The sequence below is a fragment of the Mucilaginibacter sp. genome, from assembly GCF_964263795.1.
Taxonomy (GTDB): domain Bacteria; phylum Bacteroidota; class Bacteroidia; order Sphingobacteriales; family Sphingobacteriaceae; genus Mucilaginibacter.
This window is the reverse complement of record NZ_CAXVWK010000093.1, coordinates 1-57,671: the sequence shown is the minus strand read 5'-3', so window position 1 is coordinate 57,671 and position 57,671 is coordinate 1. Positions and strand designations below refer to the sequence as shown.

At 43.1% G+C, this 57,671-nt stretch carries 55 protein-coding genes and 1 tRNA gene (1 of these 56 running past the window's edge); 29 read left to right on the top strand and 27 right to left on the bottom strand.

Annotated elements, in window-relative coordinates:
* Positions 1 to 501, top strand: the end of a protein-coding gene (locus ACE5CV_RS15390) for an AAA domain-containing protein (protein WP_374951080.1). The gene continues 1,392 nt to the left of window position 1, outside the view; only the last 501 of its 1,893 coding nucleotides appear in the window; its start codon lies beyond the left edge, outside the window; its stop codon occupies positions 499 to 501.
* 9 nt (positions 502 to 510) lie between these two features.
* Here ACE5CV_RS15390 and ACE5CV_RS15385 read toward each other — a convergent pair whose 3' ends face one another.
* On the bottom strand, positions 511 to 828 hold the full coding sequence (locus ACE5CV_RS15385) for a hypothetical protein (RefSeq protein ID WP_374951079.1): 318 nt from the start codon (positions 826 to 828) through the stop codon (positions 511 to 513).
* Positions 829 to 1,033: 205 nt separating this feature from the next.
* On the opposite strand from ACE5CV_RS15385, the gene ACE5CV_RS15380 reads away from it, so the two are divergent.
* Positions 1,034 to 1,624 (top strand): RNA polymerase sigma-70 factor, encoded by a 591-nt coding sequence (locus tag ACE5CV_RS15380; protein WP_374951078.1) that lies wholly within the window; start codon positions 1,034 to 1,036, stop codon positions 1,622 to 1,624.
* Here the strand turns inward: ACE5CV_RS15380 and ACE5CV_RS15375 are convergent, their stop codons facing one another.
* Both ACE5CV_RS15375 and ACE5CV_RS15370 read right to left on the bottom strand, forming a co-directional pair.
* On the bottom strand, positions 1,625 to 2,176 hold the full coding sequence (locus tag ACE5CV_RS15375; RefSeq protein ID WP_374951077.1) for a dihydrofolate reductase family protein: 552 nt from the start codon (positions 2,174 to 2,176) through the stop codon (positions 1,625 to 1,627).
* Between the two features lie 200 nt (positions 2,177 to 2,376).
* A complete protein-coding gene (locus tag ACE5CV_RS15370) occupies positions 2,377 to 3,918 on the bottom strand; it encodes a SulP family inorganic anion transporter (protein ID WP_374951076.1) in 1,542 nt (513 codons plus the stop codon).
* Positions 3,919 to 4,189: 271 nt separating this feature from the next.
* On the opposite strand from ACE5CV_RS15370, the gene ACE5CV_RS15365 reads away from it, so the two are divergent.
* From ACE5CV_RS15365 to ACE5CV_RS15340, 6 genes are all read left to right on the top strand, one after another.
* Positions 4,190 to 5,221, top strand: coding sequence for a FecR family protein (locus tag ACE5CV_RS15365; protein ID WP_374951075.1), 1,032 nt, complete (start codon positions 4,190 to 4,192; stop codon positions 5,219 to 5,221).
* A gap of 190 nt (positions 5,222 to 5,411) precedes the next feature.
* The gene (locus ACE5CV_RS15360) at positions 5,412 to 8,879 is read left to right on the top strand and encodes a TonB-dependent receptor (protein WP_374951074.1); all 3,468 of its coding nucleotides are present in this window, start codon (positions 5,412 to 5,414) and stop codon (positions 8,877 to 8,879) included.
* Between the two features lie 17 nt (positions 8,880 to 8,896).
* Positions 8,897 to 10,411 carry a RagB/SusD family nutrient uptake outer membrane protein gene (locus ACE5CV_RS15355; protein WP_374951073.1) on the top strand — a complete coding sequence of 505 codons (1,515 nt, stop codon included), beginning with the start codon at positions 8,897 to 8,899 and terminating at the stop codon, positions 10,409 to 10,411.
* Positions 10,412 to 10,509: 98 nt separating this feature from the next.
* The gene (locus ACE5CV_RS15350; RefSeq protein WP_374951072.1) at positions 10,510 to 11,754 is read left to right on the top strand and encodes a cytochrome c3 family protein; all 1,245 of its coding nucleotides are present in this window, start codon (positions 10,510 to 10,512) and stop codon (positions 11,752 to 11,754) included.
* 191 nt (positions 11,755 to 11,945) lie between these two features.
* Positions 11,946 to 12,929: an SDR family oxidoreductase gene (locus ACE5CV_RS15345; protein ID WP_374951071.1), complete on the top strand. Its 984-nt coding sequence runs from the start codon at positions 11,946 to 11,948 to the stop codon at positions 12,927 to 12,929.
* 264 nt (positions 12,930 to 13,193) lie between these two features.
* Positions 13,194 to 13,775 (top strand): C40 family peptidase, encoded by a 582-nt coding sequence (locus ACE5CV_RS15340; RefSeq protein ID WP_374951070.1) that lies wholly within the window; start codon positions 13,194 to 13,196, stop codon positions 13,773 to 13,775.
* A gap of 191 nt (positions 13,776 to 13,966) precedes the next feature.
* On the opposite strand, the gene ACE5CV_RS15335 is transcribed toward ACE5CV_RS15340, so the two are convergent.
* Genes ACE5CV_RS15335 through ACE5CV_RS15325 form a run of 3 tightly spaced genes read right to left on the bottom strand, consistent with a single transcriptional unit; the run spans position 13,967 to position 19,216 of the window.
* Positions 13,967 to 14,860, bottom strand: coding sequence for a glycerophosphodiester phosphodiesterase family protein (locus ACE5CV_RS15335; protein ID WP_374951069.1), 894 nt, complete (start codon positions 14,858 to 14,860; stop codon positions 13,967 to 13,969).
* 10 nt (positions 14,861 to 14,870) lie between these two features.
* A complete protein-coding gene (locus ACE5CV_RS15330; protein ID WP_374951068.1) occupies positions 14,871 to 16,007 on the bottom strand; it encodes an alpha/beta hydrolase-fold protein in 1,137 nt (378 codons plus the stop codon).
* Between the two features lie 14 nt (positions 16,008 to 16,021).
* Positions 16,022 to 19,216 carry a carboxypeptidase regulatory-like domain-containing protein gene (locus ACE5CV_RS15325; protein ID WP_374951067.1) on the bottom strand — a complete coding sequence of 1,065 codons (3,195 nt, stop codon included), beginning with the start codon at positions 19,214 to 19,216 and terminating at the stop codon, positions 16,022 to 16,024.
* Positions 19,217 to 19,478: 262 nt separating this feature from the next.
* Between ACE5CV_RS15325 and efp the strand changes: the two genes are divergently transcribed.
* The 3 genes from efp (at position 19,479) to ACE5CV_RS15310 (ending at position 20,704) form a co-directional block, all read left to right on the top strand.
* Positions 19,479 to 20,039, top strand: a complete 561-nt coding sequence (gene efp, locus ACE5CV_RS15320) for an elongation factor P (RefSeq protein WP_374951066.1) — start codon at positions 19,479 to 19,481, stop codon at positions 20,037 to 20,039.
* A gap of 155 nt (positions 20,040 to 20,194) precedes the next feature.
* Positions 20,195 to 20,515 carry a hypothetical protein gene (locus ACE5CV_RS15315; protein ID WP_374951065.1) on the top strand — a complete coding sequence of 107 codons (321 nt, stop codon included), beginning with the start codon at positions 20,195 to 20,197 and terminating at the stop codon, positions 20,513 to 20,515.
* Positions 20,516 to 20,630: 115 nt separating this feature from the next.
* Positions 20,631 to 20,704: transfer RNA gene (locus tag ACE5CV_RS15310), tRNA-Ile, on the top strand.
* 97 nt (positions 20,705 to 20,801) lie between these two features.
* Here ACE5CV_RS15310 and ACE5CV_RS15305 read toward each other — a convergent pair.
* Together ACE5CV_RS15305 and ACE5CV_RS15300 are read right to left on the bottom strand one after the other, a co-directional pair.
* The gene (locus tag ACE5CV_RS15305; protein ID WP_374951064.1) at positions 20,802 to 21,227 is read right to left on the bottom strand and encodes a hypothetical protein; all 426 of its coding nucleotides are present in this window, start codon (positions 21,225 to 21,227) and stop codon (positions 20,802 to 20,804) included.
* A gap of 28 nt (positions 21,228 to 21,255) precedes the next feature.
* On the bottom strand, positions 21,256 to 21,528 hold the full coding sequence (locus ACE5CV_RS15300; RefSeq protein ID WP_374951063.1) for a hypothetical protein: 273 nt from the start codon (positions 21,526 to 21,528) through the stop codon (positions 21,256 to 21,258).
* 473 nt (positions 21,529 to 22,001) lie between these two features.
* Here ACE5CV_RS15300 and ACE5CV_RS15295 point away from each other — a divergent pair, with 473 nt between their 5' ends.
* Genes ACE5CV_RS15295 through ACE5CV_RS15285 form a run of 3 tightly spaced genes read left to right on the top strand, consistent with a single transcriptional unit; the run spans position 22,002 to position 23,446 of the window.
* Complete coding sequence (locus tag ACE5CV_RS15295; protein WP_374951062.1) at positions 22,002 to 22,247, top strand: hypothetical protein; 246 nt, start codon at positions 22,002 to 22,004, stop codon at positions 22,245 to 22,247.
* 56 nt (positions 22,248 to 22,303) lie between these two features.
* Positions 22,304 to 22,828: a hypothetical protein gene (locus ACE5CV_RS15290; protein ID WP_374951061.1), complete on the top strand. Its 525-nt coding sequence runs from the start codon at positions 22,304 to 22,306 to the stop codon at positions 22,826 to 22,828.
* 6 nt (positions 22,829 to 22,834) lie between these two features.
* Complete coding sequence (locus tag ACE5CV_RS15285; protein ID WP_374951060.1) at positions 22,835 to 23,446, top strand: hypothetical protein; 612 nt, start codon at positions 22,835 to 22,837, stop codon at positions 23,444 to 23,446.
* A 716-nt stretch (positions 23,447 to 24,162) separates the two neighbouring features.
* On the opposite strand, the gene ACE5CV_RS15280 is transcribed toward ACE5CV_RS15285, so the two are convergent.
* On the bottom strand, positions 24,163 to 24,861 hold the full coding sequence (locus ACE5CV_RS15280) for a hypothetical protein (protein WP_374951059.1): 699 nt from the start codon (positions 24,859 to 24,861) through the stop codon (positions 24,163 to 24,165).
* Positions 24,833 to 25,765: a hypothetical protein gene (locus ACE5CV_RS15275; protein ID WP_374951058.1), complete on the bottom strand. Its 933-nt coding sequence runs from the start codon at positions 25,763 to 25,765 to the stop codon at positions 24,833 to 24,835. Before ACE5CV_RS15275 ends, ACE5CV_RS15280 begins: the two co-directional genes overlap by 29 nt.
* Positions 25,766 to 26,114: 349 nt before the next feature.
* On the opposite strand from ACE5CV_RS15275, the gene ACE5CV_RS15270 reads away from it, so the two are divergent.
* Entirely contained in the window at positions 26,115 to 26,720 is a 606-nt protein-coding gene (locus tag ACE5CV_RS15270; RefSeq protein ID WP_374951057.1) for a hypothetical protein, read from the top strand.
* Between the two features lie 189 nt (positions 26,721 to 26,909).
* On the opposite strand, the gene ACE5CV_RS15265 is transcribed toward ACE5CV_RS15270, so the two are convergent.
* Positions 26,910 to 27,884: an RCC1 domain-containing protein gene (locus tag ACE5CV_RS15265; protein ID WP_374951056.1), complete on the bottom strand. Its 975-nt coding sequence runs from the start codon at positions 27,882 to 27,884 to the stop codon at positions 26,910 to 26,912.
* Positions 27,885 to 28,324: 440 nt separating this feature from the next.
* Between ACE5CV_RS15265 and ACE5CV_RS15260 the strand changes: the two genes are divergently transcribed.
* A complete protein-coding gene (locus ACE5CV_RS15260; RefSeq protein WP_374951055.1) occupies positions 28,325 to 28,846 on the top strand; it encodes a hypothetical protein in 522 nt (173 codons plus the stop codon).
* Here the strand turns inward: ACE5CV_RS15260 and ACE5CV_RS15255 are convergent.
* The 7 genes from ACE5CV_RS15255 to ACE5CV_RS15225 form a co-directional block, all read right to left on the bottom strand.
* Complete coding sequence (locus ACE5CV_RS15255) at positions 28,843 to 29,817, bottom strand: YqcC family protein (RefSeq protein WP_374951054.1); 975 nt, start codon at positions 29,815 to 29,817, stop codon at positions 28,843 to 28,845. The genes ACE5CV_RS15260 and ACE5CV_RS15255 overlap by 4 nt on opposite strands.
* Positions 29,810 to 30,325, bottom strand: a complete 516-nt coding sequence (locus ACE5CV_RS15250) for a hypothetical protein (RefSeq protein WP_374951053.1) — start codon at positions 30,323 to 30,325, stop codon at positions 29,810 to 29,812. The genes ACE5CV_RS15255 and ACE5CV_RS15250 overlap by 8 nt, the downstream gene beginning before the upstream one ends.
* A 26-nt stretch (positions 30,326 to 30,351) precedes the next feature.
* The gene (locus tag ACE5CV_RS15245; RefSeq protein WP_374951052.1) at positions 30,352 to 30,792 is read right to left on the bottom strand and encodes a hypothetical protein; all 441 of its coding nucleotides are present in this window, start codon (positions 30,790 to 30,792) and stop codon (positions 30,352 to 30,354) included.
* A gap of 21 nt (positions 30,793 to 30,813) precedes the next feature.
* Positions 30,814 to 31,413 carry a hypothetical protein gene (locus ACE5CV_RS15240; RefSeq protein WP_374951051.1) on the bottom strand — a complete coding sequence of 200 codons (600 nt, stop codon included), beginning with the start codon at positions 31,411 to 31,413 and terminating at the stop codon, positions 30,814 to 30,816.
* Positions 31,414 to 31,738: 325 nt separating this feature from the next.
* The gene (locus ACE5CV_RS15235; protein WP_374951050.1) at positions 31,739 to 32,035 is read right to left on the bottom strand and encodes a hypothetical protein; all 297 of its coding nucleotides are present in this window, start codon (positions 32,033 to 32,035) and stop codon (positions 31,739 to 31,741) included.
* 129 nt (positions 32,036 to 32,164) lie between these two features.
* The gene (locus ACE5CV_RS15230; protein WP_374951049.1) at positions 32,165 to 32,944 is read right to left on the bottom strand and encodes a hypothetical protein; all 780 of its coding nucleotides are present in this window, start codon (positions 32,942 to 32,944) and stop codon (positions 32,165 to 32,167) included.
* Positions 32,944 to 33,453: a hypothetical protein gene (locus ACE5CV_RS15225; protein ID WP_374951048.1), complete on the bottom strand. Its 510-nt coding sequence runs from the start codon at positions 33,451 to 33,453 to the stop codon at positions 32,944 to 32,946. Before ACE5CV_RS15225 ends, ACE5CV_RS15230 begins: the two co-directional genes overlap by 1 nt.
* A 169-nt stretch (positions 33,454 to 33,622) precedes the next feature.
* Here ACE5CV_RS15225 and ACE5CV_RS15220 point away from each other — a divergent pair, with 169 nt between their 5' ends.
* The 3 genes from ACE5CV_RS15220 to ACE5CV_RS15210 all read left to right on the top strand — a co-directional run bounded on the left by ACE5CV_RS15220 (position 33,623) and on the right by ACE5CV_RS15210 (position 38,367).
* Positions 33,623 to 33,958 (top strand): hypothetical protein, encoded by a 336-nt coding sequence (locus ACE5CV_RS15220; RefSeq protein WP_374951047.1) that lies wholly within the window; start codon positions 33,623 to 33,625, stop codon positions 33,956 to 33,958.
* Between the two features lie 121 nt (positions 33,959 to 34,079).
* Positions 34,080 to 36,602: an excinuclease ABC subunit UvrA gene (gene uvrA / locus ACE5CV_RS15215; RefSeq protein WP_374951046.1), complete on the top strand. Its 2,523-nt coding sequence runs from the start codon at positions 34,080 to 34,082 to the stop codon at positions 36,600 to 36,602.
* Between the two features lie 148 nt (positions 36,603 to 36,750).
* A complete protein-coding gene (locus ACE5CV_RS15210; RefSeq protein WP_374951045.1) occupies positions 36,751 to 38,367 on the top strand; it encodes a carboxylesterase/lipase family protein in 1,617 nt (538 codons plus the stop codon).
* 59 nt (positions 38,368 to 38,426) lie between these two features.
* Here the strand turns inward: ACE5CV_RS15210 and ACE5CV_RS15205 are convergent, their stop codons facing one another.
* The 6 genes from ACE5CV_RS15205 to ACE5CV_RS15180 all read right to left on the bottom strand — a co-directional run bounded on the left by ACE5CV_RS15205 (position 38,427) and on the right by ACE5CV_RS15180 (position 47,682).
* Complete coding sequence (locus ACE5CV_RS15205) at positions 38,427 to 39,491, bottom strand: SDR family oxidoreductase (protein WP_374951044.1); 1,065 nt, start codon at positions 39,489 to 39,491, stop codon at positions 38,427 to 38,429.
* 157 nt (positions 39,492 to 39,648) lie between these two features.
* Complete coding sequence (locus ACE5CV_RS15200) at positions 39,649 to 40,797, bottom strand: glycoside hydrolase family 130 protein (RefSeq protein WP_374951043.1); 1,149 nt, start codon at positions 40,795 to 40,797, stop codon at positions 39,649 to 39,651.
* Between the two features lie 62 nt (positions 40,798 to 40,859).
* Positions 40,860 to 41,867, bottom strand: coding sequence for a LamG-like jellyroll fold domain-containing protein (locus ACE5CV_RS15195; protein ID WP_374951042.1), 1,008 nt, complete (start codon positions 41,865 to 41,867; stop codon positions 40,860 to 40,862).
* A gap of 13 nt (positions 41,868 to 41,880) precedes the next feature.
* The gene (locus tag ACE5CV_RS15190; RefSeq protein WP_374951041.1) at positions 41,881 to 43,383 is read right to left on the bottom strand and encodes a RagB/SusD family nutrient uptake outer membrane protein; all 1,503 of its coding nucleotides are present in this window, start codon (positions 43,381 to 43,383) and stop codon (positions 41,881 to 41,883) included.
* Positions 43,384 to 43,393: 10 nt separating this feature from the next.
* Entirely contained in the window at positions 43,394 to 46,495 is a 3,102-nt protein-coding gene (locus tag ACE5CV_RS15185; protein WP_374951040.1) for a SusC/RagA family TonB-linked outer membrane protein, read from the bottom strand.
* Positions 46,496 to 46,659: 164 nt separating this feature from the next.
* Complete coding sequence (locus tag ACE5CV_RS15180) at positions 46,660 to 47,682, bottom strand: LacI family DNA-binding transcriptional regulator (protein WP_374951039.1); 1,023 nt, start codon at positions 47,680 to 47,682, stop codon at positions 46,660 to 46,662.
* A 300-nt stretch (positions 47,683 to 47,982) separates the two neighbouring features.
* On the opposite strand from ACE5CV_RS15180, the gene ACE5CV_RS15175 reads away from it, so the two are divergent.
* The 3 genes from ACE5CV_RS15175 (at position 47,983) to ACE5CV_RS15165 (ending at position 50,437) form a co-directional block, all read left to right on the top strand.
* Entirely contained in the window at positions 47,983 to 48,354 is a 372-nt protein-coding gene (locus tag ACE5CV_RS15175) for a nuclear transport factor 2 family protein (RefSeq protein ID WP_374951038.1), read from the top strand.
* 78 nt (positions 48,355 to 48,432) lie between these two features.
* Complete coding sequence (locus ACE5CV_RS15170) at positions 48,433 to 48,903, top strand: PA2169 family four-helix-bundle protein (RefSeq protein ID WP_374951037.1); 471 nt, start codon at positions 48,433 to 48,435, stop codon at positions 48,901 to 48,903.
* A 364-nt stretch (positions 48,904 to 49,267) separates the two neighbouring features.
* On the top strand, positions 49,268 to 50,437 hold the full coding sequence (locus ACE5CV_RS15165) for an ATP-binding protein (protein WP_374951036.1): 1,170 nt from the start codon (positions 49,268 to 49,270) through the stop codon (positions 50,435 to 50,437).
* Positions 50,438 to 50,480: 43 nt separating this feature from the next.
* On the opposite strand, the gene ACE5CV_RS15160 is transcribed toward ACE5CV_RS15165, so the two are convergent.
* On the bottom strand, positions 50,481 to 50,768 hold the full coding sequence (locus tag ACE5CV_RS15160) for a hypothetical protein (RefSeq protein WP_374951035.1): 288 nt from the start codon (positions 50,766 to 50,768) through the stop codon (positions 50,481 to 50,483).
* Positions 50,769 to 50,865: 97 nt separating this feature from the next.
* The gene (locus ACE5CV_RS15155; RefSeq protein ID WP_374951034.1) at positions 50,866 to 51,444 is read right to left on the bottom strand and encodes an ABC transporter ATP-binding protein; all 579 of its coding nucleotides are present in this window, start codon (positions 51,442 to 51,444) and stop codon (positions 50,866 to 50,868) included.
* Positions 51,445 to 51,957: 513 nt separating this feature from the next.
* Here ACE5CV_RS15155 and ACE5CV_RS15150 point away from each other — a divergent pair.
* Together ACE5CV_RS15150 and ACE5CV_RS15145 are read left to right on the top strand one after the other, a co-directional pair.
* A complete protein-coding gene (locus tag ACE5CV_RS15150; RefSeq protein ID WP_374951033.1) occupies positions 51,958 to 52,590 on the top strand; it encodes an HAD family hydrolase in 633 nt (210 codons plus the stop codon).
* Between the two features lie 29 nt (positions 52,591 to 52,619).
* Positions 52,620 to 53,093: a DinB family protein gene (locus ACE5CV_RS15145; RefSeq protein ID WP_374951032.1), complete on the top strand. Its 474-nt coding sequence runs from the start codon at positions 52,620 to 52,622 to the stop codon at positions 53,091 to 53,093.
* Positions 53,094 to 53,129: 36 nt separating this feature from the next.
* On the opposite strand, the gene ACE5CV_RS15140 is transcribed toward ACE5CV_RS15145, so the two are convergent.
* Entirely contained in the window at positions 53,130 to 54,326 is a 1,197-nt protein-coding gene (locus ACE5CV_RS15140; protein ID WP_374951031.1) for a proline dehydrogenase family protein, read from the bottom strand.
* A 170-nt stretch (positions 54,327 to 54,496) separates the two neighbouring features.
* Between ACE5CV_RS15140 and ACE5CV_RS15135 the strand changes: the two genes are divergently transcribed.
* From ACE5CV_RS15135 to ACE5CV_RS15115, 5 genes are all read left to right on the top strand, one after another.
* Positions 54,497 to 54,703 (top strand): RNA-binding S4 domain-containing protein, encoded by a 207-nt coding sequence (locus ACE5CV_RS15135; protein WP_374951086.1) that lies wholly within the window; start codon positions 54,497 to 54,499, stop codon positions 54,701 to 54,703.
* A 2-nt stretch (positions 54,704 to 54,705) separates the two neighbouring features.
* Positions 54,706 to 55,758, top strand: coding sequence for a 3-dehydroquinate synthase (gene aroB, locus ACE5CV_RS15130; RefSeq protein WP_374951030.1), 1,053 nt, complete (start codon positions 54,706 to 54,708; stop codon positions 55,756 to 55,758).
* Positions 55,759 to 55,760: 2 nt separating this feature from the next.
* Positions 55,761 to 56,672 (top strand): sterol desaturase family protein, encoded by a 912-nt coding sequence (locus tag ACE5CV_RS15125; RefSeq protein ID WP_374951029.1) that lies wholly within the window; start codon positions 55,761 to 55,763, stop codon positions 56,670 to 56,672.
* A gap of 116 nt (positions 56,673 to 56,788) precedes the next feature.
* Positions 56,789 to 57,331 (top strand): TlpA family protein disulfide reductase, encoded by a 543-nt coding sequence (locus ACE5CV_RS15120; protein WP_374951028.1) that lies wholly within the window; start codon positions 56,789 to 56,791, stop codon positions 57,329 to 57,331.
* A 140-nt stretch (positions 57,332 to 57,471) separates the two neighbouring features.
* The coding region (locus ACE5CV_RS15115) for a hypothetical protein (protein ID WP_374951085.1) at positions 57,472 to 57,671 on the top strand (200 nt) is incomplete at its 3' end.

Genomic DNA, 57,671 nt, shown 5'->3' with positions numbered 1-57,671 from the left:
ACCCCTATGAGCTTTATAGACACGGCCGGTTGCGGCTTCGATGAGAAGTTAGAGGGCACCAGCTCAACCAATCCAGAAGAGGCTGCCTTCCTGTTCAAACACCTTAACCAACTGGTAGAAAGCATTACTACTTCGGGAATAGCATTCCCTTCGATAGCGATCATATCGCCATACAAAGGGCAGATCAGGATATTAAAAGAATTTTTTGAAGCATCTGAATTGTCACAGCATGCTGCCATGATCACAGTAAATACTGTCGACAGCTTTCAGGGGCAGGAAAGGGATGTGGTGTATATTAGTATGACGCGCAGTAATCCGGAAGGTGAGATTGGCTTCCTGGCAGATATCCGCCGGATGAACGTAGCGATGACAAGGGCAAGAAAAAAATTGGTCATAATTGGTGATAGTTCAACCATTACCCGCCTGGCATTTTACGCGGATATGGTTGCCTACGCCGAGCAAGCCGGCGGCTATCAGAGTGCGTGGGAGTATTTAAACTAATACTCCCGTTTATGAGGCGCGTTTTAAAACGTGCAGGTGGCCTGTTTCTTTCTTAAGCTCGCGGCTTACAGACGGAACATTTTTGGAACCGTATTTCTCTTTCAGCTTTTTGAATATTTCAAAGCTAAATGCATCGCCCATAGGCAAATTATATTTTTCTATAGAAGTGGGATGCAACTGCAATTTCTCAGCATTCACCTTAAGGTCCATGTGGTTAATATGTGTAATGCCTGTTTCCAGGTCTGTATCAAACACAACAAACGTGTCAATTAATCTGCCTGCCTCGTCGGTGTAAATCACCGTTTCATTTTCATTAAACCGTTTCATAATATTAATTATAGTTAATAAACATCGTCATAATTAAAATGTTTGGGCTCGGTTTGGAATTTCTGTGGGATTTTGTTTTGTATCGTAATTATTACGTGTGCTAACATTTATTTTAACTGAAACATGACATATCTAAATTTTTAATCAGATGTTTTTTTAGAATTTTGTACGTTATTACTTTATCAAAAAATACACCGGGCAGGCCTTGAAGGGAACTACTAATTTTACTCCGTTAAATGATGACGAACTTATCGGTTTGCTTCAGCAGGATAAGTTAGGTGCGTTCAGGGAAATCTACACCCGTTACTGGAAACCGCTATTCGCTGAGGCTTATAAACGTCTCAAAAACAAAGAAATGGCCGAAGAGATTGTTCAGGAATTGTTCACCGCCCTTTGGCACAAGCGGGCTAGCCTTACTATCCGCAGCACTTTAAGCGGCTACCTTTTTACCAGTGTAGCCAACCTGGTTATTGATCAGTTTAGGAAAAACATGGTGCGCGAGCGTTACAAGGAATCGTTTAAGCTGGTTTACTCGGAAACTGATAATTCTACGGAAAACGCCCTGTTGGTTAAAGAACTGGAGCAAACTATAGAGCAGGAGGTAAACACACTGCCCGATAAATGCCGTTCGGTTTTTGAACTAAGCCGTGTTGAACACAAAACCAACAAAGAGATTGCTTACGAATTGGGCATATCCGAAAAAACAGTTGAGCACCATATTACCAAAGCGCTGAAACACATCCGCCTTGGCCTGGGCCATTATTTGTCGCTCATTGCGGTTCTGTTGTTGAAGTAATTATTGTTTAATATAGTGCAGCGCAACGCATCCGGATTTAAGGATCTTTGTATCTACAAGTTCCAATCTTTCTATCTCATCCATATCAAAGCCTTCAAGCAGCCTTGGGCCGGAACCGGCGAGTACGGGGTGTATCACAAAATAAAATTCATCTATCAAGCCGAGTTTAATTAGTTGCGACCGCAGGCTAACGCCGCCGATTGATATTTTCTTGCCCGGTTGCTCTTTTAATTTACGCACCTCCGCCTCCAAGTTTCCGCGGAGAATGCGTGGACCACCATCAAATTCTTCCATCGTTGTAGAAAACACAATAGTATCAATAACAGAAACGGTATCAGCATACTCATTCGCCGCCTTTGTACCTGATTGATTTTTGGCAATATCGGGCCAATGCGGCACCATCAGTTCGTACATTTTGCGGCCTGTAACCGTTTGGTCAACATCCTTCATCAGATCTGTAAAGTAATCCAGCAATTCGTCATCGCCGTTAAATCTCGTATGATCATAGCACCCGTCTATGCTGATGTTCATGGCGCAAATGGTATTTCTCATTTTGTCTGTTATTATATTTCGGATTGATCAAAAATACGTTATCGCTCCAATAAATGGAGGGCTGATTACGACAAATGAGCGGGTTATATCAGCCATGTAGTTTAGGTTACAATAAATTAAAGTTGACTTTCTGAAGTAAAGCGCGCGGGTATTTGGTTCAATGCGAAGCCCTGCACTATAATAAATAAAAACTTGTGATTCTACCGCCGTCTTTCCGTAGCAACGCGGTATGCCGGGTCGTCGATAATATTTACCACTATTAATCCCTCCGCATTTTTAAGCAGTGTTCGGCAATCATTGCTCAGATATTTCAAATGGAGTTTCTTACCCGCCTGGTGGTAACGTTCGGTTAATTTGTTTAAAGCGTCGATGCCGGACATGTCTGAAACGCGGCTGTCCCTAAAATCGATCACCACTGTTTCAGGATCATTTGTCACATCAAACTTTTCGTTAAACGCCGCTACCGACCCAAAGAACAACGGGCCGAAGATCTCGTAATGCTTCACGCCATCATCATCTAAGTATTTGCGCGCACGGATGCGTTTGGCACTTTCCCAGGCAAAAACCAATGCCGATATAATAACGCCCACTAAAACAGCCAGGGCAAGGTTATGCAGCCAAATAGTGATGAGGGCGACAATTATCCCTACAAAAACATCCTGTCGGGGCATCTTATTAATAATGCGGAAGCTTATCCACTCAAAAGTACCTATCGCAACCATAAACATTACCCCGGTTAAGGCAGCCATGGGCACCCGCTCAATAACAGGCGCCCCAATGAGGATAATAAGCAGGATAGTGAGCGATGCTATGATTCCCGAGAGCCGGGCCCTTGCGCCTGCAGAAAGGTTGACCAACGTTTGCGCGATCATTGGGCAGCCACCCATGCCAAAGAAAAAACCGTTGAGGATATTTGCACCGCCCTGCGCTATGGCCTCGCGGTTGCCGTTGCCGCGTGTAGCCGTAATTTCGTCCACAAGGTTTAAGGTTAGCAGCCCTTCAGTTAACCCGACACCCGCCATGATAAGCGCATATGGAAATATGATCTTAAACGTATCCAGGTTAAACGGCACCGCCGGGATATGGAAAGGTGGGAATCCACCGCTAACAGCTGCAATATCGCCAACAGTTTTAGTGTGGATGCCAAAACCCATCACGATAAAAAACACAACAATAATGGCCACCAACGATGGCGGGACCGCTTTTGTAAAGCGCGGAACCAATACTACTATCGCGATTGTAAGGGCAACCAGGCCGGCCATAGTATATAGTGCCTGGCCGGATAGCCAGGCCTCGTGCCCGCCAACAACAGTTTTAAATTGCAAAAGTTGCGCCATAAATATTACTACCGCCAGTCCGTTAACAAAGCCATACATTACCGGTTGTGGCACCAGGCGCACAAACTTGCCTAATTTAAACAAGCCAACCAATATTTGAATTACCCCGGCCAGGGCCACGGCTGCAAATACATAATCCAATCCGTTGGATTTCATGAGCGCAATGAGCACTATAACGGTTGCACCTGCACCACCGGATACCAGCCCGGGCCGGCCGCCAAAAATGGACGTAACAAGCCCCATCATAAACGCAGCGTATAACCCTACAAGAGGCGGGAAGCCGGCTAAAATTGCGAACGAAAGGGATTCGGGCATCATGGTCATGGCAACCGTTAACCCGGCCAGTATCTCGTTCTTATAATTGATCTTTTGCGAAAAGTCGAACAAGTTAAAGTAAGCCTTCATAATAGGTCATGTGCAGTGCTTATCATTTCAATGCGGTGTAAAGCAATTGATGACCTTTTGCATTACGGCAAAATTACCAAAAAACATTACTTGCCAAACTATATGCTCAATGACAATTAATACCACACCCTAGTCATAAATTTTATTGATTGAATATCAATGGTTTAAAAAAACAAGCGGAAATATGGAAACTTTTTTCATTTCATAGTAAGGGTTACGGCCCGGCAGCACGTCATTGTATTTATAAACCGAACTATACTTTACTCATTTCATGAAGAAACCTATACCCGTTGAGTTACTGGAAAAGTATTTGAGTGGGAATTGTTCTCCAGCAGAATCTGCACAGGTACAGGAATGGTATGCATCTTTTGGGCAACACCCTAATTACATTGATGCCTTAACTGAAGATGAGCAACAGACGTTGGAGGCTAATCTGTATAACCGCATCCTGGAGAACATCGGCAAATCCGAAGAAGCCCCGGTTTATAACATTACCCGTAGTAAAAATAGCCTTTGGTATAAAATTGCAGGTGCCGCAGCGGTAGCTTTAATCGCCACAGGTTTGTACATCTTTAATAGGCCGGCAGAAGCGCCGAAGGAGACAGCACAGATTGTAGCCGCTCAAATTATCACAGTTGCCAACGGCTCCAACCATATTACAAAAACCATTCTGCCTGATAGCAGCGTGGTATGGCTGAGTCCGCGGGCTACGCTGAAGTACCCTGCTGCATTTGCAAAGGCATCCCGTATGGTGGGCCTTACCGGTGAGGCGTTTTTCGAAGTGACTAAAAACCCCCAGCGGCCGTTCATTATTACCGGCCGTACTATTATTACCAAAGTTTGGGGTACCAGCTTTTTAGTGCGGGATAATGAAGCAAGCCATACGGCTGATGTATCGGTAGTTAGCGGCAAAGTATCAGTAAGTGTTAAAAAAGCGGCTAACGGAAACTTGCTGGCCATTAATAAAGATGAGGTGATATTATACCCTCAGCAAAAAGTTACCTATTTAACTGATGCAAAGGTTTTGAAACCCGAAAGCATTGCCAAAAATACTGAGCTGAAAAAATGGAAGCATGTTGACTTATATTTTGACAATAAGCCTTTAAAAGATATTGTACCAACGCTGAACGCTACCTATAATGTAAATATCAGGGTAAGCAACGAAAAGCTTAACCACTACATGCTGAATGCAGATTTCAGCGGGCTAAACCTGCCCGACGTATTAGAAGCCTTGAGCAAAGCCCTCAATATTGATTACGCCATCAGAAATAATATAATCGAATTAAATAAACCAGTTAATTAACCAAATCCTAAGTATGAAGAGTAAAAAACAGACATAGCCGCCCGGGTGAGGCCCAACAGCCCGAAATAAAAAAGCTTAGAAGTGTTACGAGCACTCCTAAGCCTAAAGTAGCCCATTTGCAAACAACACCAATTTAGTGGTGAGGGGGCGTTAATTGTTCCATTTTTTCAAAAGAAACAAATCAAATATAATGAAATTTCATTTACGAAACCCTATTCCCTGGTATCAGATCATGAGGATAACATTTATACAGCTCTTCCTTTCGGCAGTATTGAGCAGCATGGCCTACTCAAGCACAACCAACGCTCAAAGCGTGTTGGATAAGAAAGTAAGCATGTCTTTAAACAACACATCTTTACAGAATGTGTTAAACTACCTGCAAAAAAACGATAACGTTAGGTTTATCTACAGCAATAGCGCTATCAACGTAAACCAGCAAGTATCTGTTAACGCTGATAACCTTTCTTTAAAAACCGTGCTTGACCAGGTTTTGAAAACCAACGGCATTAGCTATGAGGTACTAAAAGACCGTATTATCTTAGGCAGAATGGCAGGTACACCAGCGCCCGTTACCGCTACTACTAAACAAGCTGCAGTAGCTACTCCTATCACCGGTAAGGTGGTTGACCAAACCGGCCAAACCGTTATCGGCGCCAGCGTATTGGAAAAAGGCACCAGCAACGGAACCACTACCGATATCAATGGTAATTTCAAACTTAACGTTGCTGGCCCTAACTCTGTATTGGTTATTGCCTACATTGGTTTTAACAGCCAGGAAATAACAGTTGGCAGCCAAACAGCTTTTAGCGTTACCCTGGTTGAGAACGTTAAAAATTTAAACGAAGTTGTAGTGGTTGGTTACGGCACGCAAAAACGCGGCAGTGTAACCGGCGCCATCAGCAGTGTTAAAGCAAGCGACCTGCAAGATCAGCAGCTAACCCGTGTAGATGATGCCCTGAAAGGCCGTACCGCAGGTGTTAGCGTTTTGCAAAGCTCTGGCGCGCCGGGTGCTGCACCAAGCGTACGTATCAGGGGTACCACATCTATCAACAACAGCAACCCGCTTTATGTAATTGACGGTGTTATTGTTGACGGTGGTTTAGACCTGGTTAACCCTAACGATGTAGAATCTATCGATGTGTTGAAAGATGCTGCGGCTTCTATCTACGGTTCGCGCGGATCTAACGGTGTGGTATTCATCACTACTAAAAAAGGTAAACAAGGCCCGGCCAGGGTTGCCTACAATGGCTACGTAGGCTGGCAGGCACCTGTTAGCAAAGTAAAACTGGCTAACGCAACCCAATATGCTACCCTGCGCAACCAGGCAATCACCAACGATGGCGGTAACGCTCCATTTGCCAACCCATCACAATTTGGTACCGGCACTAACTGGCAGGATCAAATCTTCAGTAACAGTGCTAAGATCCAGAACCACAACCTGGCCATTAGCGGCGCAAGCGATAAAACCACCTACTACACCTCATTTGGTTACTTAGATCAGGATGGTATCGTTGCTTCAGACATCTCCAATTACAAAAAGTTTACGTTTACCGTTAACACCAGCTACAAAGCAAAAAAATGGTTAACCATCGGCGAAAACTTTACTTATGCTTACACCAAAAACAAAAACAGCTTAAATACAAATAACCTGTTTGGTGGCCCGCTAAGTTCTGCACTTAACCTTGACCCTATTACGCCGGTTACAGTCTCAGACATCAATGGCCAGCCTAATGCATCAGTTTACAACGCGAATTCGGCCAACATCATCCGCAATGCACAAGGTTTACCTTACGGTATATCTAACTATGTATCGCAGGAAATTACTAACCCGCTTGCCTATGTACAAACGCAAAACGGCAATTATGGCTATGCAACCAACCTGTTGGGTAACGCCTTTGTTGAAGTTGAGCCTATCGCCGGTTTAAAGCTGCGTTCACAGATCAGCGCAAAGCAATCATACTACGGCAGCGAGTCGTTTAACCCGTTGTTCTATTTAAACTCAAGCACAAGCAATTTGTCAAACACCTCGTTCTACCGTGAAAACGACAGGAACCTGTCATGGAACATTGATAATACAGCTACTTATACCCGTGCTTTTGGTAAACACAACTTTACCGCTTTAATTGGTACAAGTGCACAAAAACAAAGCGGATCGGGCATTGCCGGTACGTTTGTAGGATTACCTGTAAATACTTTTGCAGAGGCATCTGCTAACTACGCTTTAGCTAACGCTAATAAGATTGCAAACGGTTTTGATAATCAGCCATACACCCTGGCATCTACCTTCGCAAGGTTAACTTACGATTACGATGGCAAATGGTTATTCACCGGCATTATCCGTCGTGATGGTTCATCCAAATTTGGTAGCAACAACGTATACGGTATCTTCCCTTCAGGGCAGGTGGGTTATGTTGTATCTAAAGAAAGCTGGTTCCCGCAAAATACTTTTGTAGACTACTTTAAATTACGTGGAAGCTACGGTGTTGTAGGTAACGAAATGTCGTTAAATCCATTCCAATATACCGCGACTATTGGTAGTGGACGTAACTACATTTTCGGTGCCGATGGTTTAGTGGTAGGTTACAGCCCTAACGCCCCATCTAACCCGGACTTGAAATGGGAAGAAACACGTAGTGCGAACATCGGTTTTGATGCAACATTATTTAACAACTTAACCGTTACGTTTGATATTTACCGCAAGCTTACCAAAGGTATGTTGCAAACCGTACAGTTACCGGCTTACGCAGGTTTCGCTGGTCAGCCATCTGCCAACATTGGCGATATGGAAAACAAAGGTGTTGAGTTAAATTTAGGCTATAACAACAAAATAGGCGATTTTAGCTACAACATCGGTGGTAACATATCTTACAACCACAACGAGGTTACTTACCTGGGCAGCCAGATCAACTTCTTTACTGTTGGTAGTGTACAAAGCTCTAACTATGAAATTGGCCGTACAGCAGTTGGCCAGCCGGTTGGTGCTTTCTATGGTTTCCAGGAAATGGGCACTTTTAAATCACAGGCCGAGGTTAACTCTTATACCAACTCAACCGGCAGCTTAATACAGCCAAACGCAAAACCGGGTGATTTTAAATGGCAGGATGTTAACGGCGACGGCAAAATTGATGCTAACGACCGTAAATACTTAGGCAGCCCGCTGCCAACATTTACCTATGGTGTTAACTTTGGTGCCAACTACAAAAACTTCGATCTGCGCGTATTTGGCCAGGGAGTTTGGGGTAACAAAATTTACCAGGCTTACCGCAGGTTAGATATTGCATCAGCCAACTACCCAATCGAAGCATTGAATGCATGGACGCCGACAAACGCGGGCAGCAATTACCCGCGTTTAACCGATGCAGATCCTAACAACAACTTCCGTAACCCGTCAAACTTTTACCTTCAAAACGGCGCATATTTCCGCATCAAAACTTTGCAATTAGGTTACAGCCTGCCTAATATGTGGCTTAAAAAAGCTGATGTACAGCGCGCCCGTATTTTCTTAAGTGCTAATAACCTGGCTACCATTACCGGTTACAAAGGTTACGATCCGGAAATTGGCGGTAACGCTAACGGTGCAGTTGGTGTAGGTGGTATTGACATGGGTGTTTACCCGCAAGCCCGCACATTTATGGTTGGTTTAGATATTACATTATAACTCAAACACAAAATATCATGAAAAGAAGATATATAGCATACACAGGAGCCCTTGCCTTAGCTATAGGCGTAATGGCATCTTGTAAGAAATCATTCCTGGAGCTGACCCCTAACGGTCAGTTTCTGGAAAGCAATTATTACGCAAACCCTGCGCAGGCGCTTACCGCCCTGGTTGCCGCTTACGACCCGTTGGTTACTGAAACGGGCGGTTTGGACGGTACTTACACAGACCCACTTGGCCCGTTAAACTCAGGTTCTGACGATTGTTTTGCAGGTGGTGGTGGTTCATCGGACATTCCAGCCTGGCAGTCGTTTAATAACTATACCATGAGTGCCTCTACAGGTCCGCAGGGTGGTTTTTGGGCTATCAATTTCCAGGGTGTTAACCGTGCCGACGTATTGTTAGAGAAATTGCCTAACGTACCGGGCCTGGATGCTGCTACGTTAAAACGCTACACTGCCGAAGCAAAGTTTTTGCGTGCCCACTATTACTTTGACCTGGTTAGAATTTTTAAGAACGTTCCGTTGATATTAACCACTTTGCAAATCGCAGACGTGTACAAACAGCCGCAGGCTACGCCAGAGGCAGTTTACGCACAGGTTGAAGCTGATTTGACAGCGTCTATCAATGATCTGCCTACTACTGTGCCGGCTTCAGAAAATGGCCGTGTTACACAAGGTGCTGCTAAAGCACTACTGGGTAAAGTTTACTTATACGAAAAGAAATGGGCGCTTGCCGCATCAACTTTAGCGCAGGTGAACGGTACACCGGGTGGCACAAGCACTTATGGTTATAAATTGCAAGCCAAGTTCCCGGATATTTTCAGCCCGAAGAACAAGTTTAACAGCGAATCGATATTTGAGCTGGTACACTCGGGTTTGCAAAACTATACCTGGAGCAATTGGAACCAATTTAAAAGTAACGTTTACGTACAAATGGTTGGCCCGCGTAGCTATAGTGGCCCTACTTATTATGGTGGTGGTTACGGTTTTAACCCTATCACCCCACAATTGGTTGCTGCTATGAAAGGCGACCCGCGTTATCCTTACACTATCGCTAACATTGACAGCTTAACTAAGGCTAACAAAACCAGCTACAACGAAAGCTACCAGGGTACCGGTTACTACATTGAAAAATACGCGCCTAAAACCGCAAATATCGTAACTACCGGTTTAACAGACCTGAACTGGCCTAACGATTACATTGAGATCCGCCTGGCTGATACTTACCTGATGGAAGCAGAAGCTTTAGTACAAAGCGGCGGTGATGGTAACCGTGCTGCTGCATTATTAAACGCTGTGCGTGCCCGTGTTAAGCTACCTGCAACTACTGCAACATTAGCTAACATTTACAACGAGCGCCGTTTAGAGCTTGCTACCGAAGGCCACCGTTGGTTTGATTTGGTGCGCACCGGCCAGGCCCCTACCGCCTTAGCATTTAAAGGCTTTAAAGCCGGTACAAATGAGATCCTACCGATCCCGTTAACAGAAACCTTAAATGGTACTCAGGTTAAACAAAACCCGGGTTATTAATTTTATATTATTAAAAAGCTGCCGGGTCAACCGGCAGCTTTTTTTATGACCTGCTGTAGCTAAATGATGTATTTGACCGTAACACTTAACAAAAGATAATGATCTCAAAAAGGGCGTTTCTTTTTATGCTGGTGTTAATGGTGCCGCTAACGGTTATCCTGACGGAGTGTTATACAGGCGAGGATAAAAAACCGGATGCCCGCGGTCAGATATTTGCGGGATCGGCCACATGCGTTAGCTGCCACAAGAATGTTTATAATTCTTACATCCATACCGCACACTTTGAAACATCGCGCCCGGCAAGCATTGAAACCATACACGGCAGCTTTGAAAAAGGCCATAATGTGTTCAGCTTCGGTAACGGATCAACGGTAGAGATGCAAAAAAAAACTGGTGGATTATACCAGGCCGGTTTTGTTAACGGCAAGCTGACAGAAGCAAAAAGATTTGACATCACTATTGGTGGTGGCAAAGCCGAAACCTATTTATACTGGCAAGGCAACAAGTTATTTGAATTACCGATGTCGTACTTCAGCGCGCTAAAAAGCTGGACCAACAGCCCCGGTTATGATACCGGCAGGATCAACTTTACCCGCCCCATTGTAACCCGCTGTATGGAATGCCACAGCTCTTACATTAACGAGCTGCCGAACCCGAACATCAGCCTTACCAACCGTACGGTTGAGTTTGATAAAGCGTCATTGATTATGGGGATTGATTGCGAACGCTGTCATGGGCCCGGTGCTAACCACGTTAACTTTCATACAGAATACCCGGAGATTAAACAGGCAAAGTATATGACCACCATTAAAGGGTTAACCCGGCAGCAAAAGCTGGATGCTTGCGCTACCTGCCACTCGGGTAATAAGGATGTTTTTAACCGGTCGGCCTTTACCTTTAAAATGGGAGATACGCTGGCTAAATGGAAAGAACATAATTTTGCACCGCAAAATACCAACCCGGCCACACTGGATGTGCATGGCAACCAAAATGACCTGCTGGCATCAAGCAAATGCTTTATCAGCAGCAATATGGATTGCAATAGCTGCCATAATGTACATCAAAAAGAAACAGGCAACCTGGCGCTGTATTCACAGCGCTGTATGAGCTGCCACAAAACGGCCAATCATAACGAATGCAAGCTGATGCCCAAACTGGGTATGGCTTTAAAAAAGAATTGTATTGATTGCCACATGCCCGCTAAACCATCAAACCTGATCCAGGTAGAAGGTAGCGGCAACAAAGTACAGGTACCTTACCTGGTGCGTACGCACCACATTGCGGTATATCCTACAGAGACAAAGAAGATCCTGGCTTTTATAAATAAGCAGGACAGAAGATAACAGGTCATTAGCCGGTCCCTTGAGAAAGGATCAGCGCATGAGATTGACCTGGTTTAGTTGATGCGCTCCGGGATGAGATCCGGAGCGCTTTTTTGTATTAATAAAAAGCATTGTCGCTTGACCCAATTTGGTAGCTCCCGTACACATATTCATTTTCAAAAACACTTATCTCTTGTTGTCGTTGTTTAGATATGGCAACGAAACAGATCAAACTACAAGATAAAACCATAGTAATTACCGGCGCATCAAGTGGCGCGGGGCGGGCGGCAGCGTTTGAATTTGCGCAGCATGGTACCAACCTGGTATTGGCCGCAAGAAATAAAAACGCCCTTGAAGAAGTAGCTGAAGAATGCCGCGACTTAGGTGCGCAGGTACTTACAGTAGTTACGGATGTTACCGATACAAAGGCGATGATCAACTTGGCCAACGAGGCGCAGATCTGGCAAAATAAGATCGATGTATGGGTGAATAATGCGGGCGTTTTAGCAGCCGGCGACTTTGATCATACACCAATGGAAATTCATGAACAAGTGATTCAAACCAACCTGTTAGGCTACATGAACGGCGCACACGCGGTGCTGCCTATCTTTAAAGCGCAACAGGCGGGAATAATCATCAACAATATATCGATCGGAGGCTTTTTACCGGTGCCTTATGGCGCAGGGTACACAGCGAGTAAATTTGGTTTGAGGGGATTTTCTGAAGCGCTTAAAGCTGAACTTGCAGTGTGGCCGCAAATTTTTGTATGCGACCTGTTTCCTGCTTTTTTAGATACCCCGGGCATACAGCATGCGGGCAATTATACCGGCAAATCGTTAAAGCCTGCCCCACCCGTTTATGATCCTAAACGTGTTGCAGAGGCGATGGTCAAGGTAGCTAACGATCCGCAATCAAATACTTACGTGGGTAGCGCATCGTTGCTGCTCAAATTTTCGCATGCCTTGTTCCCCGAGCTGACAACGAAAATAACAGGGATGGTGATGCGCAAGTATTTTAAGATAGCGAAAGACATTGCCCCTACCAGCGGCAATTTATTCAATACTGTAGATTATGGGATGAGCACTAACGGTGGCTGGGGGATTCCAGGGAAACCTAAAGCGCACCGGAAATTCATAGCCGCCGGGCTGGCAGCCGGTTTAGCTGCAGGCTTTATCTTAACAGGATTTAGAAAATAAGCTGGTAAGTTAGATTTTATTGCTGATAACCGGAACGCGCATGGCTACCCAGATAATGAACAGCACTAAAAGCAGCATCGCGATATCCAGTGTATTGTATTCCATTTTTGCAGGTAATGAGTTGTTATAAATGTATACAATCAATGTAAGGGAATTGTTAGGCCAAAATTATGTTTAAGGCCAAAATGGTTTAGATTAGTGATCTTGTAGGCGACATTGAACAAAGGTCTTTGAATTGCCTGTTTATTCTTCGTATCATTACCTATGCGATTATTAGCCCCATGCTTTATTGTTTTAGCCACTATGCTATCCTGCAGTCCGCCTGATAAACCAACTTATGTAATTACGGGCACCGCAGATACTATTGCCAAAACAAACAACATCCCACCACCCGCACCGGATGTTACAGGGCACGTTAGCACCATTGTAACCGGCGCTACAACGCCACAGCAACTTATCGCTTATGCTACAACCCTAACCGGTACGCCTTATAAATACGGGTCTACAGACCCTCAGGCTGGGTTCGATTGTTCGGGCTTTATTACGTACGTTTTCAATCACTTTAAAATAGCCGTACCGCGCACCTCGATGGATTTTACGTATGTGCAGCGCGAGGTAAACGTAAATGATTCTAAACCCGGCGACCTAGTTCTTTTTACCGGGACGGACAGTACCATACGTGTTGTAGGCCACATGGGTATTATAACCTCGAATGCGGGCGGCCAGGTAAAATTCATACACTCCACCTCCGGCCGTGCAAACGGCGTTACCGAAACAGCGTTAGAACCTTATTACCGCGGCCGTTATGTGAAAACGATTCGCATTTTCCCGGGTAACGATAACTAAGTTTACTTAGCGCCTCCAAAACTTTTATCATCTGTAGACGGGCCGTAAATTGAAGGTACATCTATATCATTTAAACGGTTAGCTGCCCGCGGTGGTGTACAATGATTACGTGTTTAAATGGTTTACATAAAATCAAAAAGCCGCTTTAATGAATAACTAAAGCGGCTTGCTATTAAAAATTAATAGCTATCTTATTGCTTTTGGTAACTGCCAAACAGGCTTACCAATTTGTCCGGATAATCGGATATCATGCCGTCTACCTTCAGGTCGCTCATTTTTTGCATAGATACTTCGTCGTTAACCGTCCATGGTAAAACCTTTAGTTTGGCCGCATGCGCCTGCTCAACAAAGTTGCCATCTATCATAGTATAGTAAGGGCTGATAACCTGTGGCGTAAAGCCCAGCTTTTTTATATTATCGGCAAAGCTCTCTTTGTTGCCAATAAGGTACGACAGCACCTGTTTTGGATAAGCTGTATGCAGCACCTGTAACGGCCTCAAATCAAACGATTGGATGGTGACACGTTTGTCAACCTTTTTATTATTCAACACATCCATCACCAGTTTTACAAATGCCTCCGGGGTCGGGTGGGCTATATTATCCCCTGCAGGCGAGCTTTTGATCTCGATATTATAGTAAACCGGTTTTAAATGTTTCAGTTTGATATAGCGCTCTACGCTATCGATCAGTTCGGTTAGCAGCGGCTTGTAGGTTTTTATCTTCTTTTGTGCTGCAAACTGTGGATGCGGTTTAGTGCCCGCGTCATACTTACGGATGCTGTCGTACGGCATTGTGTACAACAGTAAAGCTTTTTCTTCGGCTTTTGTTATTTCGCTGCCGTCCGGTTTCAGCATGAAGTCAGCAGCCATATAGCTATCGTGCGATACGACCACCTTGCCATCTTTACTGATCCCGCAATCCAGTTCAAGTGTTTTCACGCCCAGGTCAATGGCATGCAGCATCGCCGGGATGGTATTCTCGGGCATTAACGCCCTGCCGCCGCGATGGCCCTGCACATCTAATTTTTGCTGCGCAGATGCCGACAGAGCAGTAAGGCAAAGGGCCGCGATCAATATTTTTTTCATTTCTTTTGTTTTAGTTTTTAAAAAGTAAAGGTGCAAATTCAGTAAGGTACCGGCGCCAAACCTGGTAACTGTGTACGCCTTCAGTTTCTTTGTAATCAAATTTAACGTTTTTGGTGTGCAGCCAGTCTACGTACTTCCGTACAGACGGTGTCAGGTAATCATCTTTCCCAATCCCGATCCAAACCAGCTTCAGTTTTTTATTTACCGATTCATCAAGCTGTGGGAAAGCCTTAGTATAATCCGGATCAAGCAATATAACTGCCGGGCTAAAAGAGCCTACATAGTCAAACACATCGGGATGATTGAGGCCGGCATCCAGTGATTGCCCACCGCCCATCGAAAGGCCGCAAACAGCACGGTATTTTTTCGTTTTGCCTACGTTGTAAAGCCTTTCAACCATTGGGATAGCCTCTTTGAATAAATAGGCCATAAATAATTCCTCATTTTTACGATAGGCTGCAGGCGTGCGCTGGCCCGTACCCGGATCAAACATTTCAGGCGCGCCGTAACCCAGGGTATTAATAATGATCATCGGTTTAGCTTTGCCTTCGGCAATAAGGTTATCCAATATAATATTCTCGCGGCCGGCAGTTGTCCAGGCGCTGGTTTCGTCTGTTAAACCATGGAAAAGATACAGCACCGGATACGGTTCCTTGCGTTTGGGGTCGTAACCGGGTGGTGTATAAACGCGCATATCCCTGTCATCGCCTACAATTTTCGATTTAAAAAAATGCTGACTCAACACGCCGTGTGGCACATCTTTCAGTTCCCAGCTTAAATTGGCGGAGCCATGCACCTGAACAAGGCTTTGGGCCAAAGCGCGCTTAAAAAGGGGTTTTATATCAGCGTTGTTAGGATCGGGCAATACGTTGCCATCTACCGAAAAAGTATAGCGATAAATATCGGGTGCAAAGTTTGCCTTAAAGCTCCACACGCCGGCAGTATCCTTAGCCATTGGGCGGGGTTTGCCATCGTCCATTATCAGCATTACTTTTTGGGCATTTGGTGCCAGAAACCGAAAGGTAACTCCACCATCCTTATCAACCTGCGGCGAATGAATGTTTTTTGGCACAGGTGCCTGAACAGACTGTGCCTTAACCCCGGTAAGGGCAAGGCACAGCATGATCGTTATGATTGATCTGATCATATCGTTTTTAATAATTAAAATCCGTAACGTAAACCTAACTGAAACTGGTAAGGGTTGCCACCAGGTACTACAACACCCGCGGTAGGGTTAACATTATAATTGTAAGTGTTAGTAGTTGGGTTAAAGCTCGCGATTGAATAAATACTCTGTGTACCCAGGTTTTTGGTTACACCTTTATTCTTGTTAAGTAAGTTGACTACGTTGAACAGATCGCCGGAAAACTCGATGTACTGTTTTTTGGTAAACGTTCTGATGCGTTTAGCTAAGCGGATATCCACCTGGCCGTAAAAGCCATTGACACCACCGTTACGCTCGGCAACTTTGCCAATACTCTTACGTACATAGTCTTTAAGGCTCTGGCTGGCGGCAGGATTGTCTAAAATTGCCTGGATGCCGTTGCGGATAGCCGCAGGCACACTTGGGTCTGCCGGGTTAAATATGTAAGCCAGGTCATTCGAGGCTACAAAGTCGCCGTTAACGTTACCTGCTACAATCAGCGAATAGCGTGAGCCGCCGATGCCTGAATAACGGAAACCTAAGCTAAAACCGTAAAAAGTTGGCAGAGTACCATAAAATACCACCTTGTTCCTGAACTGGTTATCAGAAGCCGTTACCTGGCTCAGATCACGCGGGTTATCTTTTACCGGTAAGGATAATGTTGCAGTATTGGCTACGTTACCATTGTAAGAGGTGTTGTCTTTAGTATCGTTATAAGTATAGCTAAACGAGATCTCGCCGTCGCGGAAATAGCGGTAAGTACCGTCGAACACGAATGCGTACTGGTTTACTTTACCATCGCTATTTAAGGCTAATACGCGGCCTACATTTTGCGTTTTGCGGCCTTTTGTCCAGTCGGCTGCACCGTTGGTTGTCGGGATGCTGCTTGCAGGCACATATACACCCCTGTTATCCTCATTAGCTAACCTAAAGTATGGCTGATCTACCATGTTGGCATCGGTGTACATATAGTTATTACGCGCTAAGCTTAGGTAAGCACTTAAGCCCAACCTTAACTTATCGGTTATGAAGCGGTTGTAAGAGAAATTACCTTTATAAACAACCGGAATACGCACGTTTTCGCGGTTTAAGTTGATAGTTGATAAACGTGATACACCCGCAACATTAAATAACTCGGCACCCGGAGATGTTGACGGATTTGCACGATAGCCGGGGAAATTTGGCGTTGGCACCAAATTAGGGCCGGTTGCCGCGCGTGTAATATCTACTGCTGCCAGTTTAGTACCATCAAACACCATGTTGTTGATCATGGTATAGTTAAGTATATCCGACCCAAAGATACCGCCGCCTAAACGGATGATATCCTTCTGGCGCTCGCCGATATCCCAGGTAAATTGTACCCTTGGCTGAATTTGGAAAGTATTTAGGGAATGATCTGTTTTTAAACCCAAATCATTAAATACCACCTGGTTAAAGTTTGGCTTATCCAGGTAATTGGTATAATCGGCACGAATACCGGCCATCATATCCAGACCCGGCGCCAGTTTGGTTTGCATCTGGGCGTAAAGGCCTGTGTTGATAAAGTTTTGCCTAACGCTTGGGTCTTCCACCAGTGGGATCTCGCGGGCGTAACGATAAGGCGCCAGGTTGTTAAAGGCATCTATGCCGGTGTAAAAGAACCTGCCGTTTACCTCGCTGCCGTAACGCGAATTCATATGCGTATACATCAAATCGGTACCGAAGGTAAAGTTGATCTTATCGGTATTATAATAAACGTTATTGGTTAATTGCGATACATTGCTGAAGAAATATTCAGGCGCATAGCGCTGGCCGCCTAATTGCAACGATGTAAAAACATTCTTACCATCAATGGTAGATTGTACCCTATCTACAATGGCACGCGGGATGGTAGCATTGCCTGCAGGCAACTGGCTGCCCTGTATACTCTCTACCGAAGCAGATAACTGCTGCACTTTTAACTCGTTGGTTAAACGTGGAGATATAGTGGACCGCAAAGTTGCCAGGGTACTATTGCTTTTGTTACGGCTGGTACCATAGGTTTCGTACAGGGTAATAGCCGTGTTATCACCTATGTTCTGGTTATTTAAATCATAAATGTAGTTGTTACTAACGGTTAACAAATTCTTCTTGTTCAGCTGGAAATCTAAACGGGCATATATAGCCGTTGTGCTTTCTTTTTTATCAAATGATCCGGTTTGCGGGCTGCTCGCCAAGCCATATTTAGCGCGGGCGATATCTAAAAAGCTGTTCAAAGTGGTTTGGGTAATGCTGTAACGTGCCTCATCAGTTGGCCCCTGTATATCGGCAATCTGCAACGGCCTTGCATCGCGCTGATGATCATAAGCTACAAAAAAATGTGCCTTATCCTTAATGATTGGCCCGCCTAATGAGAAACCGTATTGGTAGGTAGAGAAAGGTACATTACGCTTGTTACCGCGCGTATCGTAAGGTGACGACAGTTCATCAGCCCTTACAAATGTAAACGCACTACCCGACAGCGTGTTTGTGCCCGACTTGGTAGCCGTGTTGATGGTACCTCCGCCGCTGCGTCCGTATGTAACATCATACTGGTTGGTTACTACCTTAAATTCGCGTACTGCCTCTATCGAAATAGAGTACGGTGCGCCTGTACCGGCGGTACCGCCGAACGTTGCGTTCTTTGCCGTCATACCATCAATAGTAAAATTGGTTGAGGTTGCAAGCTGTCCGGATATACTCCCGCCCCTGCTCAACGGAGACAGATCGACCAGCGATGTAAAGTTACGGCCGTTTACCGGCAGCTTGCTGATGTTACGGGAGTTTACCGATGTTGATGCACCGAGGTTTGGAATGTTGTTCTGCATGCTGGATGCGTTGATCTCTACCACCTTTAAATCATTAGTGGCGGCAGCCATCTGTACATCAAGCCTAAGAATATCACTTAAGTTAAGCGTGTAACCGCTTCGTTTTTGTGTACCATAACCAATAAATGAGATGGTAATGGTATACGGCCCACCTAAAGGCAGCTGCTTAAATACGTATTCACCTTTAGGGTTGGTGACCGTGTTGGTTGTAAAACCTGTAGATTCGTTGCGTACCTGTACGGTAGCGCCGGGGATAGTTTCCTTTTTGTTGTCGGTAACGGTACCACTGATACCAGCTTGCGATGTTTGGGCAAAGGTTGCCGTTCGGCCAAAGCAAAGCGTTAAAAGCAATGCTATCGACATTAAATTGCGTAGATTTTTTAGCATGGATGAAATTTTTTAGTTCTGCACGAAAGTAGAACCGCCCTGTTAACGCAACCCAAAACACAAATTATCATTTCAATAAGAAAATTCCATTTTAGTGGTCACATCGGCGCTAAATAACGTGTTCAATTAATAATATCTTAATTACAACTTGTGCACGTTAATTTGGCAATTGAGATACTAAAAAGTCGGTTAATTTATTGTGATGGATTGATTGGCCTTACAACAACTTAATTTATATTCGCAGCAATTATTAAACTTAATTATGGCAAAGGCATCTGAAATTAAAGTAGGAAATATTTTACGATACAACGGCGAACTGGTTACCGTAACCGAAGTATTGCACCGCACGCCGGGCAAAGGCGGCGCTTTTTATCTGGACAAATTCCGCAATATAAAAACAGGTAAAATTGTTGAAGCACGTTTAGCTACAGACGAACAGGTAGAGATTTGCCGTGTGGAAACCAGCGACTATCAGTACCTGTATGAAGAAGGCGATACAATGGTGATCATGGATAACACCAGCTACGAGCAGCATAACATCCCCAAAGCACTATTCGGCCCTGCGGTAAGATTTTTGAAAGAAGGCATGAATGTTATTGTATCGTTTGAAAGTGAAGAACCAATAATGGCACAAGCCCCAAACAACGTAGAGCTTGAAGTAACTTATACCGAGCCAGCTGTAAAAGGAGATACTTCATCTGGTGCACTTAAAAACGCCACTACAGAAAATGGCGTAGAAATAAAAGTACCTTTATTTATCAATCAAGGCGATAAAATAAAAGTTGATACGCGCACCGGCGAATACCTGGAACGTGCCAAATAATTAACAATTAAAATAACAACGCCCGGCAGATCTTTGATTTCCCGGGCGTTGTTATTTAAGCGATAAAGCAGCCCTTAAGTGCAAAATTTTTCAAATAAATTTCGGTCATTTTTATAAAATTCTGGATATTGCACTTTTTAACTAACGTTTGAAATATGTTATATTTACTGATAGCAGCAGCTATAATTTTATTTTTAGCACACGTCATCTTATTATTTACGGCGTTCCCCAACGCACAGCTTGCACAAAGACGTTATTTTTATTCGCATTTAACACTTTGGCTTACCGGCGGAATGATCTTTTTGATGGCCTTACTTTACAGCGGTACAGGTAGTTCGTCGTTCTTAGATTATTTTAATACGCCCTTTAAAAAGGCAATGATATTGGTGTTTACCATTTCGTTATCATTAGTAGCGCACTTGCTTGTAAAGTTTGTAGTGTTGCCACTATTAAAAAAGAACCAAGCTTTATCATAAAGGTCAGTTACTGTAGCACAGCAGCTTATGCCGAGTTGCGAAAATTTGAAATGTTTTTTGTAAATCCCGCTTCGATTTTCCATATTTGCAACCTCGAAAATAACTACTATTTTCAGCGCCTATAGCTCAGTTGGTTAGAGTAGAAGACTCATAATCTTTTGGTCCCTGGTTCGAGCCCAGGTGGGCGCACAAAAGCCGGTTTACCCGGATATTAATACCCTCTAAATCGCTGATTTAGAGGGTATTTTGTTTTATTCTGATCCTTTTAAGTGCTTACGAATACACATTATTCCAGATAAGCTATTTTCAATAAGCCACTTTCTTGTTTCAAGGTAACATAGATGGTGGTTGTCTCACGACTGTCTGTGGTGTCAGAATATTTAACCGTATAACGATTTGCCTTTTGTCGATCAGGTTTAACGGACAATGTTTGTAACACTCCCAAATCCATATCCTGCGCTTTGATGATGGGATCGGCATCGGTTTGTTTAACCAGCATCTTAAACTGTTTTAAACAAGCTGTAGTACAATACTTCTTTCTGAGTGTCGCCAGCTTTTGTTCAATTTTTTCCAGGTCAGCATCTTGTGACGACGCAGTAATATAAACTCTGTAAAAACCCCTTAGCATAGTCTCTCCTTTACCTGGAGAAGGTGGTTGTGCTTTTATGACTAATGTAATTAAGCACAACACTATAGTTAATATTTTATTCACGATTCTATTTATTTTCTTTGCAATATCACTATCGGTCAGATAATGCTACAGTTTTGCGCCATTCCCCTAATGGTATAGTTGCATCGTGTATATCATCGTAATAGGCAATGCGGTGGGTCTTTGCGTCAACAGCGAAGGTGTAGTAAGCAACCAAACTTTCTCCGTTGTCTTCAGATACCTTTACCCAATAGTTAGGATCCTTACCGGTAGGAGGAGTTTCAACATAGGTCATCAGTGTTCTTTTTCCGTTACTCAATCTTTTTACCTGGGCTGTCTTGCGCTTTACCTCTTCCAGATTCATGATTAGATTTATAACTTCATCCTCAGGCTTCACAGTTGGTGACTGAGCAGTTACGGCTGGTGTGTGTTGCTTTGTACCCTGCTTCGAATGATCGCATGAAGTCAAAGAGACGAATCCTAAGCAAAATAATAAGCAACATTTTCAAAATGAAAATTCAGGTAATGTGATCATGGTTGTGATTTAAAAGCTTTATTGCCCGTTATCTAAACTAGTAGTATCAAACGACGTATTGTCAAACAAATCAAATCATAAATGTTTTTAAATAGCTACAGCATAAAATGTAAACAAGATTTTATGAGGCAATTCATTATCATGTAACTTACACAAGGTCAATAAAACGGATGCTGAAAAGATGCTGAAAATTGAGCCAGATAAAACTCTTGCCTTTCATGAAACCATAATTATAACAATGGCTCAACACAAAGTCGCCCGTTTCACAATTTTTGACATAAATTGCTTGCTCAATAATTCTGATGGCAAACTTTGAAATATCCTTCACAATCGGCGATAGCATCTATTTAGCAAAAGTAGATCAGGCGGGCAATATTTATACAGTCCAGCCAGAGGATATATATTTGCAACAAACCTATGGAGCAGTGGTGATGCTTGAAGCGAATGGTGATTTTGCATGGCGAAACCCAGGACCCGAATATTATAAATTTGCGCTAGCTATAGCAGTTGCTTTAAAAAAACATTTAGGTATCACTAATGAGATTTGAAACCGCTTTCCAGGTAAGTCTTATTATAAATTATCTGATAACTGAATAATTAAACAATGAAAGCTATTATAAAGCATTCGCTAATTGACCGGCAAACCGGTAATACTACAAAGATAAATAGTGATGGAAATGTATTGATCATTGAAACAAATACCGGCGGTAAAACCCGGTCAGTCAGTAAAACATTTGTAGACGACACCACAGCTGTGCAGCAGTTGGTAAAAAAAGAGTGGGACCTTCTTAAAAAAGGCGCGGTGATGAAAGCTGATACCGCACAACCGGGCGATCCGCTCCTACATGTATATATTGGCGCAGGCTATACCGGTTGCCTCTCGTTCGTATCAACGCCGCATGGTATCTTTGTATACCGCCCCGGAGGCAATGGCAAAGTAATGGGCTTACAGGACGAGTTGGTATGCGTGGATCAAGATGGCGGCACTGCCCAGGTACTTACTTTACCGGGGCTTTTGCCCTGGAAAATTGGATACGACACGCAAAGCGACCAATTGCTGCTTGATCTCGATCACTATATCTTTTCGTATAATTTTGCTACAGCTACATTTAATAAGCTTACGCATTAATTAAAGATGCCCGCAAGCTTTGCAACATTAGCCCCCGGTACATGGGCTTACGCCAGCCACCCCTTTTATTATATCAGCCCTGCACCATATAGTCAACGCTCGGAATTTTCTTTAGAAGCAACCATTATTAAAGGGTCTATACCCCTATGTGCCAGTCTTTCTCCAGATGGACAGTTGTTGGCACTGCATAATGAGGAAGGCAAAGTAACGCTATTGAGTACAGCTGATAACAGGGTGGTGAAGCAATTGGAGGGTGATTTTGGTAGGGTAGAACAACTGATATGGACGAAAGACAGTAGCCAGATAATTCTTCATAAAATATATGGATCGTCGCGGCTGTACTTTTATGAAATAGCAACCGGTAACCAAATTTTATATGAGGGCCTTGTTTTACCGCATTATTCGCAAGATATAACAGATTGCTGCCTTAATGCTAACAATTGCCTACTGGTTTGTACACAACGCACATATGCATTTGTGTTCGATTTTATTACCAAAACATTTCTCTACGAGTTTTCGCTTTATCACTGTGTTAAAACGGCGCAAATCAAATTCATTGATGAACGGACTTTGGGCGTTCGTACTGACTACGGTTGTTTTAGTCTATATTGTTTATGACAATCGAAGATGTATGATTGGTTTTATCTTGCGGCAAGGTAATGATATATTGAGGGATTAAGATGTAAGGTAAATTGATTGTGAACTTTTATTTTTATTTTAAACTATCGAATAATGTTTAGCTATACTTTAAAAATTTGGCTTACTTCGGTAGTTACGACACCGTTAGTCATGCTACTAATGTATTATATAACAGGTCAGGGAGACTTTCAGATCATGAAATTTTATGGTTGGATGTTTTTATATGGCGGAATATTATCCGTGCCTGCAGCACTCATTTTTTGGGGTTTGTCGAAGCTCATGATCACGTCAATAAGTATTAGCTTTAACGCTCTAAAACTGACATGCACAGTTCTGGCAATCTCGGTTATAGTCCTTTCATTCGTTACATTGAACCTTGAAAGTAATTACAATACAGCAATTACGTCTTATTTAACCACGACGATCGGTGGCATTTGGCTTTATAGCCCCAGCTTATTGCCAGCGCGCATCTGAGTATTACAAAAGGCAGCTCCGGTAAGCATGTTATTACGCCCCCTCTATTTATGGGTTTATTTTGGTCGATATAATAGCCGGCTTGTTTTACCTACACCAGGCTCGATAAAAGTCGCCATTGACTTCCGCGTTGCCGCTCTTGTGTTTAAAGATGGTTATATTGAGTTCGACCGATCATAAGCTACAGAATCCTTTCACTTCAAAAGGTATTATCAATTAACTTATAGCGGCTCAGAATCAGAATACTTATACCAATCTAATTGGCCGGTGGAGATCCAGTCTTTGCCGAATTTTGTTGCCTTTTTCAAAGCTGTAAGTTTGGTCGTGATTTTTTTTCCTGTTCCGTCTTCGCTGAGGTAATAAGTAATACCGGTTTTCTTGTTGTCCCAGACCCGATAGGTTTGCCTTACGCTTTTTTCCGGCTTCACTTCGTTGCCGTCTACATCAATTTCGATAGTACCTTTTGGCAAATGAGTCATTTTAAAAACCAAAGTACCCACTTTACCCAGCAGTCCAATTAATTGATCAGTCTGCTTTTGGTCATAAAGCGTCAACTCGTAACAGATCAGATTTTTTTGATCTTCTGCATAATGAAACAAAGCATAATTTTTGCGCTGACCATAAGTGCCCGAAAGATCTGTGCCAGCAAACCGGAGCGCTTTCGGGTCGCTGGTTTTGAAAACCTCATATTTCAACATGGTAACGTCCATAGAGTCTTTGAGTTCGCGCCTTATTCCCTGGGAATGAATCATTTCCGGTAAATTTTCTTTTAGCAATAGTTTCGCAAGATCAAATGGACCTGTAAAAGTGTAAACTACTTTAGTCGAATCTTTTTTTTGCGCATTCCCCTTGGAGCTTTGCCCGCAGGCCGTAATCATTAACAAGCTTAAGCTAATCAATATGTTTTTTAATGTAACCATTATGAGTGGGTTTAAATAAGTTTAAGATGTTTTGATCGGAAAGGTCAATTTTTCGGAGCATACCCAGATCATGCCGGGTAAACGTGGTTGATATATCCGACTCTCGGTTTTTGCCGGTTTCTAATACATGCTCCTTCCATTCTATTAAAGCGCTATTGTTACGGTACTTGATGCTTCGTTCGGTTACTTGCCTGTCTTCAATATTTAGATAACAATTTATGGAAGCCGGAACCGATGCTCCTCCATAATTGATCTTTTTACTAAATCGTACAAGCTTACCGTCGGCGGCACTCACAGCAATCAACTTGTTTTTTTTATTGTAAAGGTAAGTGCACGTCCAGTTGTCCGAGATCTCGGCCTGGCTGCGCCGGGTTACTATAGTTGCGTATTTAATGTGTTTCTTAACTTCCGGGGTAAATTCCAATAAGGGCAGGGCATCTGCTATAGGGTAATCACCAATTGCATCACTCAGTAAGCCAAGTAAGGCCATAATGGTATGTTTAGATTCGATCTCTTGTTTAAAAGTTTTGTAGTAGTCTGGAACTAGGATATACTTGTCATGCTGATTAACTAACACAACGTACTCCTTATCTCTGAAATCAATTCGCAAACTGTCCGCGGTTAACTCGCCCGAACGCGTGATACGCGCATATAAGTAAAGCCCATTTTTTACGGCATTAATGCGGTAAGTAATACCTGCAGAGACTCTACCGTCCTTTACAATATAAACAGAGAGCAAATTTCCGCTAATAGTTCTGCAATACAGCAACTTTGTTGTATCGGGCGATAATCCGTCGGTAGTAACTTTGGTTATTACGATGCCATAATAATTATCGGTAGTTTGGGCCAGGCTTTCGCTGATCAGGCAGATTAAAAGTAACAAGCTGAAGCAGGTTCTTACCATGGTTGCCAATAATAACCATCTTTACACCTATTGGTTTTGATAAGTGCTTCAAACAAATAGCCGTGCGGAAACTTATAGGTTCATGAAGTATCTGGTCCTGCTCTTCCTGTTTCCCTTTTATGTCCAGACCCAGGAGCCAGATACCACCCAGCTTTATTTATCTTTTAGCAATCAACTTACCACACATCCGAGTGAAATAACGTGTGTATTCGATCCTAAATTATCAAAAAGCTATGTACGCACTTATCACTGTTATAATAAACAGAATCAACTGATCAAACAACTTAACAGGAAGCCACGCTTATATGGAGAAACCTATTCTGCTATAACTAAGCGGTATTTTAAAAATATGCCCAACAGCACAACAGATACCTACCTGATTGGTGACATGAAAAACGGTAAGCCTTTTAACGGATTTTTTATTTATCCCCGCACTAATATCTGGCTGATCTTTGATTTTTACCTGAACGGAAAAAGACTATTTCAGGTTTATAATGACTTGCTTACCGCCAGCATGGTTGAAGATACCGAGACCAGCTTCACGGCCATTAGCAACAAAAATATTTTTGTAAATGACCGCCTAAAAAGCGGTATCGAAGTTACGCCTGTGCGGGTAAAAAAAGGGATTGTTGACATTGCGAGAAACGTAAACAATTTCCGGACAACTGGTTTTATACTGACACTGTTTGATAACCGTAGCCCGGAGTATATTGAAATACGCCCCATTGCTCATGGTTATGAATTGATATCTACGGATAAGAATACTATTGAGGTAACCTACCATGCTTCCGGTAAAAAACTTGTTTTTCGTGACTTGGAAGGTCGGGTGTTGACTAAATCTAAACGTTTCAACAGCGATCATTACAGCATTACGCTCGAAAAACTGGCATACACTTTAAAATACAGGTTAGTGGATGCCGAATCTTTAGAAAGATTTGTAAAGGAACAATGGTAGTTAATAATTATCAGAAAAATATTTTATTCCACCTACGTATATGCCTTATAATGGCTTACAAGCGTCGAAAATAAAACTATCTGCATCGCCGTAAAGGACAGTGCTGGCAGAACTGTAAGAGCGCTAACGCTTAAGTTCACCGTTTTTTAAGTTTGCCTTGACATAATCTTTAATCGCTTTAATGATCGGCTAGGGCAATTTTACTTTCGCAAATACATCTAAAGATCGTTCTGAACCGGCACCTATCTCTCCGTAAGTATTACTGCCGGTAGCCCACATCGTTTTATCATTCTTTATCATTAATGAATGGTAGTCTGCCGCTGCGATAGCTGTTACATTATCCGCTACTTTAATAAAGTTTTTCTGGTCAGGTCCGGTAATTCCAAAGGTTTGGTTATTATATCCCGATGCCCATAAGGTGCCGTCTGCTTTAACAGCCATCGAAAAGAACCGACCGCCCGCTATTGCCGAAACACCGTCCATGACCCTTACAAAACGATTTTGATTAACACTATTACCAATACCCAACTCACCAAACTCATTGTGCCCCGTTGACCACAAGCTGTTATCGGTTTTTATAACCAGGGAATGGTAACTGCAGGCCTTGATGGCTTTAACACCATCCATTACCTTCATAAATCCTCTTTGATCCGTGTTACTACCTATACCGAGTTGCCCATCTACATTCTGTCCGCAAGCCCATAAGCTTCCATCTGTTTTTAGCATCAGCAAATGCGCTTGTCCGGCAGATATCGCCTTAACATTATCGGCGATCTTTTGATAAGTATCGCTTACATCTGCCAGGGAGAGAGATTGGAAAATTTGATAATGGTTAAAGCCGCTTGCCCATAACGAATGATCTGATTTAATAATAAACCCATTTTCTGAGCCTGATTCAATTTGTTCCGCCCCATCAGCAACTTTTACAAAGGTTCCATTTGATACGGCATTGCCGATACCCAATTCTCCGAAGCCATTACTGCCGGCTGTCCATACAGAATTATCGCTTTTAATGATCATGGAGCGTGAGTCGCTTACTGACACGGCTTTCACCTGATCGACCACGCGGACAAAACTGGTATTCTTATTTTTATTACCGAGCCCTGAAACTGCGCCCCTATTGTCGCCCGTAACCCAAAGCACGTTCTTATTATCGATTGCCATCGTATTCAACTCGGAGGTAGAAACTTGCAAAAATGTGGCATCTGCTGCAGGCTGAGGTTCGGTTCCGGGATTGCTTATGTTACCCGGGCGTTCCTTTTTACACGAAGATGAAATCAGTAAAGAAAGTAAAGTAATCAATATTGAAAGATTGAATACCACCTGTGGACGCCTGGCGCACAAAAGATGTTTGTTATCTGTTTTAGACATCGACTCTTGTAACCACATTAAATAGGCATTTGTTTGTCCGCTGAATAGTATTAAGTAGATCTATCCTGGTATTACCTCACCTACTATATAAAGCTATTACTTCTGAAACCTTGGTTAAACAATTACGTTTATTGTTTATGCCTTATAACCGATCAACTTATATAGCAGGTGAGAGTGAGCCGAGTGTCCACCTAAAATGCGGCAACATACGTACTGCTTTTTTAGTTTTTTGTATGATCTTCTGGATGTTCAGCCTTGTCTTTCTCTGCCAGATCGCAGCTCATAACGGTTACCCAAAGCTTGCAGAACGTGCACGCGCTATTAACGATTACTTTGGCAACAATTCTGCAGCTTTCATGGCTGCCCCGGTAATTCTTTTAGCTACATTAATGTATTTTGTTTGGGGCCGCAAAACACTTACCTGGTTCAACGGCTTGAGGATCGACGATGAGCCCGTTGAGGTGCTGCATTTTCAATTCAAGAGGATGTTAAATAATGTTCCGCTTATGTACCTGCAATGTGTTGGAAGGCAGTACGTCATATACCCGGCAACTTCACAAGATGGCCGGAAATTTCCAAATATTGATATGATGAAAAAGGATATGGCCTTGAATGAAATTCAGGTAGGTTTACTAAAGGCCGAGCTGGAGGCGTCCGGGGCCACAGAAAAAAGATTTTGGTTTTTTACTAAGGATGTAATCTTCTCTTTTTTGCTATTCGTTCTTATTACAGCTATAGCGTTTTTAGCCGGTTAACTTTTATTAAATAGCGAATCGAATTCGCTTAATAAAGCATTAAGCCGGTCGTACCGCTCTTCCTCCAAATTTCTGTAAGCGTAAGTAGCCACCGATGACGATTCCGGGAATACCCCTTTCGTGCTGATGATCTTTTTGACATTCGGGATAAACACAAATTGCAGCCAGGTAGTGAAGGGCATTGTGTTACTGCCAAAAGCGCCCATATCCACAAACACTGCCGGATCAGGCGGTACTGGCCGCCATTCGCCTAATTTGATCAATTCGTTTTCGATACTTAAGGTCTTAGCTTCAACACTTTTATAAAGTTCATTATTTTGCATGTCTGAAATCATTTTATTTAAATCTTTATCTTCTTCTTTTTTCGTCCAGTTCCTGAAGCCGGTCTTCATAAAAACGTTAAGGGTCGCATAAATCAGCAGGGGCACCATGAGCCAAAACCATCTGTTATAGCTTTGCCCTCTGACGGTTGACCCGATGGACAGCACTTTCTTACCATTAATCGTTAATCCGTAGATCTTTGTGCTGGAAGCTTCTTGCGGCCAGGATATGTTACGCTGCATCCGGTATTCCGTTGGCTTTTGCAAATTCGGTTTATCCGCCGCCATTATCCTGAATGCTGCTATATCACCTATCTTGAAATCATTCGCATTAAATTGCCAGTTCTCAAACACGCTTGCGTCTTCCAGTAAAAAGTTGCGTCGGTAACCTGCTATTTGAATATGATAGTAGCTACTTGCCCCGCTGTATTTACCACTCGCGTAACCGCCCTTACTACCTGTTTTAATATCTGTAATTTTGCCACTGATTGGTTTTCTTTGCAATTGGCCGCGAATGCTCATATTACTCCAAACAAATAGTATAATGATTGCAAGCAATGCACCCGCACTTTGAGCATACATGCGGCGAAACGACAAGGGAAAGAATAAGAAAACGATCTTATCTTTTAAGTTAAACTTCGATTCAGCCATTCGTTTTGCTATTGATGAGGGCAACAACTTCCTGCCTGTCGGCAGAAGTGAACGGTGCCGTACGGATTTGCCGGTTACTGCCATCCTTTAATTGGATAACAACAGCATCACCCCAAAGTTTATCACTAATGTTTTCTGCAAAGCTGATGTCGCGATAAGGAATAAACATCAACTTAGCTTTTAAATAAAACAAGGTGAACAAGGGCCGGTATTTCGATGGTACTTCTTCGCCCCAGGGTAGGTAATACACGCCTTTTTCGTCCAACTTTAGTCTTGGGATACGTCCTGAATTATATAGGTAAATAAACCCACTTATCAGAACGACTGAAAAAATCAATCCTAAAATAATTTGAGGAAAGCCCGTAAACATGCTTATAAAAAAGGAAAGGCCAGCTTCAAGCGAGTGATCAATCAAGGCGATAAAATATACGGGCGATAGCCCCATAAGCATTAAAACTACGCCAATTACGATAGACCTTGTTCGTGGCAAAAAATATTCTTTAGTCATGTGTAATTTAATTGAACCATAATTGATCATCGAGGTTGTTTGTTAGCCGCCCTGTAATGGCTAATAAGCTCCATGATTTCCTCTGGCCGTTTTTCCAGGCCACCAAGGTGAAGTTTGCGGTTCCTGCCCCTCGTTTCAAACCAAAGAAACCACGCAGGCTTGATAGACCCAAGCGGCATAATCTTCTCGTTAACTATATCGTCCCATCCGTAAAACTCGCCGTCGTTCGCTGTTATCCCCCGGCTGCTGATTATAAGCTGCGGTTGATTAATAATGAGCATATCCCAATATTCTACATATGCCGATACGCTGCCAATTGCGATACAAACCAACGCCATTACGTATTTAATCATACTCCCACCTTCAATAAGTGATACTATGCCACTGATAAAAACACCGACCATAGCAATAAACCATACTATTTTCCAATTAGAAAATTTGATGATAACTTCGTCTGGTAAAGGCATATAACAACTTGATTTAAACACTTACTGACTAAATGAAATGCCCATATCTGATAAGATGTATGGTGCCATAAAACCGGCTACAAACCCGCCTATAATACAGAAGCCACACAGCACGAACAAAGGTATAGCAGCGATGATATAATATGCGGGCCTGCTCTCCCGTACTTGCAAATAGTACTGACTGTAATCGATCGGTTTTGCGGGAAATATTTTTAAAACAAGGCGTTCCAACCAGGAAACGCTCGACCCTTCCACAACCTGCAGGCGATAATTTCCGGCCTCTGCTGAAAACCTGCTCAATTCCATGCGAGCGGTGTCTAAACTGTTGATATGAGGACGAAAAATGGACATGCTGATAGAAACCGGCTCGCCGGACGGCTCACGAAAAAGCTTTAAAGTAAATCGATCAGCCGCTGTACGTTGAAATAACCGCCCTTTTTGCCAAACAGCATATACGCCCGCCTTTCTCACCTCAAAAAGTATCTCTTTATCAGTAAATAACTTTTCTGCTATTACTTCTCCGTTGAACATCCCTTTCAACATGCGTATCGTTTTACCAAGTACATAAATGCCTATCGGCACCAGGCAAAAAAAGAATACCCTAAAAATAGTTAAGCTCATGTTTTGTGAAGATACCCGTAAGGTATAATTAGATATGCCGTTTACATAGCAATCAAACGTCTAAGCGCCGCAAACGTTTTAAAAATGTACATGAACGATATAGACCAATCCTCAAACTATCACTAAGTAAATGGTGATCATACAGTCGAAGGTCATGATCGGCAATAAAGTACTTGAGGATCATGGTACCCTTCGGTTAGAGCACCTTACTGGTAAAAGCTGGTATAAAAAGAGGTGACAATACTTTCAGGAAAATTTACGGCGGTGTTATAATGGGATTTTTTTGGTACTTATTATCGTTTAAACGACTTAAAAAAAGCTGTTTTCAATATATAGTAGTAATAAGGTAAGAAAAAACAACACCACCTAAATAGAAAAAAAAGTGTGCTATTGATTTGATGTTTGTTGCATTATCTATAAACGACTTAACGAAGCCGACGTTGGGTTTGCCATACTTTTCATGGAACTTCACCTGGGTGCCAACAATGCGTTCTACAAAAACATAGGCGATATTGAAGACAATTAGATTTGCAAAAAGCATTAATATAATTTTAAGCCAGCTGCTGGCTATCGCATCGCCATATGTTGGCCGGGCATAGTCAAACCAATACTTTAATGGCATTATCGCGGCTGCAAACAACAAGGGAAACATTATACATATCCATATATTTGATAGCCTTTTGTTTAACAATAATAGCAAAAGGTAAAAATGATCAGGAAAATAATGTTCGCTACAATCTTTGCCATAGGTTTATCTTTTATGTATGAATTTTATATAAACAATCAGCCCAACGTAAATAATTATAAAGATTATAACTACGATAGAAACGCAGATAAGCACAAACCGTTTCCACCCTATTTGTGCAAATGTGGCATTTGGCCAGTAACGCTCTTTTAAAATTGCAACCATAAATGCAAAAATTAACAATACCGCAACCCAAAGGTTTCGTTGTACCCAATCAACCCAATACGTTTTGCGGGCGTCCCATCGTTCAACTCCCGGTAGATGAATATCCGTAATAAAGTAGTTGCCGGTATTAGAACAACCGATAGTTACGTTTAATGAATCTTTATCCTTCAGCAAAAAAAATGCAGTTCGGCTCGCCTCAAATTGCAGCCGCTTATTATTATAAATTGTGTTAACGTTGGTATGATCCCAGCCATGTTTCGGCAGGTAATCTTTCTTCAGGCTTTTTATATAAACTACGCCCGATGTTGTAGGTTTGGTAAGTAGCGACCATAGCAGGTCGGTCTTTAATAAAGTAAAATACCCTACAAAAATCAGGAACAATGATGTCATAACAGAGTAGCCAATATATTTATACCACCTGGCATTTTCTTTTGCAGCCATAGGAATAGCAAAATAAACACCCGCGGGTAAAAACACAGCCACCGCACACCAAAATAACACTGCAGAATCATTACGGGTATACATATTTACCAATAAAAGCTCAAGCAAATAGGCAGTCACCGCCCAGGTCACAAAAATTACTGTTAGCCATACCTCGAACTTTTTGATCTGCCTTTCCATTATCTCCTGGCTACTTTGTTACTTGGTTCGAGTTGGCAAGCCATAAACCGGCTTCGGTGAAGCTGTAAACGCCGGCGATGGCTGATGTTAAACGAATCCTCGATATCAAACATGCCGTTAGCATTATACTGAAGAAAATATCTAATGCGAACACCTGTGCCACGGGGTACAATGTGCAGATCGCTGATGACAGCCCAGGAATGAAACGGGTGCCCGGCAAGCCATAACCCTCCATCGCTGATAATGATCTGCGGCGCTCTGTTGAGTAATTGTCTAGAGTTTCGCCACGTTAACATGATGCCGGTAATGCAAAATAGCACACCAGATATTTGATGCAATATATCGCTATTTTTAACAGACACGCCTTGTTTGCGAACAATTGCAAATGCACCGGCAACTATCATGAGGATGTAGAATGGTTGAGCCAGGATCCCTTTGACCACCGAAAAGCATACCCGCGTCTCGGCCGGAATTTTAAGATCATCAATAAATGTTTCTTCTTTATTCAAATGATTGCCAGGCAAAATAATTCCTGGATTTTGTTCAATACACATTGTTGAGCATACGTTGTTTCATATGCATTGCTAAGTACATAATATTATTATGCTGAATGACCACATTCGATGTATTAGACATTGTTTTAATTGCTTGCTTATCTTGCTTGGATCATGTTTCGCCATGCAAGCGCACGCACAAAAAGCTTACGATATAATTTTTTACAGAGCTAACATATATGGCGACCGGACAAAATTGGAGCTCGCCGATGGTTACTTAATAGCCAGCAAGGTTACAATACATTCGCAGTACGGCGATCAGGTGTTTGCCGCAAATGCAAACGAACCGAATGATAAAGGCGACTTGAAATTCGATCCGGAGAAAGGTACAGGGCGGTATAAAGACATGACGGGTTCCTGGATAATACTTAACAGATCGCCCTCGACAAATCACCCTAATAAGATCAATGCTATCTATTGGGACGGAAAAATGCAGAGGAAAATAGTTTTTAAGCGGTAAAAAAAATTATTAGTACCTAACTACAATTACAATCGAGTTATTAATAGCGAATAAAACTTATTGTCAACAAACAAGGGTTGACGTCATGCAAACTTAGCGCCCTGATAACCGTTTACAATTCATGGCGAAAATTGAACCTGATCTTTCCGGCTTTGTACGGGTACGAGGCGCACGCGAGCACAACCTCAAAAATGTAAACCTCGATATTCCCCGTAACGCGCTGGTTGTGTTTACAGGCATCTCCGGTTCCGGCAAATCCTCATTGGCTTTCGGTACTTTATATGCCGAGGCACAGCGCCGCTACCTGGAATCAGTATCGCCCTATGCCCGCCGTCTGTTTAATCAAATGGCCATTCCTGAAGTTGATGAGATCGAAGGTCTCCCTCCCGCGGTTGCCTTACAGCAGCAACGGGGTGCAGTCAGCACACGCTCGTCCGTAGGCAGTGTAACAACCTTATCTAATTTGCTGCGTATGCTTTATTCGCGTGCCGGCGATTATTCTGACGGACAGGGGATCATCTATGCAGAATCTTTTTCACCTAATACGCCGGAAGGAGCATGTACTGAATGCCATGGACTGGGCCGCGTATACGAGATCACTGAAAAAACGATGGTGCCTGATGATTCGCTTACGATTCGGCAAAAAGCGATTGCCGCCTGGCCATCCGCCTGGCAGGGTCAAAACCAGCGGGACATCCTGACCACAATGGGTATCAACATTGATGTGCCCTGGAAAGACTTGCCCAAAAAAGACCGTGACTGGATCTTATTTACCGAAGAACAGCCTGTTGTACCGGTGTATTCAGGTTATACCCACGAGGAAATCCAGCGGTTTATTAAAAACAAACGTCAGCCCGACTATATGGGCACCTTTACCGGTGCCCGCCGCTATGTGCGGCATACCTTTGCTAACTCTCAAAGCGCGCTGATGAAAAAGCGGGTAAGCCAGTATATGCTAAGCAACGAATGTCCACTTTGCAAAGGGAAAAGGCTTAGGCAGGAATCGTTATCAGTTAAATTTGCAGGGTTGGATATTGCCGAACTATCGCGGCTATCGTTGGACAAGCTTGAGCAAGTCTTTGCCCCTTATGCAAACGGCCAGGCTGCTGCCTTAAAAAAAATGGCCGCCGCCAATCCGGAAAAGGTAGTGGTTACCAAACGCATCGCTGAAGATTTTTTGGCTCGATTGCAGGTAATGCTCGATTTAGGCTTAGGTTACCTGACCATCGAAAGAAGCACGCCAACCTTATCTCCTGGCGAATTGCAGCGATTGAGGCTGGCTACACAGGTTCGTTCCAACCTGTTCGGGGTCGTATATGTTTTAGACGAGCCTTCGGCAGGCCTGCACCCGGCGGATACTGAAGCGTTATTACGGGCCCTGGACAAATTGAAATCGTCCGGGAACTCACTGTTTGTGGTGGAGCATGAGATAGATGTGATTCGCCATGCGGATTGGATTGTAGATGTCGGCCCCGCAGCCGGTGAGAAAGGCGGGCATATTTTATACAGCGGCCTACCTGATGGCTTGCGAAAGGTAAAAGAATCACTAACACGCCACTATATTTATGATGACGCGGTTAAAAGTGTCAGCAGTCCCCGTATGCCAAAAGATTGGTTAAAGTTGGAAGATATTAGCCGGAATAATCTTTCTAACTTAAATGCTGATTTCCCTTTGGGGGTGTTAACCAGTGTAACCGGCGTATCCGGCTCCGGCAAAAGCAGCCTGGTAAGCCAGGTGCTGGTAGAATTGGTTGCAGAGCAACTGGGGCTTCAGGTAAGCATTACGGAAGATTCAGAAGCTGATCCGTTAGAGCATAACGATGTGCAGACAACAGGCGGGCATATCGTTAGCGGCATGACGAGGATTAAACGGTTAGTGGTAGTGGACCAAAAGCCTATTGGCCGCACGCCGCGCTCAAACCTGGCAACTTATACCGGGCTTTTCGATCACGTACGCAAACTATTCGCGTCTACCCCGGCTGCTAAAGCTCGTAAGTTCGATGCTGGCCGTTTTTCATTCAATGTGGTAAAGGGCCGCTGTCCGCATTGCGAAGGTGAAGGAATGGTTATGGTGGAGCTGCTATTTCTGCCGAGCGTTTACACACCCTGCCCTACATGCGGCGGTACACGCTATAATCCAAAAACACTGGAAGTGGAGTATAAAGACAGGAATATAGCGGAAGTACTTGCGCTTACCGTGGACGAAGCCGCAAACTTTTTTGACGAAGAGCCTGCTATCAGCCGTGCGTTAGAAGTAGTGCGGGAAGTTGGTTTGGGCTATTTGCGGCTTGGGCAGCCAGCCACTGAACTAAGCGGCGGGGAAGCCCAGCGCATAAAATTAGCAACCGAACTGCAACGCGCCCAGCATGGCCAAACGCTATACATACTTGATGAACCGACGACCGGATTGCATCCGTCTGACGTGGAGCGGTTACTGCTGCAATTGAACCGTTTGGTTGACGCAGGTAACACCGTAATACTGGTAGAGCACGACATGAAAGTAATTGCCACCAGCGACTGGGTAATCGACATCGGACCCGGTGCCGGGGAAGCAGGCGGACAGATTGTAGCGCAGGGTCATCCGAAACAAATAGCGCAAAACAAGCCGAGCCGTACGGCTCGTTACCTCGCTAAGTATTTATAAAATAGGTACACCGGTACTGAATTTTGCAGCCATTTGAACGATAAGTCGCTATTTGTGAAATATCATGAGTAATTATTTACTTAATAGGTATTTAATTATCATTGCGTTATATTTACACAAAGCCAATTTTAAATTAATACTAAACCAAATGAGAAAAAAATTTGCCCTGTTAACATTAGCAGTTTTATGCCTGTATGGGCCTACTGCGTTTAGCCAAAATACCGATGCAGTAAAGGCTGGTGAAAATATCGCAGTGACTTCTACCGAATATGGTAAAGTGAAAGGTTACATCCATAATAATATTTTCACTTTTAAAGGCATTCCGTATGCACAATCGGAACGTTTTACCGCACCGCAAAAGCCAAAGCCATGGGCCGATGTTCGTAGTTCGATGACTTATGGCCCGGTGTGCCCAACAGATCCTACCACAAACGTTAACGACCCATTTGAATTTGCTTTTAATCATAATTTAGGGTACTCAAATGAGCATTGCCAGACGTTAAACATCTGGACACAAAAATTAAATGACGGTAAGAAACGACCTGTAATGGTATGGCTTCACGGCGGTGGATTTACAGCCGGCTCGTCTATCGAACTGCCATCATATGATGGCGAAAACCTGGCTAAAAAAGGCGACGTAGTATTGGTTTCTTTAAACCATCGCCTAAACGTCTTAGGGTTTTTAGATTTATCCGCCTATGGCGAAAAGTATAAAAATTCAGGCAATGCCGGACTCGCGGATTTAGTTTCAGCTTTGCAATGGGTTAAAGAAAACATTGCACAGTTTGGTGGCGATCCCAATAATGTCACCATATTCGGACAATCCGGAGGTGGCGGTAAAGTTACCTGCATGATGAATACACCATTGGCCAAAGGCCTGTTTCAAAAAGCCATTGTCGAAAGCGGAAGTTATGTTAATACGTTCACAGACAAATCTGTTTCACAACGGGTAGCGGCAGCACTGCTTAATGAATTACATCTTCAGCCATCGCAGGTAGATTCGCTTCAAAAAATTCCTTACGAAACGTTGAATTTAGCCAGTAAAAAAGCTGTTGGAAAAGTAAGTGCAGACTTAAAAAAAGAAGGAAAACCGGCTAACGTAGGTTGGAACGCTGTATTGGACGGAGAAATGTTTCCTTATCAGCCTTCTGATGCAAAGGCAATGGACCTGGCAAAAGATATACCACTGTTAGTAGGGACCACAAAAAATGAATTTGCCGCTTTTGCCCCTACTCCAAAGGATCTTACAATGGATAAGGTAAAAACTACGCTTCAAAAACGATACGGCGCTAACACAGATGCGTATATCGCTGCAGTAAAGCAGGCATATCCTAATACTACCAAACCATCAGAATATATCGATATTGAATTCGGATTTCGTTCATTAGCTATTAAACAAGCAGATCAAAAATCAGGGATGCAAGGCGCGGCACCGGTTTATATGTACCTTTTTACATGGCAGTCGCCAGTGAATGATGGCATGTACAAAGCGATGCATTGTATGGATATCGCGTTTCAATTTGATAATATCAAACGATGTGAAGAAATGACCGGCGGAGGTAAAGATGCTTATGTACTTGCTTCAAAAATGAGTAGCGCGTGGATCAACTTTGCAAAAACCGGTAATCCTAATACGCCGGCTTTACCCCTATGGCCGGCTTATACAGCTGCAAATGGTGCTACCATGATACTGGATGTTAAACCTCAAGTCCGCAATCATCCAGACGAGGCATTGTTAAAAATTGCTGCTGCACCAAGCCGATAGAATATCAAATTCTGCGGCTATTATAAAGACTGAGAGCGGAAAAATTTATACCCCAAATATTAGGGTATAAGTTGTTCCGCTCTTAATTTTTGAAAAAGGTCAAAGAACGAATCGCGGGTATCCTGGTAGGCGGTAAAACCCAGTTTGCGACTTTTGGACATATCTGTCATTACTTCAATAGGGCGGCCCAGGTCTAAGTCAGTATGCCATGCAGATGCTAACCGGTTTAACTCAGGCTCTTTCAATTGATATTTTTTAGCCATGCCTCTCCACAATTGTTCGTCACCAGCAATTTCAGCTTCCAACGGGCGAATGGTACCATCGAACCCTGCCGCATCTATTTGAAACCATTCGGCCAGTTTAAACCATAACCATTTCCACCTGAAAACCTCTCCGTTGGTAATATTAAATGCTTGGTTTTGCGCTACTTCGGTTGTCGACGCCCAAATCAGTTGCTCTGCCAGTATACGCGCATCGGTAACATCAGACAAGCCATTCCATTGCGCACTGCTGCCCGGGAACTGGAAGGGCCTGCCGGTTTCTTTGCAAATACTGGCATATACCGCTAATGTGGTACCCATATTCATGGCATTGCCTATCGCTTTGCCTATAACAGTATGCGGCCGGTGGATACTCCAGGTAAATCCATCGCGCTCCGCAGCACTATATACCTCATCTTCCTGTGCGTAATAAAAGTTTTCAATATCCAGCCGCGGATGTTCCTCACGCAACGGCGTTTCGGGTAGTGTACCGGCTTTAGCATAAGCCTCAAACGGACCAAGGTAATGTTTCAAACCAGTTACCAAAGCAACATGCCGAACAACTTTTTTTGGTGATAAGGCTGCGAGCAGGTTACGCACCATCAAGCTGTTAACGCGGATGTTTTCGGCTTCAGTCTCCTTTCGCATCCAACTGGTGATGTAAACATGGGTGGGGTTAACATCTGCCAATCCTTTTTGTAAGCTCTCCGCATTCAGCAGGTCGGCGGCAACAGGCAGCAAGTTACTAATTTCGGTATTGGGGTTGCGGGCAAGTCCGTAGGTCGTCCATCCTTCACTAATCAATTTCTCAGCAAGGTTACTGCCCGTAATGCCACTCGCTCCTACTACTAATGCATATCTCATACTGTTATTAGCAGTCCTGCCGTGCAATTGTTTGCCAGAATTTAGGCAAAGAACACTAATGACATTCTACGCACATAATTTGTAATGGGCTTGAGTTATATCTTGCGTAAGTAAAAGCTTCGCCAGTAATAGCCGCTTACAGCGATCAACAAAGTTCTCAATTAATAGGATCAGGTTTAGCAGGATGTTTTGGATCAAAAATGGCAACGCCTACCCTCGAATCCGCGCAACCATAGTATAAAAACCACTTTTGCTTGAAGTAAACCATACCTTCAATAAAAACGGTACCAGCAGGGTATTGACCACTTTTTTCAAAAGAAGCCATTGGTCTGAGAAAAGGAACGTCAAGTCTGGTTATTGGTATAGATGGGTCATGTTTATTAAACAAAGCCTGGCCGGCACAATAAGAGTTTGCTGTGAAGCGCTTATCGCCATCGTCGCCTTTTTTGTTTTTACCGTTGTAGAATAAAATAATTCCTTTTTCAGTTAACAAAGCCGGCGGACCGCACTCAGTTAATTCACTATCAAAATAGCCCTTTCTCGGCGAAATAATTTCTTTCAAACTCCCATCAGCATTAACAACCGGCTCCCAATCAACCAGATTAGTAGATGTTGCACCATAAACATGCAGTTCGCCCCAGTAAAGCCAATACTTGCCTTTTATTTTGGTGATCACCTGTTTCCCGTTTTGTATCTTTGTAAGGATAGATGCAGATTTATGCGCGATGTTTAAAAACTTGCCCCCGTAAGCATCCTCGAAGATAGGGCCATGTTTTACCCAATGCTTCAGGTCTTTAGATGTAGCCACACCTAACCTTGGCGTCTCACGATTCCATTGTGTATAAAACACTACATAAGTGCCGTTTGCCGTTACAGCTACCCGCGGATCTTCGCACCCACCCGGCCACTCGTACTTTTTTTGATCATCATTTGAAGGATAGAAAACGGGTGTTTTGGAACGGACAAAGTGCAATCCATCTTTACTTGACGCAAAGCCTAAACGCGAAGTACGAAAACCAATACCCACGCCGGATTTATCTTCTGAACGGTACAACACCACAATCTTTCCGTTTAGCAACGCGGCAGCAGGGTTAAATGTATCATTAGACTCCCATCCTACCGACTGTTGCAGTATCGGGTCTAAGAACCGGGTACTGCTATCCGGGGATATAATCGGGTTAATTCCATCCGGCCTTGCAAATCCTCCGAATGCCCAACCGGGTAGTTTATTTTCCTGCGCCAAAAGGCTAACCGGAAATAGTAGCAATAATGTTAACGTTCTTAAATATGATGTAACGAATTTCATAGAAAGTGTATTAAAGCAAAGCCGCCTGTTTGGTTAACAGACGGCTTGTCAAAAGTAATAAATTACGGTTGTTCGATAGTATAGATAGAAAGCACTTCTGCTTCGCTCAATGCGCGGTTATAAAATCGAATATCATCCATAGTTCCCTTAAAGTATGAGGTTCCCTTTAAACTTTTAGGAAGGCTTTGGCCTATCACCAAATTCACAGGCGTAGTTAAAGTTACAGGCGTACCGGTAACTGCAGCAGTTTTTACCAGTTTATCGTTCACATAAAACTTCATTGTACCGTTAGCATAAGATACCGAAACGAACGTCCAGGCGTCTGCAGGGACAACACCCGGGTTGCTGTCCACGTCATGGTAACCGTTATCACCTTTAAAGGTTAAAAACAAGAAGTTATTACCCTGTAATTGAAATTTAAAGCCGTTGTAGGTGTTTAAAGAGAACATATAATTTTCCGGATTGGTTTCATGGCGCTTAACCCATAATGAAATTGTAAATTCTTTAGGGTTAAGATCGGAAGTATAAGGGATCTCGATATTAGATCCGTTCTGGAAATCATAAGCGCTGTTAGCCTGGTTGTACCTGTCAGCAACTAGAGCCGGGCGCACGCCACCATCTGTTGTCCCGTTGATGTAACCGGTCATCAGTGTACCGTCATGGCCATGGCCGGTAGCGTCATTTGCGTTGCCGGTGAATTCCCATTTCGCGATCAGGTTATCGGCAGATACATCCTGGATAAGCCTTGATTTAAAAGCGGCTACTGCACGGTTCAAGTTAGCGGTAGCATTATCCACTTCTTGTTGGCTATAAGATGTAGATGCCTTGGTTGCAGTTGCCAGATCAATAGCCGTTTTAAGGGCCGGACGCGATCCGACAGAATAGTTACCGGGGCGCTTACCTTCTGTCGCGCTGGTGTACAATGTAGTAGCCGCTGTAATAGCAGCAGATATGTTTGTTACATCCGGATTATTGACTTGCTGCGTTGAATCTTTTTTACATGCAGCAAGGTTAAACAGCAGTGCCATAACTAATATGGCTATCCCCGCAATTTTTTGATATATCTTCATGATTTTGTTATTCTTATTTTCCTAATAATTTGTTTGTAGATACCTCGCTAAAAGGAATCGGAAAGAATTTGTTAGTCGTAAAATTAAAATTTGGGACATCTTTCAAAGCATTAGTGGCATAAGTGCTGCCATAACGAATGACGTCATAAAAGCGCCCAAATTCCAGTGCCAGTTCCGATCTTCTTTCCCTGCGGATGATATCGCGCAGCTGAGCCTGATTAGTGGTGGTAATATCCGGAAGCAAACCTGCAGGGACTGCACCGCCGCCACCTAATGTGCTGTCATATAGATAGCTTTCACGCGCACGTTTCCGCACCTTGTTAAGCGGCACTAATGCAGCAGTAGGATTGTTAGATTCATTTAAAGCCTCTGCTTCGATCAATAGCACATCTGCCAGCCTTAAAACTTCGATATTCAGGTTACCATCTCCTTTGGTGGCCAGCGGTATCTCTGAAAGCGGCTGAATATGTTTTTTGGTAACATAACCGGTTGCGCTCCAGCTGGCATCAAACGGGCTGTCGAAATAAGGGTGACCTGCCCGGCCAACCGTATAATCTAAACGGGGGTCAACTATACCGGTAGGTGATTTTTCAAAATTATCCACAAGGCTTTGCGTAGGTTGAAAAAAGCCGTAACCGTTTAGTGCACCGCGTGGCGCAAAGGCCTGGTTTAAAGCATTGCCTTGCTTTGGGCTTAGGCCTGCTGTGTGCAGGATAGAAAAGATAGCCTCGGTGTTATTTTTGGTTGATGCACTGAAGTTATCTGTAAACTTATTAGTTAATGCGTAACCCAAAGCCTCTACCTGCTGTGCAGTTTGCGCTGCCTGGGTGTATTTAGCCTCGAACAAATAAGTTTTTGCCAGCAATGCTAATGCAGCACCTTTTGTAGCACGGCCCAGATCTGCGCCGGTCCATGCGATTGGTAATGCAGCTGCAGCTTCGGTACAATCTTTTTCTATTTGTGCGTAAACCTGTGCTTGCGGTACAGCTGGCGCATCTAAATTATCGGCAGTGGCGGTTTGCAGGCGCAAAGGTATATTGCCGTAATTGTTTGTTAATATAAAATAATAGTAAGCCCTCAAGAACTTCGCCTGGCCTATAATAGTTGCTTTATCAGCATCAGGTACTGCTTTATTACCATCCGCTAAACCATCTAATACAAAGTTCGCCTTAGATATACCGTTGTAATTCCTTCCCCATACGGATTCAACCGCGGAGTTGGTGTTAAGAATATTAAAGTTGTTGATGTTATCAATATCTGCCTGATCACCTGTTAAACCGCCTTTTACAGCGTCGTCAGATGCTACATCACCCAATACCCAGCCTTCATTGGCAAAAGCATCCGTATAGTTTAAGGGTACGTATGCTGCGTTGACCGCAGATTTTGCGTTGGCTGTAGAGTTGAAAAACGTTGCTGCCTGATAAGTACCCAAAGGTGGCTGATCAAGCGCTTTTTTGCAGCTACCGGCCGATAGTAACGCCCCGGCTGCAAGTGTTATATATAAATATCTTTTCATGATCATAGTATTAAAAATTAGCATTAAAACCAATAGTAAAGGTGCGTGCGGATGGGTAAGTACCAAAGTCGATACCTACAGCTCTAACGCCGTCTCCGGCCGAGTTACTGTTGGTGTACATTTCCGGATCGATACCGGTGTACTTGGTTACGGTAAACACATTCTGTGCACTTACAAAAAACCTTACAGACGATAGTTTAACAGCTTTTACTAACCTGTCGCTAAAGGTGTAGCCCAGTTGTACGTTTTTTAAACGCAGGTATGAGCCGCTTTCCAGAAAGCGTGTAGACGGGCGTTTGTTATTTGTAGCACCATCCCATGATAAACGCGGGAACTGGTTACTTGTACCTTCGCCAGTCCAGGCTTGTGTTGCTGCACGTTCTGTAATATTGAACGCCCGGTAAAAACCTTCAATATCGGTATTTACCTGATTGTAAAGTTTGTTACCGTAAACACCCTGGAAGAACAAGCTGACATCTATGCCTGCGTAAGACAAGTTGGATGTTAAACCGTAAGTAAATTTAGGTATCGGGCTTCCTACATAAGCACGGTCGTACTGGTCGTCTATAACACCATCCGGTACGCCGTTTGGTCCACTGATGTCTTTATATTTCACATCCCCTGGCTTAACATTTGGCCCCTGGTAGGCATGGGTAAATACTTCCTGCGCGTTCTGGAATATACCATCTTGTTGTAACAGGTAAAAAGATCCAATCGGATGGCCCACTTCTGTTTGTGTAGCGTAGTAATTGTTATCGATGCGGCCGCCAACAATTGCCGAGCCTCCGGCTAAAGATGTAACATTGTTCTTAACAGTGGCAAAATTGCCTATAAATTCATATTTAAATTTGTTGGCTATAGTGTTGCGGTATCCCAGTTCTAACTCAAAACCCTGGTTACGCACGCCGCCCGCGTTTACTGTTGCGCTACCCGCACCGCCGCTGCTCGATGGCTTAGCCGGTGGAAGCAGAACTCCGGATGTGTTCTTGATATAATAATCTGCAGAAACGGTCAAAGCACTATTGAATAAGCCCAGATCTAAACCAAAATCTGTTTGCGTACTGGTTTCCCAACGTACGTTAGGGTTACCCAACACGCTGATGGAATTACCCGCATTGCTTGCGCCGTTAAACGGATAATAACCGGAAGTTTGAACAAGTGTTGCGTAAGCGTATTCAGGGATCTGCTGGTTACCTAACTGCCCTATTCCTGCTCTTAGTTTGAACAGGTTGATAGCCTTAATGTCTTTCAGAAAATCTTCCTGATCAAGTCTCCAGCCTAACGAACCGCCGTAAAACTGGCCGTACTGATTGCTTGGGTCTAAACGTGACGATCCGTCGCGCCTAACATTAAAAGTTGCTAAATATTTATTATCGTAAGCGTAATTGATGCGTCCGAAGATGGAGAACAAGCCGGAGTGAATTTGGTTGCTGCCGTTTTGTTGTATGCCCAATCCATTGTCCAGGTATTGAAAAGCTGAGCTTTGGTCAGAGAACAAGGTACGTGAGGCACCTAAGGCACGGCTGTTGCTTTTTATAACTTCGGTACCTACTAAAAAGTTAAACACATTTTTCTTAGCCAGCGTCCAGTCGTAAGTTGCGGTATTTGTCCAGTTATAGTCAAATAAGTTGGTGTTAGACTGTGCCAGACTGTTTGGTGAATTCAAAAAGCGGTCTATTCCCCAGGTTGCAAAAAATTGTTTGTAATCTGTGATCAAAAAATTGGTTCCGAAATCGGTTTTTATCCTTAGGTTCTTGATCGGCTTAAGTTCCAGGTAAGCGTTGCCTAATACAGAATAACCCATGAAGTTACGGTTGTAATTATCTGCAAATCCTACCGGGTTCAAACCATCACCAAAAAATTCCGGATGTTCCGGTAAGTCAACAAAATCACCGTTTGCGTTGCGCACAGGTGTGGCCGGCGTACGGAAAAGGGCATAACGTAAAACGCTGGCACCGGGGTTACCCGCACCAAAACCATCACCTGATGTACCTACTTGCCTGGTTTTTGAATAGCCCAGGTTAACGTTGGTACCAAAAGACAGATACTTAGAAAAGTTACTGGTAACAGCAGTACGCAAATTTAAACGGTCAAAAGAGGAATTTTGAACCAGACCGTCTTGTTTAAAATAATTGGCTGATACAATGTAAGTTGAATTATCACTACCACCGCTCACAGATGCTTGCACATTTGTGATTGGCGAGGGGCGCAAAACTTCTTTCTGCCAATTTACATCAGGCAAGCCTGCAATAACGCTGGCGGGAATTAACCCACGCCCGTCATTGGTTGCTGCCGTGTTATAAGCTGCCACATATTGGGCAGTGTTGGCCATCTTAATCAAGTGCTGCGAGGTTTGCACGCCCGTATACGCGTTAACATTTACCCTTGCAGCACCGTTCTTACCTTTTTTAGTAGTAACGATAACCACACCGTTAGAGGCGCGCGCACCATAAATAGCCGCAGAAGATGCATCCTTTAAAACGCTGATCGATTCAATATCATTAGGCGATATCTCGTTGATACCGTTCTTAGTAGGGATACCATCGATCACATACAGCGGACTGTTGTCGTTTATCGTCCCCACACCGCGGATACGAATGTTAATACCGTCGCCCGGGGCACCGGTAGATTGGGTTACTGAAACGCCTGCTGCCTTACCCTGCAGTATCTGATCCGCTCCGCCAACAGGTAAATTAGCAATATCGCTGCTTTTAACCGTTGAAACAGCACCGGTAAGATCCACCTTTTTTTGAGTGGCGTAACCTACTACCACAACCTCGTTAAGGCTGCTGCTGGATGATGCAAGTTTGATCAGCATGGGAGAACCGAAACTGGCAGCTACCGTTTGCGAGGTGTAGCCAATGCTTTTCACCTCAAGTTGGGCGCCTTCATTTACAGCAAGCGTAAAGTTTCCGTTAACGTCTGTCGCGACACCGGTGGTTGTGCCCTTTACCTGAACAGTTGCACCTATAACGGTCTCATTAGTATTAGCATCCACAACTTTCCCGGTTACAGACCTGCTTTGCGCCCTGCTTTGGGTAGCGAAGCTGAGGAAGATAAAAAGGCAAAAAATACAAGCCTTCCATTTCTCTTTTAAAGTAAAATTAATCATAAGCGATTATTATTGGTTTGAATTGATTTTAAAAAACACCGGTACCATATGCTGTAAAATGAGAACATGATGCCGGCTTAAGACAATAAAATAGTTGCCTGAATTTAAATTGGTTTCCAAACGTAGATAAACTAAACGGATTTAGCAAATTATTAAAAAAATATTTATTGGCTTTTAAGAGATGATTTACGGACAATTAATTCCGGCGACAAAACCTTTTGAACTTTACTATTCGAGAGCTCTCCCCCACTCATCCTTTTAAACAAAACATCTATCAGATTTTCAGAAAGATTTTTCATAGGCTGTGATACAGCGGTTATTGGCGGATTAAAAACTTTGAAAAAGGCATGATCGTCAAAGGCAACAACTGCCAGGTCGACGGGAATCTTCAAACCTAAACGATTTATCGCTTCAAAGCCCTGTAACGCAAGATAGTTTGTTGCGAATAGCACAGCATCAATTTCTTTGTTTTTTTGAAGAAACGAACTTATCTGTTGCACTACTTTTTCCGGTTTCGATGTGAACTTTATTTCCAGGACTTTTGGTTTTAGTTGCGCCGCACTTACAGCAAGATTATAACCTTTTAAACGTTCAGCCATTTGCGTTTGATCTGAAGCCAGCGTAACAAATGCAATCTGCCGGAACCCTTCGGATGCTAGGTGTTCTATAGCGACCCTAGCTCCTGCCAAATTATCAATTATCACATAGTCTGTCGCGATTTCAGGAAAATACCGGTCAAACAAAACAAAAGGGTGATTTTGGTCAACCATGAGCTGTACCTCCCCTTCAATACCTTTAGGTGCGGTAATGATAAAACCATCCACGTTTCGCCCCTTAAACATGTTGATCAGTTCTATGGTTTTTTTGGGATTGTCTTCCGTACTGCAGTAAATGATCTTGTAACCTTTCTTATAAGCGCTTTCTTCAATTAAACGGGCTACACTTGAAAAAAAGGCATCGGCAATATCTTCTACGATAAGGCCAATTATCTTTGATTTTCCAGTACGGAGGCTTTGAGCTAGCGCGTTCCTGTTGTAATTTTTCTCTTTTACATAGTCTAACACCAGCGCCGCCAGCTTATCGCTAATGCGCATTTCTTTGGCCTTACCATTAATAATAAAAGATATCGTCGATTTTGAAATGTTTAAATCGCGGGCGATATCGTCCATCGAGATTTTTTTATTCATAAATACCTGAGATTATTTTTCGCTAATGTAGGTTTTTAGCACTCGTAAATACAATTCAATTATAAGACAAGCTCTTATCAGGATGAAGACTGAACACAAGTGGTTTAAAAGTGCTGTATATCATTTGTAACCTAAGCGGAAGCTTTTCTTTAAGTACTTTGCCAAACTTTGAATCCAATATCTAATTTGAAGAAATCAAATTATGGGAATTCACCTTACAGATAAATAAAAGTTGCTTTAACAGGTGATATTTAACTACAATATCGCACATACAATAGCGGACACCCCATAACTATCATAATGAACGAACAACAATATCAAAAAACTAACTGGTTGATTGACACGGTTTATAAAGGTTTCAACAGCAGGGACATCGAAAGTGTCTTGGCACTAATGCATGATGATATCCGTTGGCCAAAAGCTTTCGAAGGAGGGTATATTAGCGGCCGTAAAGCGATCAGAGAATACTGGACGAGGCAATGGAGTGAGATCAATCCAATAGTAAAACCCATGTCAATTACCAAACGGCCGGATTATAAAGTTGAGGTTTTAGTTTATCAACTTGTTAAAGATCATGAAGGTAAGATACTGTTCGATGGGAACGTTAAACATGTTTACGAACTACAAAACGATCTTTTAAGGCAAATGGATATTGAGATTGATCAGGAATAAATGTTGACTCATTAATTAATCGACTGAGTGTGGTTTATGGCTGACTTATTGCAATCTAAGCGCAAAAAGCAATATAATATGGAAACGATCAAAGCATCATCATTAAAAAGCAAAGAACAGGTCACAAATGACCTTGCAGAAATACTGGAACTAGTAAATGATGGTAAAGAAGGATATCATTCGGCAGCTGAAGCGACAGAAAACCCCAACCTCCAGGCCCTGTTCTCACGTATTTCAGGTGAAAGAATAGTTTACGCTGCCGAGCTGAAAGAGCATATAGAGCTTCATGGCGAAGTGGCAGATAACGAAAATGGCGACCTTAAAGGCGGTTTGCATCGTGCCTGGCTAAACGTAAAACAAGCTTTTAGTAGCAAAGAAGATCAGACTATTTTAACCGCGATTACTACAGGCGAACTTGCTGCAATTGAAAAATATAACGAATGCATAGCCGATTATGCAGATCACGCGGATCATCTTAAACTACTTACAGAGCAACGTGATGGTATTAAAGCCGCGTTGGCTGAAATTGAAAAACTGATTGTCAGATAATACATTTAGTTGCTGTGTTAATTTAGATATTGTGAATTCATTTAATAAATTAATTTAGAAATATCAAACTAGCCCAGGCATTAAAAAACCCTAACAGACCCCGAAAGGGGTTTTTTCGTTTACTGGACAATACGCCTTTTGCCCTAAATTATATTCAACTATTGTTTTGAGAACTGTATTCACATGATAACAATACAAGTCTACTCTGTAGATTTATTAAAATAGTCCCTTTTAATTGTCCATTTATCCAAAATAATCAAGCGTAAAAGTTAATGGTTCGATTTGTGTTTAAGCTCAATTAAGTGATTAAGATTGCAGAAAACAGTTGTTATGACTTGTGGCAAACTGTAGCTAATGAAATATAATGGAAAGAGCCGATATCCCGTTACCAGAAGATTATGAAGGCCTTAAAGACGCCTATGAAACCTTACGTAGAAGATGTGAAAAAACCGAAGCACAACTTAACCAGCGTTTGAAGGTTGAAGAACAACTAAGGGAAAGCCAGGAGAGATTCGAGATTATATTTAACAAGTCTAACGTAGCTCATAAAATAATTAACCGGAAACTCGAGATCCTGGAGTTAAATCAGGCTTTGGTAGATTTGTTAGGCTATTCGAAAGACGAAATTCTTGGCACTAAGATTCTTGATTATACGCATCCAGATTTTAACGATCACTGGCAAGAATTACAGACAGCTTTATGGGAAGAAAAAGTAAATCAATTCGAGTTGGAGGGGTGCCTGATTCGTAAAGATGGTTCTGAAGCCTGGGTGATTGTACATACTATTTTGTTTGCTGACCAGGGCGAAAAATACGGATACACACTGTTAGAAGATATTACTAGCCGTAAGCAATTGGAGCATCATAAAGATGACTTTATCAGTGTTATAAGTCACGAGCTTAAGACTCCCATCACCTCGCTTAAAGCACAATGCCAACTCATGCTCCGGCATCTTAAAGCTTACGAAGACGGGCACGCAGATAAAATGATGTCTGGTATTGATAAACAGATCAACCGGCTCACAAGATTTATTGAAAATCTGGTAACCGTGTCGAAGATTGAAAGCAGTAAGCTTCAACCGGTACTTAAACATTACCAGATCAATGAATTGATAAACGAAGTAATTGGAGAAGTTCAGCTGACGGCACCAACCAGACAAATCCATGTCGGTTTTGAACATACGCTAAATTTGAAAGGCGATCCTGATAAAATATATCAGGCGTTGTATAATTTATTGACTAACGCGCTTAAATTTTCGGCTAAAGAAACGGCAATAGAAGTAACGCTTAAGCAACAGGAAAATTGGGCAGTAATATGTATCCAGGACCATGGGCAAGGAATTCCGAGGGAAAGCCTGGAGAGGATATTTGAACGTTTTTACAAGGTGGACACTGCAAGCAGTTTAATAGAGGCCGGTACGGGGTTGGGGCTATATGTTTCGTCAGAGATTATCAAACATCAAAACGGTAAATTGTGGGTAGACAGCGAACCAGGTGAGGGCGCTACTTTTTGTTTTAGCCTACCCTTACTGTAGCACAAACAAAAATTTTGTCAATGTAGATGCCGGAGGTAAACTTCTAAAGAAAATGGGTTACCAGTTGCTCCCACTCCTGCTGTAAAGTGATATCTGGGCGATTTTGCCTGGCCTTTCTGTACCAATAGTCGGCGTTCCAAATGTCACCCTCCTTCCGGTGTAAATAGGCATGAACCCATGCCGATTGCTGATCATTGAGTTGATCGACCTGCTGATGCGCTCGCTGCCAATCATCTTTTCCATCAAACCAAAGGCTTTTTAATTGAACATTGAGTCCTTCGGGAGGTTGATCAGCTGTTAAACTTGCTTTAAAATCGTTTACAGTATTCATTGACGCAATTTAACAGAAAAGCCGTATCTCTTAAAGAAACGGCTTATAAAATAATCAGATTAATTACGCGCAAAGATCAGATCTTTGCCTATTGCTTCTATACCTTTTTTAATATTTTGTAGTAAACCATCACCTTATGAATCACCATCATACTCACGTAACTCCCTGACGAGTATCGTTTTACAGGTGTGTCAATGTATCGTTCCACTCCAGAAAATTCTACGATCTCGGCGAAACGTCTCTTGATCTCGGATTTGCGCATGCCCAAAATAGCGCCGTTTAAAAATATATTTTCCCGGCCGCTTAATTCCGGGTGAAAACCGGTACCTACTTCCAGCAAACTGGCCACACGGCCACGCACTTTGATCGATCCGGTGGTTGGTGATGTGATTCTGCTAAGTATTTTCAACAGCGTGCTTTTCCCTGCCCCGTTGCGGCCTATTATGCCCATGGTATCGCCAGCCTCTATCTGGAAGTTGATATCTTTTAAAGACAGTACCATGTCGCTTTGCCCTTCAACAGTGCGGTCGTTCTCATCACCTATCTTCAAAAAGGGGTCGCCTTTTCCTTTAAAACGCGCCCAGTAGCGTTCCAGGTCACGGGAGAATGTACCCGTGCCATAAGACCCTAACTGATACACTTTTGAAAGATTTTCTACCTCGATTACTTTAGCCATTTGGCACTTTTTTAATCAGAATGCGGCGATTGATTGGTAATAAAAATTTACAGCTTCGCCCGGTCGGTCACATTATGTGACCTTTGTGGTTATAAATTAAACTCTGTACTTTTCAAGGGGTATCGTTCTATATTGATACACAACGTGTTTCATAATAAAACAAAAACCTCGTTAATTAGCGCAGTTGTATTACAATGTTAATATTTTTTGGCGAAACAGCAGGCTAAAACTACGCTTAAAATGCTTCTGCGGCTTAAAACCTAGTTTCACCTATTTATAACCCCTCTTGCTGTTTATATCTTCCCAGGTCTTAGTTCTAAACGCTTTTTGCATGCTGTAATTACATTCAGAAGCAAAAACCGGTTTCATAACTTTCATCGGCCTAAAAGCTGCTGTTATCATTACCATTTCTATTCAAAGTGGGTATATACGGCTCCCCGATTTTAGTCTGCAATCAATTTATGCTAGTCCATTAACAAACTCTTACTAAATTTGGTTACCAAAATTATACCAATGCAGCATATCAAAAACGTTATATTCGATTACGGCAACGTTATTTTTAGTATTGATTTCCGGAAGGCGCAGGCGGCTTTTAAGCAATTAGGAATTACCGACACCGAGCAATTTTTTGGCCACCGGCAGCAAGATGCAATCTTTGATAAATTTGACCGCGGCGAAGTTAGCGAGCATGAGTTTCGTGCTTATGTAAAGGAAAAAACCGGCAACCCTGCTGTTACAGACCAGCAAATAACCGATGCATGGAACAGCTTGCTGTTAGATATCGCCCCTGGTAATCATGATTTGTTATTAAAGTTTAAGGCAAAATATCGTACGTTTTTACTAAGCAACATCAACGCAATTCACTTTAGTTATATCATGAACTACTTAAAAAGTGATTTTGGTTTTGACGACAACGAGCACTTGTTTGAACGTACCTATTACTCGCACCTGGTGGGTAAACGCAAACCCGAGATAGACTTTTTTGAACAGGTACTTGCCGAAAACGATCTAAAGCCCGAAGAGACGCTGTTTATTGACGATAGTCCGCAACACCTGGAAGCAGCAAAAACGCTGGGCATCCAAACATTTTTGATGACCGCGCCCGATACGTTGCAGGCCTTTGCCAAGCGCGAACATTTGGTTTAATAAAAGTTGATCAGTATAAAGAAAACCACATGCAAACAACACTTTTACATCAATACCAGCTGGTGATAGGCGCACGCATAGCTTTGCTTGACTATTGTGGCACTATCAGCAACGATGACCTGTTGAAGCCTGTGCCATCTTTTAATAACGAAAGTATAATCAGCATGTTAACGCATGTGGCTAACTGCTACGTTTTTTGGCTGGCACATTACGGCATGCAGGAAAAACGTCCGTTTTTTAAGGTGAGTGATCAAACAGATATCGCAGTGGTAACGCAATCCTACGAGCAGGTTAACCTGCTGTTAAATGAGTTTTTGCATAAATATGGGCAGGCATTAAATATTCCTGTTACGCTTCCAAGGCACGATAATATACTCACTACTACACCCTTAGAAGTTTTCACTCACGTCACCACGCACGAGTTTCATCACAAAGGCCAGGTTTTAAATATGAGCAGGCAGCTCGGTTATATACCGGCGGACACGGATGTGATAAGGGGCTGATGCAAAATAAGTATTTCGGTTTCGATTTACGGGTAATTATAGTGCGCTTCTTCTTTTCTTTTCTTTCACAATCAAACTTAGCTCACGGCTCATCTGGCCGGCAATGGCAGTATTTTCCTGCGCACGGCGAAACAGGTAGGGCAGTACAGCTTTTATAGGCCCGTAGGGTACGTACTTAGCCACATTGTACTTAGCATTTGCCAGGTTAAAGCTCAAATTATCGCTCATACCCAACAACTGCGAAAAATAAACGTGAGGGTTTTTATGGTCGATGTTTTTTTGATCCAGCAGGTCAGCAAGCAGGCGGCAGCTGTTTTCATTATGCGTACCTGCAACAAAAGCAATGCGGTCCACCTGGTCGGCGCAAAAAATAAGGGCGTCGTTATAATCACGGTCGGTAGCGGCTTTGTCCGGTTGTATTGGTGATAAGTAGCCCCGTTCTGCGGCACGTTTACGTTCTTTCTCCATATAGGCGCCGCGTACTATTTTGGCACCCAGCAAAAAGCCTTCCTGCTCTGCCACGCTGAAATCAGCTATGATAGATGCCAACTTATCATGGCGATATAATTGATAAGTATTGTAAACAATGGCCTGTTCTTTATTAAAAAAGCGCATCATATTCAGCGCCAGGCTATCTATTGTTTTCTGGATCCAGCTCTCCTCCGCGTCTATCATCACCGGTACACCTTCAGAGTGTGCCATTTCGCAAATGGCCAGCACCCTGTCCTGTACCTTTTGCCATTCAATCTGCTCGTCAACGCTCAGCTTCAAACCCTCGTCCAGCTTTTCCAGTAACGAAAAGCGGCCAACACCGGTCACCTTAAAAACAGTAAGCGGTATGGCTTTATCCTGCGCCGCACGCTCTATCGTACGGATAATCTCGTCGCGGGTATTGTCAAAAACAGTTTCGTCGTCTTCTCCCTCTATCGAGTAATCCAATATTGTACCTACGCCGCCATCTGCAAGGTTTTTAATAGTCTGGCTGCATTCGGCAATAGTTTCGCCTCCGCAAAAATGCTTAAAAATGGTCGCCTTTATCAATCCTTTTATTGGCAGACCTATATTTACAGCAAAGTTGGTGATCGGAGGGCCTATTTTAACCAGGAAGTTAACGTTTATCACTTTAAACAGCCAATACGCACGGTTAAGGTCTGTATTGGAGGAGTGGCGAAAGGCAATCTCGGTATTTTCGAAAGACAGTTTGTTGTTCATGTAATGTAGTTCATGGCTCATAGTTAACAGATGGCATTGTTCATACAAGTTTAGCCTTGCGGATACCATTAGTAATGGCCCATGACATATGAGCTTCATTACTCATGGACCCTGATCTATTAACTACCAATTGGCGGCAAAATTATAAAATGATAACTCATTATTCCATGAATAGTTTATTTTTGCCGCACATGATCGAATTTAAGGTAGAGGGCGACTATATCCCAATGATACAACTGCTTAAGGCAGCCGGTTTAGTACAAACAGGCGGCGAAGCCCAGATAGTGGTAGAGCATGGCGAAGTGGTGTATAACGGCGAGGTTGATTACCGTAAACGCCTTAAAGTTAAGCAAGGAGATTTAGTTGAATTTCGCGGAAAGCAGATCAAGGTGATATAATAATGGATACGATACAAAGCGACAATTACCCCATATACTTTGATAATAGCATTGCAGAACTTGCCGGATTTGTAGCCCGGGGCAAATACACTAACGTTTTTATTTTAACAGATGAAAATACCGGCCAGCACTGCCTGCCGTTGTTGCAGGAGCGTCTGGGCGATAATTTCGACCTAATAGAGGTAAACGCAGGCGAAGAAAGCAAAACCATCGACTTTTGCATAGGTATCTGGAAAACGCTGATAGATTTTGGTGCCGACCGCGGTAGCCTGCTCATTAATTTAGGCGGTGGTGTTATAACAGATATGGGTGGCTTTGTGGCATCAACCTACAAAAGGGGAATCGATTTTGTGCACGTGCCTACTACCCTTTTATCGCAGGTGGATGCTTCTGTTGGCGGTAAAACCGGGGTTGATGTTGATGGGATCAAGAATATAGTCGGCACGTTTACCCAGCCAAAGGCAGTTTTCATGGTTGCAGATTTTTTGCAGACCTTACCTCCCCGGCAAGTGTTATCCGGCCTGGCCGAAATGCTTAAACACGGGTTGATTTGCGATGCTGATTACTGGAATACCTTAAAAGTAAGCGATCTTACTGTCCCCTCTGCCGAACTGGTGCACCGCTCTGTACAAATTAAAAACCAGGTGGTGATAGAAGACCCTACTGAAAAGGGCATCCGCAAATCACTAAACTTTGGCCACACCATAGGTCACGCCGTCGAAACTTATTCATTATTGAACGATGCCGACCATCTTAGCCACGGCGAGGCAATAGCCGTTGGGATGATCTGTGAGGCCTGGTTAGCTAATCAGAAAACCGGCCTGCCTGATGAGGACCTAGCCGAAATAACCGCCGTACTGACCACACTTTACCCCCCATATAAAATAGCTGCCGATTGCCATAAGGACCTTTATGCGCTGATGCAAAAAGACAAAAAGAACTATGGCGGTAAAATAAATTGCACCTTACTGACACATATAGGACAATACAGTGTTGATAATAACTGTACCGAAGACGAACTTTGTGACAGCTTAAAATATTACGCCGCCCTTTAAAAATGCCCCATTTAGATGCCCGTAACCAAGCCGTGATTGTATTGGTTGGTTTGCTGGTAGTGCTTACCCTTGTAGAAATGTGGTTAAGCTACCGCGAAAACCGCCATTATTACGAAAAACGCGATACTTTCACTAATATTTATTTAACCTCGCTGGCGTTTGTACTTAACCTTGTTGTAAACAGCAGCACTTTTTTTATCCTCAGTTTTGCCTATCGGTTCCGGCTGTTTCATATCAGTAACCTGATTGCTTACTGGGCAGTGCTGGTTGTCACTCAGGACTTTTTATATTGGGTATTGCATTACACCGGGCATTATTGCCGCATATTTTGGGCTATGCATGTAACCCATCACTCGTCAGAGCATTTTAATTTTACTACAGGTTTCCGATCAACGGTGTTCGAGCCGCTTTACCGCACTTTCTTTTACCTGCCGCTGGCGTTTATGGGCTTTAACCCGATAGATATTTTGTATGCTTACCTGGTTACGCAGCTTTATGGCAATCTGGTACACACCCAATACCAAATTCCATTGCCAAAATGGTATTCGTTCATTTTTGTGACACCATCTCATCACCGTGTGCACCATGCATCCAATATCCCGTACCTTGATAAAAATATGGGGATGGTGCTGATACTATGGGACCGTATGTTTGGAACGTTTTATGAAGAGCACCCTGCCGAGCCTGTGAAGTACGGCCTTACTCACCAGCCAAAAGATACCGGCCCGGTCAACATCCTGTTCCACGAATGGAAGGCGCTGATATACGATGCCCGGATGGCACCCGGATGGCGTAACAAAGTGAAATATTTTTTAATGCCCCCCGGATGGAGCCATGACGGCCGCACACAAACCGCGAAAGTGATGCAGCAAAGTTATAAAATACAGCATGGTTACCATCAGGATGCCGCGTAAACGCTGCTCTGCAGTTTTGGCCGGAAGTACATTAATAAATAAACGTGACCTACCTACAAACGGCGAATAAAAACGATTACTTATACCAAACAAGGATATCCTTCATATCTTGCATTATGAAAAACATTCAAAAAGGCCTACTTATATTGTCCGTACTTTTTTTAGCCCCTTTGTTAACCCGTGCGCAAAGCGCACCGGCAGAGTATCAGCAAAAGCTAGACTTGCTGCAGGCCATGGTGGGTAAACCAGCTCCTGCGTTTAGTGCCAAAACGGTTACCGGTAAACAGGTTGACCTGGCTTCATTGAAAGGAAAGGTGATCGTAGTAAACTTTTGGTTTGTAGGCTGCCTTCCCTGCGAGGAAGAAATGCCCCTGTTAAATAAACTGACCGATCAGTACAAAAGCAACCCGGATGTAGTGTTCCTTTCGTTTGCTAACTCTACAAAAGCAAGCGTAAAAAGCTTTTTTAAACGCAAAACTTTCAAATACCAAACTGTTACAGATGCAAAGGCAATAGCAGCCAGCTACAATGTATCCGGTTACCCGTCACATTTCGTGGTCGATAAGGAGGGTATACTAAAATTCGCCAGCATTGCGTCACAAGATAATATCGACGAATTTTTGAGCGGAAAGATCCAAGGTGTATTAGCGACAAATTAATTGAAAGTATAGGTTTTATACCAGCTAACGCTGGTTGACCGCCATTTTAAATGGTCAGATACTTAAGGAAAGATTTTCTTAGATTAGCATAGCGGCCCTCCGTAGATTCCGCTAAAGATAATTCAGACTAATCGACATTTATCGCCGGTTCGTCAACTTATGACGACCGCAACCTGGGTTACTGGCAGGATCAGTTATTCTGTAATTTTCTGATTTACTGCCTGCCGGTGAGCCTCATCGCTTTGATACCCGGCGTTTTTATGGCTTTGAAAGATGGGTTCCCGATCATTGCCGTTGTAGATTTGACCAGTTTTTTCCTGATTATCCTTATCACTTATAT

Coding starts and splice junctions, on each gene's coding strand:
- ACE5CV_RS15385 (WP_374951079.1), bottom strand. CDS start 828: ATGAAACGGTTTAATGAAAATGAAACGGTGATTTACACCGACGAGGCA.
- ACE5CV_RS15375 (WP_374951077.1), bottom strand. CDS start 2,176: ATGAGAAATACCATTTGCGCCATGAACATCAGCATAGACGGGTGCTAT.
- ACE5CV_RS15370 (WP_374951076.1), bottom strand. CDS start 3,918: ATGAAGGCTTACTTTAACTTGTTCGACTTTTCGCAAAAGATCAATTAT.
- ACE5CV_RS15365 (WP_374951075.1), top strand. CDS start 4,190: ATGAAGAAACCTATACCCGTTGAGTTACTGGAAAAGTATTTGAGTGGG.
- ACE5CV_RS15360 (WP_374951074.1), top strand. CDS start 5,412: ATGAAATTTCATTTACGAAACCCTATTCCCTGGTATCAGATCATGAGG.
- ACE5CV_RS15355 (WP_374951073.1), top strand. CDS start 8,897: ATGAAAAGAAGATATATAGCATACACAGGAGCCCTTGCCTTAGCTATA.
- ACE5CV_RS15350 (WP_374951072.1), top strand. CDS start 10,510: ATGATCTCAAAAAGGGCGTTTCTTTTTATGCTGGTGTTAATGGTGCCG.
- ACE5CV_RS15345 (WP_374951071.1), top strand. CDS start 11,946: ATGGCAACGAAACAGATCAAACTACAAGATAAAACCATAGTAATTACC.
- ACE5CV_RS15340 (WP_374951070.1), top strand. CDS start 13,194: ATGCGATTATTAGCCCCATGCTTTATTGTTTTAGCCACTATGCTATCC.
- ACE5CV_RS15335 (WP_374951069.1), bottom strand. CDS start 14,860: ATGAAAAAAATATTGATCGCGGCCCTTTGCCTTACTGCTCTGTCGGCA.
- ACE5CV_RS15330 (WP_374951068.1), bottom strand. CDS start 16,007: ATGATCAGATCAATCATAACGATCATGCTGTGCCTTGCCCTTACCGGG.
- ACE5CV_RS15325 (WP_374951067.1), bottom strand. CDS start 19,216: ATGCTAAAAAATCTACGCAATTTAATGTCGATAGCATTGCTTTTAACG.
- efp (WP_374951066.1), top strand. CDS start 19,479: ATGGCAAAGGCATCTGAAATTAAAGTAGGAAATATTTTACGATACAAC.
- ACE5CV_RS15315 (WP_374951065.1), top strand. CDS start 20,195: ATGTTATATTTACTGATAGCAGCAGCTATAATTTTATTTTTAGCACAC.
- ACE5CV_RS15300 (WP_374951063.1), bottom strand. CDS start 21,528: ATGAATCTGGAAGAGGTAAAGCGCAAGACAGCCCAGGTAAAAAGATTG.
- ACE5CV_RS15295 (WP_374951062.1), top strand. CDS start 22,002: ATGGCAAACTTTGAAATATCCTTCACAATCGGCGATAGCATCTATTTA.
- ACE5CV_RS15290 (WP_374951061.1), top strand. CDS start 22,304: ATGAAAGCTATTATAAAGCATTCGCTAATTGACCGGCAAACCGGTAAT.
- ACE5CV_RS15285 (WP_374951060.1), top strand. CDS start 22,835: ATGCCCGCAAGCTTTGCAACATTAGCCCCCGGTACATGGGCTTACGCC.
- ACE5CV_RS15280 (WP_374951059.1), bottom strand. CDS start 24,861: ATGGTTACATTAAAAAACATATTGATTAGCTTAAGCTTGTTAATGATT.
- ACE5CV_RS15275 (WP_374951058.1), bottom strand. CDS start 25,765: ATGGTAAGAACCTGCTTCAGCTTGTTACTTTTAATCTGCCTGATCAGC.
- ACE5CV_RS15270 (WP_374951057.1), top strand. CDS start 26,115: ATGCCCAACAGCACAACAGATACCTACCTGATTGGTGACATGAAAAAC.
- ACE5CV_RS15265 (WP_374951056.1), bottom strand. CDS start 27,884: ATGGCAATCGATAATAAGAACGTGCTTTGGGTTACGGGCGACAATAGG.
- ACE5CV_RS15260 (WP_374951055.1), top strand. CDS start 28,325: ATGATCTTCTGGATGTTCAGCCTTGTCTTTCTCTGCCAGATCGCAGCT.
- ACE5CV_RS15255 (WP_374951054.1), bottom strand. CDS start 29,817: ATGGCTGAATCGAAGTTTAACTTAAAAGATAAGATCGTTTTCTTATTC.
- ACE5CV_RS15250 (WP_374951053.1), bottom strand. CDS start 30,325: ATGACTAAAGAATATTTTTTGCCACGAACAAGGTCTATCGTAATTGGC.
- ACE5CV_RS15245 (WP_374951052.1), bottom strand. CDS start 30,792: ATGCCTTTACCAGACGAAGTTATCATCAAATTTTCTAATTGGAAAATA.
- ACE5CV_RS15240 (WP_374951051.1), bottom strand. CDS start 31,413: ATGAGCTTAACTATTTTTAGGGTATTCTTTTTTTGCCTGGTGCCGATA.
- ACE5CV_RS15235 (WP_374951050.1), bottom strand. CDS start 32,035: ATGCCATTAAAGTATTGGTTTGACTATGCCCGGCCAACATATGGCGAT.
- ACE5CV_RS15230 (WP_374951049.1), bottom strand. CDS start 32,944: ATGGAAAGGCAGATCAAAAAGTTCGAGGTATGGCTAACAGTAATTTTT.
- ACE5CV_RS15220 (WP_374951047.1), top strand. CDS start 33,623: ATGCAAGCGCACGCACAAAAAGCTTACGATATAATTTTTTACAGAGCT.
- uvrA (WP_374951046.1), top strand. CDS start 34,080: ATGGCGAAAATTGAACCTGATCTTTCCGGCTTTGTACGGGTACGAGGC.
- ACE5CV_RS15210 (WP_374951045.1), top strand. CDS start 36,751: ATGAGAAAAAAATTTGCCCTGTTAACATTAGCAGTTTTATGCCTGTAT.
- ACE5CV_RS15205 (WP_374951044.1), bottom strand. CDS start 39,491: ATGAGATATGCATTAGTAGTAGGAGCGAGTGGCATTACGGGCAGTAAC.
- ACE5CV_RS15200 (WP_374951043.1), bottom strand. CDS start 40,797: ATGAAATTCGTTACATCATATTTAAGAACGTTAACATTATTGCTACTA.
- ACE5CV_RS15195 (WP_374951042.1), bottom strand. CDS start 41,867: ATGAAGATATATCAAAAAATTGCGGGGATAGCCATATTAGTTATGGCA.
- ACE5CV_RS15190 (WP_374951041.1), bottom strand. CDS start 43,383: ATGAAAAGATATTTATATATAACACTTGCAGCCGGGGCGTTACTATCG.
- ACE5CV_RS15185 (WP_374951040.1), bottom strand. CDS start 46,495: ATGATTAATTTTACTTTAAAAGAGAAATGGAAGGCTTGTATTTTTTGC.
- ACE5CV_RS15180 (WP_374951039.1), bottom strand. CDS start 47,682: ATGAATAAAAAAATCTCGATGGACGATATCGCCCGCGATTTAAACATT.
- ACE5CV_RS15175 (WP_374951038.1), top strand. CDS start 47,983: ATGAACGAACAACAATATCAAAAAACTAACTGGTTGATTGACACGGTT.
- ACE5CV_RS15170 (WP_374951037.1), top strand. CDS start 48,433: ATGGAAACGATCAAAGCATCATCATTAAAAAGCAAAGAACAGGTCACA.
- ACE5CV_RS15165 (WP_374951036.1), top strand. CDS start 49,268: ATGGAAAGAGCCGATATCCCGTTACCAGAAGATTATGAAGGCCTTAAA.
- ACE5CV_RS15160 (WP_374951035.1), bottom strand. CDS start 50,768: ATGAATACTGTAAACGATTTTAAAGCAAGTTTAACAGCTGATCAACCT.
- ACE5CV_RS15155 (WP_374951034.1), bottom strand. CDS start 51,444: ATGGCTAAAGTAATCGAGGTAGAAAATCTTTCAAAAGTGTATCAGTTA.
- ACE5CV_RS15150 (WP_374951033.1), top strand. CDS start 51,958: ATGCAGCATATCAAAAACGTTATATTCGATTACGGCAACGTTATTTTT.
- ACE5CV_RS15145 (WP_374951032.1), top strand. CDS start 52,620: ATGCAAACAACACTTTTACATCAATACCAGCTGGTGATAGGCGCACGC.
- ACE5CV_RS15140 (WP_374951031.1), bottom strand. CDS start 54,326: ATGAGCCATGAACTACATTACATGAACAACAAACTGTCTTTCGAAAAT.
- ACE5CV_RS15135 (WP_374951086.1), top strand. CDS start 54,497: ATGATCGAATTTAAGGTAGAGGGCGACTATATCCCAATGATACAACTG.
- aroB (WP_374951030.1), top strand. CDS start 54,706: ATGGATACGATACAAAGCGACAATTACCCCATATACTTTGATAATAGC.
- ACE5CV_RS15125 (WP_374951029.1), top strand. CDS start 55,761: ATGCCCCATTTAGATGCCCGTAACCAAGCCGTGATTGTATTGGTTGGT.
- ACE5CV_RS15120 (WP_374951028.1), top strand. CDS start 56,789: ATGAAAAACATTCAAAAAGGCCTACTTATATTGTCCGTACTTTTTTTA.